Here is a 57,671-nt window from a genome sequence, read left to right as displayed (position 1 = left end):
GGTCATGGCAGTACGGTTCAGGATAATAGTGGTAATTATTGGCATTATTCCACGATGGCAATTTCGGTAAACTATAAGTTTGAGCGGCGCTTAGGCATGTATCCTGCGGGTTTTGAGGACGATGGGCAAATGTATGTCAATACGGCTTATGGCGATTATCCGCACTATTTGCCCGGTACAGAAGTTGAACGTCACAAAGAGCGTTTTACAGGCTGGATGCTATTGTCTTATAATAAACCCGTGACCACCAATTCGGGCTTGGTTGAAAAAGACGTCAATGTGGTAGATGAAAGTGAGGGCGGTTACATGCAAGCGCAAATCAAGGATTTCAATATCAATAAGATCAATGATGAGGAAATCCGTTCCTATTGGGTTTCCGAGGCAAATAGCGATTCGATTTATGTGGAAATGGATTTGCTGAAAGTTATGGATGTGAAAGCGATTCAGATTAATTTTCAGGATTTCAATTCCGAAGTCTTTGGGCGACCAGACGGCATCAAGCAACAATTTGTGATTGAAGGTTCGATGGACGGAACAACTTGGGAAACCATACTTGATTATTCTAAAAATGAGCGCGATATGCCACATGCCTATTTGGAGTTGGAAACACCGGCGGAAGCACGATACATCAGATACAATCATGTGTATGGGTACAACAAATATCTCGCGATTTCAGAACTGCGGGTCTTTGGTAACGGCAAGGAGGCCAAACCAGCGCCACCGGCAAACTTCAAAGTTGCCCGTCAAAAGGACCGAAGAAATACCGACCTCACTTGGGATAAAGTGGAAGACGCCACGGGTTACGTGATTTATTGGGGCATTGCCAAAGATAAGCTCAACCTGTCGGCCTTGATGTATGATGCACCAAATTATGAATTACGGGCATTGAACACAGACCAAGCCTATTATTACCAAGTGGAAACCTTTAATGAGAATGGGATTTCAGCTAAAAGCGAAATTCTTTACACCGAATAACATGTAAGTACGAAGCATCTAGACCGTCCCGATACCGGGACTATTAGAACATAGAACCAAGACGAATAAGTAACTGAATCAAGTTCTAAATGGAACTGTAAAAATGACACAAATTGTGTTTTATAGAACCTGAATTTTAATCGTGCCAAAATGAAATATATAATAAAATTTTTCCTTCCCATCTTAATACTAATCCTTCTGAACGCCTGTGCTTCCGAAGGAAAAAAGTTTACTTCGGAAGTAACTTCGCCAGATAAAAACATCAAGGTGTCTTTCCATCTTTCTGCTGAAAATCAACCCTTTTATGTGGTCAATTACAAGACTGAAAAAGTCATCGATTCCTCCAAAATGGGTTTTGAGCTGAAGGATGCCGCGCCTTTAAGTGGCGATTTTAGGATTGTGGCGACAGACACCGCTTCCGTAAACGAGACCTGGCAACCGGTTTGGGGCGAGGATGCGGAAGTCAAAAATGAGTATAATGAGCTGAAGCTTCAGCTGGAAGAAACTTCAGCATTAAAACGAAAAATCAATATCATCTTTAAGGTTTATGACGACGGGATTGGTTTCCGCTATGAATTTCCGAAGCAAGAAAATTTAAACGAGGTCGTGATTACCGACGAAAATACCGAATTCAACCTCACTGGAAACCACAAAGTATGGTGGATTCCCGGCGATTGGGATATTTATGAATATTTGTACCAGACCACGAAATTTTCAGAAATTGATGCACTTAAACTGTATGAGCCCGGGACTCACTTAGGGCAAACCTATATGCCAGAAAACGCAGTGAACACGCCAGTTACGATGAAGACTGAAGCAGGCTTGTACCTCAGTTTCCACGAAGCCGATCTTACCGATTACGCAGGGATGACCTTGGCGGTAGATACCACTAATCATAAGATGAAAAGTGAACTGGTGGGCAATGCCGAAAACATAAAAGTCAAGCGCCAAACGCCTTTTGAAACCCCATGGCGAACCATTCAAATTGCTGAAAAACCGGGACAGCTTATCGAATCAAAACTGATTGTTAATCTCAATGATCCTAATGTTGTTGAAGACATGAGTTTTTTCAAACCTACAAAATACACGGGCATTTGGTGGGATATGCATATTGGTACTGGCAATTGGGATTATGCAGGCGCCAATCATGCCGCAAACACCACATACGCCAAAGAGCTGATTGATTTTTCAGCAAAACACAACATTAACGCCATGTTGGTGGAAGGTTGGAACATCGGCTGGGAGCAATGGTGGGACAAAAAAGCCAAACAAGTCGATTTTGATTTTGTAACGCCCTATCCCGATTACGATTTACAAGAAGTAGTGCGCTACGGAAAATCAAAAGGTGTGGCATTGATCATGCACCATGAAACTTCCGCAGACGTCACAGGATACGAGGCCCAAATAGATACCGCTTTTGCCCTGATGAAAGACCTGAAAATCCATGCAGTAAAAACAGGCTATGTGGGCAGCGTCATCCCAGAAGGCGAATACCATCATGGCCAATTTATGGTCAACCACTACCAAAAGGTTTTGGAAAAAGGCATCGAAAACCAAGTGGCCATCAATGCGCATGAACCCATTAAAGCAACAGGGAAACGACGTACTTATCCTGTGGCGATTTCACGTGAGGGCGTTCGCGGCCAAGAGTACAACGCTTGGTCTGATGATGGTGGGAATCCGCCAGAACATTTAACCATCGTGCCTTTTACCAGAATGTTGGGTGGTCCTGTAGATTATACGCCTGGTATCTTCAATACAAGCTTGAAACCCTATAAAGAAAACAATCAAATCAATACCACTTTGGCGCATCAACTCGCGTTGTATGTCGTGGTCTATAGTCCTGTGCAAATGGTACCCGACCTTATAAAAAATTACGAAGGTCATCCCGCTTTTCAATTTATTGAAGATGTGGGTATTGATTGGCAACAATCGAAAGTCTTGGATGCCGAAATTGGCGACTTCATCGTCATGGCGAGACAAGAAAAGCAAACTGGACATTGGTTCTTGGGCGCCATTACCGATGAACAGGCAAGAACGGTAACTATCAATTTCGATTTTTTAGAGGCCGGTAAAAACTATACTGCAACCATTTATAAAGACGCGGCAGACGCCCATTACAAGACCAATCCAGAAGCTTACGAGATTTCTTCGGAAGACATTAGCAATAATAGCAAGCTAGAATTAATGCTGGCAGCTGGCGGTGGCGTTGCCATTGCGATCAAGGAATCCAATAAATAGATCAAGCCCTAGAACATAAAGTTTGCCATGAAACGGAAAATAGGTCATTTTTTAATAGATTTGGCTAAGTTTAGTTAGATTTGAGAAAGATTGATTAATTCACAATTTGCACTAAATAACACATTTAATTTTTTAACCATAGCCAATACCTGATTGCTAACTTTAACTAAATACACATGAATAAACGGACTTTTTTGCTTTTGATCACTTCAGTCTCCGCGCTGGGTGGTCTCTTATTTGGATATGATACAGGCGTGATCAATGGCGCCCAATTTTATTTGAGTAAATACTTTGAACTTGACGCTGCCATGAAAGGTTGGGTGGTGAGCAGTGCATTGGTGGGCTGTTTTGTTGGCGCCATAGTGGCGGGGCCTTTAAGCATTAAGATAGGGCGGAAGTATTCCTTGATCTTGTCGGCGATTTTATTCTCCATTTCAGCTTGGGGCTCGGGATTGCCCTCCATGCTTCCAGAGTCTGTTGATCTTTTAGTGATGTTTAGAATCATTGGTGGTCTCGGGATTGGGATCGCATCCATGAATGCACCCATGTACATAGCCGAAATTGCACCACCAAGAAAGCGTGGTAATTTGGTGTCTTATTACCAATTGGCCATCGTGGTTGGTTTCTTTATCGTATTCTTGGCCACTTACACTATTGGTAGTAACCTCACGGAAGAACAAAACCTCGCGATTGGTTGGAGGCGCATGTTCTGGTCTGAATTGATCCCAGCAGGTTTATTCTTGATCCTCTTGTTCTTTGTGCCTCAAAGTCCGCGTTGGCTTGCCATGAAAGGCAAAAAAAAGGAATCCTTACGCATTCTAACCAAGATTTTGGGAGCGGAAGAAGCACAGCGTGAAAGTGTGGAAATAGAAAAATCCTTGCAAAAGAAAAACACAGGCGTAAAGATCAATTATTTTTCAAAAGGCATCTTAACGATTATTGTGATCGGCACCACTTTATCTGTACTTCAGCAATTTACGGGAATCAATGCGGTACTCTATTATGGCGCCGATATTTTTGAACAGTCCTTGGGCTTTGGTAAAGAAGACGTCTTGCTGCAACAGATATTGCTGGCTTTCGTCAATTTGATATTTACGTTTATCGCGATGGCCACCGTGGATAGAATAGGAAGAAAACCATTGATTTATATTGGATCTGCGGGCATGTTACTCGGGTTCTTGATATTAGGTGTTACCATACAGCAGCAATCTTTGGGCATCCTGTCTTTGATTGGCGTGTTGCTATTTGTGGCGTCTTTCGCAATGTCTATGGGACCTGTAGTTTGGGTGCTATTGTCTGAGATGTTTCCTAATAACATTAGAAGTGTCGCCATGTCTGTCGCAGTGGCAGCCCAATGGGCGGCAAATTTTGTAGTCTCGCAGTCCTTTCCCATTGTTACAGAAAGTGAGGTCAACAACAATGCTTTTTGGAACGGCTCCCTACCTTATTTCATCTTTATAGGCTTCATCATTTTTATCGTGGTGTTTACCTATAAGTTCATCCCAGAAACCAAAGGGCGTTCTCTGGAGGAACTCGAAGATATATGGGATGTGAAATAGTGGGTTCGTAATTTCTATGACAGAAGCTGATGTGTTTGCGCTTTTTAAGGCTTACACATCGGCTTTTTTTGATTTCGGCTTCGTTTAGGCAGCTACAAATCGCCTTAAATTTGTATTATTGTAAGGTTAATGACTACAGAAGACATTGAAAAGTAAAACATACATCCTTACTCTATTTTTAATTTTCATAGGATTAGCATCTGTGACGGGACAGGAATTGCCACCAATTGAAAGTTTTTCTACGGAAGATTACCGCGCTGAAAACCAGAATTGGGCCATTTCCCAAACTGCGAACAAATTCATCTATGTTGCCAATAATAAGGGACTTCTTGAATTTACAGGTGCCGATTGGAAATTATACCCCTCACCAAACCAAACCATTTTAAGATCGGTTCATGCGGTTGGCAATCGCATTTATACGGGCTGTTACATGGAGTTTGGCTATTGGCAACCAAGTGCTGATGGACACTTGCGCTACACCTCACTATCTGAAAATTTAGCCTTGGGTATGGTGGAAGATGAGCAGATCTGGAACATTGTCTCTTTAGACAATTACGTTGTCTTTCAATCCTTAAACCGCATTTATAGTTATAATTTGGATTCCCAGACTTTTTCCAAGATTGAAGCAGAGACGACGCTTACTAAAATGATTAAGGCCGATCGCACGCTCTACTTTCAGAAATACAACCAAGGTCTTTTTAAAATTGAAAGCGGCGTGGAAAAACTGGTTTCTAATGATGCGATCTTGAAATCCAATATCATTGTCAATATATTCAGCCGTTCTGGCAAGCTCATTATCCAAACCAAAACGAAAGGCTTTTTCGTGCTTGAAGATGGCCAACTGAGTAAATGGGACATTCCGGCAAATGATTACATTTCAGGATTAACCGTTTACAGCAGTATTTGTTTAAACGATGGCAGTTTGGCAATTGGTACAATTTCCAACGGCATCGTCCACTTAAGCGCGAGTGGTGAATTTGATTACCGTTTAAATCAAGATCAGGGTTTGTTGAACAACACGGTACTTTCTCTTTTTGAAGATAGCGATGAAAATTTATGGTTGGGACTTGATAATGGGATCAATTGCATTAATAGTGCTTCGCCATATCGCATATATAAGGACAAGAACGGACGATTGGGCTCTATTTACACTTCTAGGATTTATAAGGATATCTTATATCTGGGAACTAACCAAGGGCTGTTTTTCAAACCCTTTGATTCCGATCAGCCTTTCGAGCTTATTGAGGCCACCAAAGGGCAAGTGTGGTGTTTGACGGTCATTGATGACCGTTTGTTTTGTGGTCATGATTCTGGCACCTTTGAAGTAGAAGGTACATCAGTGAGACAAATTACTTTTTCTGAAGGGACTTGGGATTTAAAACCAATACCCAATCATGATGATCTCATACTGCAAGGCAATTATAACGGTTTGAATGTATTGGAGCGTAAAAATGGCAAGTGGTCTTTTAGGAATAAGTTGACTGGTTTTGACATGTCTTCCAAATATGTAGAGATTTTGGATGCCGATCATATTTTTGTAAGCCATGAATATAAGGGTGTATTTAGGTTAGAGGTTGATGGAACTTACCATAAAGTTGAGAATTTTAAAAATATGGAATCCGTTTCCAAAGGCCTGCATTCCAGTCTAAGTACTTACGAAAATGATATTTTTTATGCCAGCAACCGTGGTGTTTTCAAATATAAGCTTGAGGAAAATGTTTTTCTGAAAGACTCTATTTTGAGCGAATCCTTAAATACGGAAACCTACAAATCTGGTAAAATGGTAACCGATGGCACAGGTAAACTGTGGTTTTTTTCTGAAAACAATATTTTCTATGTGACCCCCGGTCATTTGAGTGAAACGCCTAAGGTCACTAAAATAGCCTTGCCGAGTACGATACGAAACAGCATTAGTGGTTACGAAAGCATCATGCATACGCAGGGTCAAAACTATCTTTTTGGAACCTCCTCGGGCTATATCATGATTGATTTAGATAAAGTGAAGGAACAGGTCTATAACATTAAAATCAATTCTGTTCATAATTACACTACCGATACCGATGCCAATAAGAATTTGGTAGCAATTAATGAAACCAATGAGTTCACTATTAAGTCCAACAATTTTGCCTTCGCTTACAGCATACCAGAATTTGACAAATACTTAGAGTCAGAATACCAATACAGGCTCAATGGCGATTATGATCAATGGAGCAATTGGTCTAAGTCGTATTCAGAGTTGTTCAAAAACCTAGCCTTTGGTGACTATACCTTTGAAGTGCGCGGCAGAGTGGGGAATACGCCAACTGAAAATACCGCTACGTATAGTTTTAGCATCGCCAAACCTTGGTATATATCCAATCTCCTCATTTTTATCTATATCTTGGCTGTGCTTCTGTTTTCAATCCTTATGCATAATGTTTATAAGCGCTATTATAAAAAGCAAAAATCAAAGTTGATTTTTGCCAATAAACGGGATTTGGAATTAAAGGAACTGGAGACAGAGCAGCAACTCATGCAATTGAAAAATGAGAAACTGCAGCAAGATATAGAAAACAAAAATCGTGAGCTTGCTATTTCTACAATGAGCTTGATTAAGAAAAACGAATTTTTGAATAGCATTAAAGAGGAGCTGAAGTCTTCAGAAACGGGAAAAGGATTGAAGTCTGTCGTCAAGATTATTGACAAGAACATCAACAACACCGATGATTGGAAATTCTTTCAAGAAGCCTTCAACAATGCCGATAAAGACTTCTTAAAGAAGGTGAAGTCGATACATCCTAAACTTACACCCAACGATTTAAAATTATGCGCCTATTTGAGGTTAAACTTGACCTCAAAAGAAATTGCGCCGTTGTTGAATATTTCTTCACGAAGTGTTGAGGTAAAACGCTATCGATTGCGCAAAAAAATGGATTTACCTCATGAAGCCAGCCTCACTAATTATATCTTAGAGATTTAGCGACCATACAACACCTGTTATTACCTATACAAAACCCATACAAAATGTTTTTTTTAACTACTATAACGTTGTAATGTTAATATTTTATAACGCTTGTTTTTTAGTAATAGCGGACATAAGTTAATGAATTCCTAAAATTACACCCCTTTTATTGTTATGTATGTTTTTTGTAGTGGCGTTATTTAAGGATATAGCAATGTCTTGTTGTAATATTGAGATATACTTAATCAATTACTATGATAACGAAATTCTTCACGATCTTATTTTTCTTAGGTGCTAGCCTGGCTTGGGGTCAGGACCTAACCATAACAGGTGTGGTTACCGATCAAAATTCGGGTCAACCTGTTCCCGGTGTAAACGTACTGGTAAAAAACACAAGCATTGGCGCGTCTACCGATTTTGACGGTATCTACGAGCTTAAAAATGTGCCCAAGGGGTCCACATTGGTTTTCTCCTATATAGGATATAAAAACCAAGAGGTTTTGGTTGAAAACGCAAATCCCATCAACGTGGCCTTAGTGGAAGACACAGAGTCACTCGACGAGGTTGTGGTGATTGGGTATGGTACCCAGAAAAAAAGAGACCTTACAGGCGCAGTGTCTATAGTGAGTTCAAAAACCTTAGACGAGCTTAAACCAATAAAGGTGGAGCAGGCCTTACAAGGAACGGTTGCTGGGGTAAACGTTACCACTCAATCTGGTTCTCCTGGAGCTGGGTTGGATATTAGAATTAGAGGTGTTGGCACCAACGGAGCGGCAGGACCAGCTGTGATTATAGATGGCTATGTTGGTGATTTGAGTTTATTAAATCCCAATGACATTGAGACCATTACGGTTTTAAAAGATGCCCAAGCAGCAATCTATGGTGTAATTGGTGCTAATGGTATCGTATTGATCACAACAAAGAGCGGTAAGAATAATTCTAAGGCAAAAGTTACCTATAATACTTATACAGGATTTCAAGAGACGACTAGAAAATTGGCATTATTAAATGCGACCGAATACGCACTGTTGCTCAATGAGAGTTATGCTGCAGGAGGTGAGGCTATTCCTTTCCCAAATGCATCTGGCCTGGGTGCTGGTACGAATTGGCAAGATGAGGTCTTTAATAGTAATGTGCCTATTATTAGTCACGATTTCACGGTCTCTGGAGGTTCTGAAAAAATCACTTACGCCATTAGTGGCTCTCATCTCTACCAACAAGGGATTCTTGCCCCAAAGAAATCAGATTTTAAAAGAGATACCGCAAGACTTTCATTAGGCGTGGATATCTCAGAAAGCTTGAGGGTCAATACCAATGTCATCTACACCTATATCGATAGAGACGCGGTAAATGATTTTGGTTTGGGATCTGTATTGTTCAATGCGCTCAATACACCTTCAACCTTGACGCCTAGAAATGCCGATGGGTCTTTTACTCTAGTGCCAAGCTCTCCAGGTTTAGGTATTGAAATCATAAACCCCTTAGAGCAAATAGAAAATACGTTTAATGATTATGATCTTAAAAAACTCAATGGTAACGTAAGTTTAGAGTACGATGTTCTAAAAAATGTTCAACTCATTGGTCGCCTTGGATTCAATACCAGCAATAGCGAAGGCAAAACCTTCGCCAAACAAGTGGATTATGGTGGTAAGGTATTTGATGTGCCGCGAAGCAGCGTTTCCCAAAATGCTATTAACGACAATGATTATTCCTTGGATATTTTTGGAACTTATAGCAATTTATTCAATGACACCCACAACGTCAGTATTACTGTAGGAACGACGGTATTTAGACAATTTGGTAACGGTTTATTCGCCACGGGTTTTGACGTACCAAATAATGATTGGGCATTTGCCGATATTGCTTTGGCAAATGGCACCAGTGAAGCGAGGGATGTGAGTTCCTATGCTTATGACGAAAGGCGTTTATCCTTTTTTGCGCGTGCACAATACGACTATAAAGGTAAATATTTGATTTCTGCAATGCTGAGACGGGATTTGTCGACCAGATTCGGTCCAAATAATAGAGTAGGTTATTTTCCATCAGTTACCGCAGGTTGGGTGACTTCGGATGAAGGCTTTTTTGAAGATGTGGAAGCGATTAACTTTATGAAATTTAGAGCGAGTTATGGCGTACTTGGAAATGACCAAATTGGCAATAATGGTTACGTGAGCCTGTTGAACGGTGAGGCTGCCTATGTTTTTGACAATGCATTGGTTATCGGGCAGGCCATAGGGGTTTTACCTAATCCTGATCTGCAATGGGAAGAAGCTAAAAAATTCAATGTCGGTTTAGACATGCGATTTTTAAAAAACAAAATAGATATTACTGCCGATTACTTCATTAATACCAGGGATAATTTATTGATTGGTAACATACCTGTTTCTGGCATTACTGGCGTAGCTGCACCAGGAGCCGGTTCCCCTACTGTAAATGCAGGTAAAGTTGAAAACAAGGGTTTTGAATTCTCGATTAGCTATAAGGAAAATATTTCTGAAGATTTTAACTTCGGAATCAATTATAACTTAACCACGCTAAAAAACACGGTGTTGGAAGTCAATAATAGTACAGGTTTTCTTGAAGGTGGCGCATTTGGCGTTGGCCAATTGCCACCATCAAGAATGCAGGCAGGAGAACCGTTGGGCTATTTTTATGGATATCAGACCAATGGCCTCTTTCAAAATCAAGCTGAGGTTGATGCCCATCCATCGCAAGTCGCATTGGGGGCAACTGCTTCTCCTGGTGATATCCGTTATGTTGATATTAACAACGATGGTGTTTTAGATGCCAATGACAGAACCAATATTGGCGACCCAATTCCAGAGATCACCATGGGGCTTAATTTAAGCTTCAATTTTAAAGGTTTTGATTTTGTAGCTTATACGTTTGCATCCATTGGTAACGATATGATTAGAAACTATGAGCGCACCTTAACTGATGTCAATAGATTGAACTATGTACTAGACTGATGGACAGGGCCTGGAACAAGCAATACCGTGCCCAGAGTAACTAACGCAGCGACTTCTAACAATGTTTTGTCCGATTTTTTTGTTGAAGATGCGTCATACATTAGAATCCAAAACGTACAGTTGGGTTACACCTTACCGGTACAATGGTCTGGTAAAATTGGTATTTCCAAAGTAAGGATTTATACAGGCGTCAACAATCTTTATACGTTTACCAAATATAAAGGATTTGATCCTGGCGCTTCTTCTGGCGCACCAATTGGCGGTGGTATAGATGATGGATTCTATCCAATTCCAAGAATGTATTTAGTAGGCCTAAATCTTAATTTTTAATGATACAAAAGATGAAAAATAAACTTACATACTCCTTTATAGTTGTGTTCACAATATTCGGACTTTCAGGATGTACGGATGACTTTGTGGAACGCACTCCAGTATATTCCATCGATTCCGAAAACTATTTCAACTCAGAAAGTGATTATTACAATGCACTCATTGGTGCTTATGACTTGTTGCAATCCACCTATCTCAACACGATTTTAGGTGAGATCGCGTCAGACAATACCCTCGCTGGTGGAGAAAGTGCGACCGATGTCATTGGTTGGCAGCAAGTGGATGATATGATCCACACTCCGGTAAATTCCGAAATCAAGAGAATTTGGGATTTCATGTATGCTGGTGTCAATCGTGCCAATTATATTTTGGAATTTCAAGATAAAACCGACTTTGAAGGCAAAGCAATCATTATTGCTGAAGCTCGATTTTTAAGAGCTTACTACTATTTTGAATTGGTAAAATGGTTTGGCCCAGTGCCGCTAAAGGAAACACGATTCACATTGGGTGATGAAACTTCAATTCCAAGAAGTCCGGTTGAAGACGTGTACGCCTTGATAGAAGCCGATTTAACCTTTGCGTCAAATACCCTATCCTATACAGCTCCCCAAATTGGCAGAGCAACCAAAGGCTCGGCGCAGGCACTTTTAGGAAAAGCGTTCTTATACCAAGACAAATTTACCGAAGCAGCCAATGTTTTTGAAACGCTTATTAACAATGGGCCCTATGATTTGGTAAGTGACTACAATACCCTATTTGAAAGTCAAGGTGAGAATGGTATTGAATCGGTTTTTGAAGTGCAATATACAGATGTTGAAGGTGCAAGTTTTTTATGTCTTCAATGTAGCGAGGGTAATGTTGCTGTTGGTTTTAGTGGTGTTCGTAATTATTCAGGTCCAATCTTTACCTCTGGTTTCAGTTTTAATGTTCCAACACAGGAAGTAGTTGATGCATTTGAAGCAGGCGACATTAGAAAGGACGTGGCCATCTTGGATATCGAAGCCTGGGCAGCCGAAACAGGGGCTACCTTTGGAACAGGATATGAACATACGGGTTATTTCAACAGAAAATACCTGCCTAGAAAAAGAAGTGCCGATGCTGCTGGGGATTTAAATCTAACCAATCCCAATAATTATAGAGCCATTCGTTTTGCCGACGTCCTATTGATGGCTGCGGAAGCTTACGCACGAGGAGGCCTAAATGAAGATAAAGCGAGACTTTATTTAAATAGAGTACGCACAAGAGCGAATCTTTCAGATGTTACCGCTTCTGGCAATGCCTTGATTGATGCCATCTATGCAGAACGACGCACAGAATTGGTTGGTGAAGGCCACCGCTTCTTCGATTTGGTAAGAACCAATCGCGGTTCAGAAATCGATGGTTTTTCAGCAAATAGACATGAATTATTCCCGATTCCCTTTGAGGAAATCCAATTTTCAAACGGGAATTGGCAACAAAATCAAGGATATTAAAAAAAAATGAAAACTATGAAAATTTTTAAATACACTTTAGGTCTTTGTCTGGTCATGACCGCATTTTTTGGCTGTGAGAAAGACGATGACAATACCGATTTTGTAAACGGGATCAATGCACCCTCAAATGTTTCAGCTTTGGTAACCGTGACGCAAGACAACTCGGGCCTGGTAAAAATCACACCCTTGGCGGAAGGCGTAACAACCTTTACCATTGATTATGGCGATAATTCTGAGGCCGCTTCCAATATACAACCAGGCGCTTTTGTAGAGCATACCTATGCCGAAGGAACCTATCAAGCCAGCATTCAAGCTTTTGGACTCAACGGAAGGTCTACCTCTGTAACCCAAGAAATTATGGTGTCTTTCAATGCACCCGAAAACTTAGTGGTCACAATTACCAACGACGCTGCGGTATCCAGAAAAGTAAATGTGACTGCAGTTGCTGATTTCGCCTTGAGCTATGAGGTGGATTTCGGTCAAGCCGGAAGTGAGCCCGTCATGATCAATGATGGCGATACCGCAAGTTTTATTTACGACGAAGCTGGAACCTACACCATTACGGTCACTGCCTTTAGTGCAGCGATTGAAACGGTACAGTATACAGAGGACTTTTTGGTAACAGAGATTTTACAACCATTAACAGGAGCACCAACGCCACCATCACGACAGGATTCAGATGTGATTTCCATGTTTAGCAATGCCTACGAGCAGGACGTGAACGTGAGTTCTTGGCGTTCCGATTGGAGCACGAGTACCTTGACCGATTTACAGATTGCAGGCAACGATACCAAATTTTATGCAGATGCTGATTTTGTGGGTGTCGAATTTTACGGAGATGCCGCAGTGGATGCCTCTCAAATGGATAGTTTCCACATGGACTTTTGGAGCGTAAATGCCACCACCTTCCGTGTAAAATTAGTTGATTTAGGTGGGGAAGCTACGGAAGCTGAAATTGTTTTTACCGATCTTCCGCAGAATGAATGGGTGTCTATAGAAATTCCGATGAGTGATTTTACCGACGCTGGAATGACCTCTATCAATTCCATTCAACAAATGATATTTTCAGGTTTGCCAACGGGTACTTTCGATTTCTTTATCGATAATGTATATTTCTATCGTGCCGCAACTGCCGCAGGAGAAGGTTTGGAAGGCACTTGGAAAATGGCACCTGAAGCTGGAGCTCTGGGTGTTGGCCCTTCTATTGGCGATGTCAGTTTTTTTAGTTGCGACGCGGTTTGTGTCGATTCAAGAGCTTGTTATTATGATGACAATTATATCTTCGGTGCCGATGGTACTTTCACTAACGATCTTGGAGCTGAAAGCTGGATAGAAGGTTGGCAAGGTGGTGGTGATAGTTGTGGAACTCCTGTGGCGCCTCACGATGGCTCCAATCCTGCGAGCTATACTTATGACGAAGCTGCTGGTACCGTAACGGTTAATGGAGTTGGAGCATATATTGGTTTAGCGAAAGCAAATAATCAAGGGGAGTTGCCTAATGTGGCGGTACCAAGTTCGATTACTTACAATGTCTCTTTTATCGATGCCAATACGATTAACGTTAATGTTGATATTGGCGGTGGCGTTTATTGGCAGTATAGATTGATTCGCGAGGGTGCAACCAATCCGCTTGCCGGTACGTGGCAAATGGCACCAGAAGCCGGAGCTTTAGGCATCGGTCCGGCGATTGGCGATGTCAGTTTTTTTAGTTGCGACGCGGTTTGTGTCGATTCAAGAGCTTGTTATTATGATGACAATTATATCTTCGGTGCCGATGGTACTTTCACCAACGATCTTGGGGCTGAAAGTTGGATAGAAGCTTGGCAAGGTGGTGGTGATAGTTGTGGCACTCCTGTAGCACCTCATGATGGCTCCAATCCTGCGACTTATACCTATAACGGCTCCGCAGGAACAATTACCCTTAATGGAACTGGTGCCTATATTGGGCTGGCTAAAGCCAATAACCAAGGAGAATTGCCAAATGTGGCAGTACCAAGTTCCATTACTTATAATGTGAGTTTTGTGGATGCCAACACCATAAATTTAAATGTTGATATTGGGGGTGGCGTCTATTGGCAATATAAGCTGGTTAGAATTTAAAAAAAATATGAAAAAGATTAATAGAACTATTATGGGAAATTTTAGAAATTACGTAGGCATCCTCGCAGTATTATTGCTTTGCGCTGGCTGCCAAGACGATGATAGCACATTTGGTGCAATTGTGGCGCCATCCAATATTGTCATTACCACGGAAATTGTAGGCGTTGATGCCGACAATCCCAACGGTGATGGCAGCGGACAAGTAATATTTAAAGCCACCGCCGATCAAGCGCTTGGCTATAGTTTTGCATATGGGGACGGTACAGATGGCGTTGTGCCTTCAGGAGAAACGGTTCATCGCTATAGTGTTGTAGGTTTGAATACCTACACCGTTGTAGTGAACGCGTTGGGTGCTGGCGGCTTGTCTTCATCGGCAACCCTGGACGTAGAGGTCTTTAGTTCCTTTGATGATCTTGAGGCTAAGCAACTATTGAGTGGTGGTGAAGTAAGCAGTAAAACATGGTATCCTAAACTGGATGAAAATGGTCATTTAGGTGTGGGGCCAACTTTAGCTCAGGATATTGGAGATGATGGAACCCTAAATGGACATTGGTTTCCGCAATACGATTCTACAGACGCTTTCGGAAAATGTGCTGCTGCAGACAGTGACTGCTTCTGTGATTTATCTTTGACCTTTGAATTAGATGCTACAGGTAATCTTACTTTTAATCAGAATAATAATGGATCTACATTTTTCAACTGGGCACATGGAGCTGTGGTTGGACAGCAATTAGACGAATTTGCAGATGCATGCTTTGAATTTGATACCATGGCAGAAAGTGCGGTAACACTTGTGCCTTCATCAACAGATTGGTCCCAAGTTGCTGATCCTGAATTTCCTGTTCCAAGAGGAACTGTCATGAATTTTACTAATGATGGTTTTATGGGCTACTATACAGGGGTATCATCTTATGAAATTTTGCAAATTGATAGCAACTATCTCTATGTAAGGTTTTTTGACAATGTCAATCCTGATCTGGCTTGGTATCAAATGTTTACCACCACACCAGCAACTTCAGATTTCACATCTACCTTCAACGATCTGGTATGGAGCGATGAATTTGACACAGACGGTGCGCCAGATCCAGCCAATTGGACCTATGATATAGGGACAGGTAGTAACGGCTGGGGGAATGGTGAAGCACAGGTTTATACCAACGATGCTGAAAATGTGACTATAGAAAACGGTATTTTAAGAATAATTGCCAAGGCAAATGGTGATGGATATACTTCAGCAAGATTGAAAACTCAAAACTTATATGAGTTCACTTATGGTCGTGTAGAGATTCGTGCAAAGTTACCTGCCGCTCAAGGGACTTGGCCAGCATTGTGGAGCCTCGGCGCAGATATTGAAGTCAATCCATGGCCAGGATGCGGTGAGATCGATATTATAGAGCAAACAGGTCAGGATAAGAACACCGTTTTGGCGACCATACACCATCCCGCAGTATCGCCTGGTGCCGGCGATACGGGAACTAAAGCTTTGCCTACAGCAACTACAACCTTCCATAACTATTCCTTGGATTGGACGGCAGAAACCATAACATTCCTTATTGACGACGAAGTCTTCCGTAGCATACCAAATACGCCAGATCTTCCGTTTAAGAGCGATTTCTTTTTGATCATGAACGTAGCCATGGGTGGATCGCTTGGTGGTGTGATTGATCCTGCTTTTACTGAAGATCAAATGGAAGTGGATTATGTAAGGGTTTACCAATAAGATTTATGAAAACGTATAGGTTGTTTGAAGCACTTGGTCTTTGGCCGCGCTTGACAAGAACAAAGAACTTTTGAATAGTATTAAAGAGAAGTTGAAGAAGATAAAATCCATACAGCCTATACTTTTACCCAACGATTTAAAGCCATGTGCCTATTTGAGATAAACTTAGAGAACAAGAGAAATTGCGCCAATATTGCACGTATCCCGCGCAGTGTGCAGGTCAGCCGCTATCGATTGCGGAAAAACAAATGAATATATCTCATGAGCCCAGTCTCACGAATTGCATTTTAGATATTGAGCGACCATATAGCGACTATTCTTACCTATTCAAAACCCATACATTTGTTTTTTTTCAATCAATTATAAGCGCATCGTGTTAATTATAGATTTGTCATAATGCTAAGAAAGAGGACTGTTTATTGATTATTTCGTAAATTATCAAGTCCTTTTTTGTGTTGTGTATTTATTGTTTGGGTGTAATTTGCTATATTAACACAACTTAACATTAAGTTAATATCCCCTGATGGCATACCTACTTTAAGTTGACTAGGTCAATTATTTAATAGGGATTGGATTCAAGTCATAAAAAGGAGTGTTTATCAGTCCACCAACAAATTAACATTTTAACTTTTCTTTGAATGAATAAGACAATTAAAAAGCAAGGCCTCATACTCATGATCTTCTTGTTTTCGGCAACAGTTTTCGCCCAAGCCGATATGGTTTGTGTTAGCAATGACCAAGATGGGATGATACTCGTTGTCAATGGAGAGGAATTTATAATTAATGGTATGAACTGGGATTACATTCCAATTGGAACCAATACGGTTGACGCTAATTTCTGGAAAAAATCTGATGAAATTATAAAAGCTGGGCTGGATTCTGAGATGTCTTTGCTTAAAAACATGGGCGTAAACGTGATTAGACAATATACAGGTGTTCCAGCAAGATGGATTGAATACATCTACAAGAATTACGGCATCTATACCATGTTAAATCATTCCTTCGGTAGGTATGGTCTCACTTTAGATGGCGTTTGGACGCCCGTCACTATTTATGATGATAAGGCAACTCAAGAGCATTTGATGGATGAAGTGACCAATTTGGTTAACGACTATAAAGATACACCTGGGCTTTTACTTTACCTCTTAGGTAATGAAAATAACTATGGTCTTTTTTGGCAGGGGGCAGAAACTGAAGACTTTCCCGACGATGAGGAAGAAAAGAATTTCATCGGTGAGAAACGAGGTCGTCCCATGTATAAATTAATGAATGACGCGGCAAAAGCAATGAAATCTATTGATACTTCACACCCCGTGGCGATCTGTAATGGTGATGTGCTTTTTATAGACATCGTGGCAGAAGAGTGTGAAGACGTCGATATTTACGGAACCAATACCTATAGAGGTGCGTCATTTACAGACATGTTTGATGTTGTTAAAGAAAAACTGGATATGCCGCTATTGTTTACCGAGTTTGGGGCAGATGCTTTTAATGCAAAAGAAAACAGGGAAGATCAAAAAGCGCAAGCCTATTACATGGTTGAAAATTGGAAAGAGATCTACCAACATGCGGCTGGACTAGGAAAAACGGGTATATCTATTGGGGGCTTTACATTTCAATTTAGTGACGGTTGGTGGAAATATGGATTTGATGATAGGGAAAATGCAGATGTACATGATAATAATGCGTCATGGACCAATGGCGGATATGATATAGATTTAGCTCCTGGTCAGAATAATATGAATGAGGAATGGTTTGGTATCTGCGCCAAAGGGCCAACCAACGAACGTGGTTTGTACGAATTGTATCCGAGAGCGGCTTATTATGCATTGAAAGAAGCACATAAGCTAAACCCTTATGATGAAAACATGACCGGCGATTTCGTTACCAATTATTTCAATAATATCCAATTGATGGATGCCGTTTTAAAGGCAAGAGGTGACAAGGCTGCACTTGGGGGAAATGATCAAAAAATTAGACTTAGTCAATTAACAGCGCGATTCACTACGTTTAGTACGGGTGGTAGTCTTATCACAACCCCAGAGAATCCAGAACCAGACGGTAATGTATTCCCAAATCAATTGGGCTTTGATAACATGCAATCTTATTTCATTGGTGTGGAGGGAAATCCTGCGCCAAATGTTAGAGCTGAGGTCAATTTTAACGTTGTTGGTAATGTAGCCCAAAATCCCATAGATGAAATTTTTTATGAGAATAGGTCTAGACCATTAACAGTTAATTCAGATGATGGCGATGTCATCTTGGGAGATATCAATAAGATAAATGTTTACCAAGCGGAATTTGAATGGAACGCCAAAGATTTCGATTTAAGAGGGTTTTATAGAACAGGTCATTACCATTGGGGCTATGAAGGCGACTTTTTCGGCTTATATCCTGAAGCGAACTATGGTCCTAATTTAGATATTTATGGTGGAGAAATCCTTGGTTTGGAGATTGATGGAAAAGGAGCTGCAAAAGGATTGAAAGCAGCATTTGGCCCCCAATTATGGTGGGGAGCCAATCCAACCATGTTATTTAAATATCAGAAAAAATTGGGTAATTATGCCCTTACTGGGATTTATAACAGAGATGTTGAGACTCAATTACAAATTGATGCCAATGGTCGTCGTATTTTAGACCAAAATCAAGTACGAAGTGGTATAATTCCAGCATATCCAACAGAGAGAGCTACAATTGCTGTAGAGCGAGAGATTGGGAAATTTGGACTAACCCTAGGAGGTATTTGGAGTGGTAAACCATTAAATGGAAGTTCTTTTCAAAACGTCAAGGATGGCGTTGTGTACGTTGATAAGGTTGAAAGTAATGATAACTGGGGAGGCAAAGCAAAAATAACTTACGAGGGAGGAAAATTTAATTGGTACGCCCAGGGTGCCATTATGGGCTTAGTTGCGAACGGAGGTGCAGATGCTACCCAAACATTTACAGGTTGGAGATTGAAAGATTCTGGAAGCGGAAACCTAAATAATTTCTTAACGGGATTTACCTATTCATTCTCCAATTTTCAAATTGCCCCAAACTTTATGTGGCAAGCTCCGCTTGTTGATCCAATGCCTAATGGGGTCAATGCTCCGGGGAGACTGAGAAATGTGATTGATGACCCCTTTGCTGTAAGAGGTGGTAATAGAGAAACAACAGCAGGTGAGATTCTTTTTACTTTCGATCCCACGCCAGGGACTTGGATGTACCAATGGGATAATGATCGTGCTGAAGACGCAGAGTTCGCAATGAATTTAGGCTTTGTTTTCCGTCACCTTCCAACAACACAAGATGGGGCAATCGGTTTTCTGGCCAATCGAACATTTTTTGCTTTTGCAAATTCTGCTCCTGCTGAAGATTTATGGGAGATACATTCTAGAATGGTCTCTAAACTAACCCCAGATTTAGGAATTATAGGTAATTTCTACTACGGAAACGGGCAGGCAAATGGTGATAGTCAGCGATTGATCAGGCGCTTTGGTGGAGATGTAAGAGCGATATACAAGAAAATGAAAGTGGAAACACACGTAAAAATAAATGATTGGGGACCTTTTGATTATCATCGTGATTTCAACTTAACCTTCCCACTACAACTTATGTTTGATTTTTCCACATCCTTAGGAAAGCCAGATTGGTTTGTTTTGCCCAGTACAACGATTGGTTTAAGAGGGACTTGGCGTTCATTGAATGAATTTTCGCCACGATACTCTCCAACTCTGGCACCAGAATTTGGCGTTCCACCATTAAGTCCGGTTGGCTTCCCAAATGGCGATGAGTGGGAAATTAGAACCTATGTGCATATCAATATTGGAAAATAAATAAAAAGCCATGACTAAAATAAATAACGTGTTCTCAAAAAATCATTGGGCAGTATTATTGCTATTTTTTGCAATAACCAGTTGTGAAAGGGAGCTAAGCGATGAGGCTGTCTTTGCTGAATTCCCGGCTAATGGCGACGTATTTACCGACGCATTCTCTGCTGGCTTAGACTACTTTCCTTTTGTAGGGGAAGGGGCAGATCCCGAAGCGTTTAGTGTGGTTACCGATGAGGTTTTTGAGGGAAACGCTGCCATGCGATTTGACGTCCCTTCGTTTGGTAATGGTTTTGTGGGTGCCACCTTCAATACAACCGTTAAAAGAAACCTCACGGGCTATGATGCACTTACATTTTATGCTAAGGCATCACAAGCTGCAACGTTGAATGATGTAGGATTTGGTATTGACGGAGATATAAATAATAAATATCTAACGACCTTAAGCGGACTAGAAATAAGTACTAATTGGAAAAAATACGTGATTCCTATCCCAGATGCGTCTAAGCTTATTGGTGAAGCTGGCTTGTTTTGGCTGGCAGAGGGTGCATCCTTTGATGGCGATGAAGGCGGATACACCTTATGGTTTGATGAGGTGAGGTTTGAAAATTTAGGAACGATTGCTCAGTCAGATCCCGCAATATTTTCAGGACAAGATTTAACCCAACAAAGCTTTACGGACTCTTCGATAATAATTAGCGGTCTTACACAAACTTATAATTTGGCTTCAGGAATCAATCAAACGGTTACAACAGCACCGTCATATTTCACTTTTAGTTCTTCAGATACAGGAGTTGCTATCGTAGATGAATTAGGTGTTATTTCTGTGATAGGAGAAGGAACCGCATTAATAACGGCTATTATTGATGGCGTGGAAGCGAGAGGTTCTATACAAATTAATGCTACAGGAGGTCTCCAATCTGCTCCGGCTCCCACTTTACCGCAAGCAAACGTAAAATCTATATTTAGCGATGCTTATACCAATGCTACTGAAATTGATTTTGCACCTGGATTTGGCGGTTCTACAACAGAGACAGCTTTAGTAGGTGGTGCAGGCGATTCTTTTTTATCATATGCTAACAATAATTTTACGGGAATAATTTTCAATGATACGGTTGATGCATCTGCATTGACTTTTATGCATATCGATGTTTACGTTCAAGAAGCAGGAACTGAGGTAGGAATTCAAATTAGGGATATTGGTGCCAATCAAGAGATAGAAACCAATCAATTTACAGGTTTTCCAGATGGTGATGATAAAGATTACAGAACAGATTTGACCAATTTAAGTGTTGGTCAATGGACGTCTTTTGAGATACCGCTAGCTGGTGGTATTGCGAATCAAAAAAATAATTTAGGAGCAATAATTATAACCGGTGGCCCTAATTTCATTTTGGATAACATCTACTTCTATACAGAATAAAGAAACCATGATATATGTCTGAAATAAAAGTAACTATGAAACATAATCATTTATATAAATCAAAAATGAAATCAATTTTTACAGGATGCATTGCGATCATTTCCATAGGTCTTTTGTCCAATTGTTCTTCAGATGATACCCAAACAGTGACCACCTTTGATACGTTGATCATCGAGGATAATTTTGATATTGATGGCGCACCAGATCCAAACCTTTGGGGTTTTGATATTGGTGATGGCTCAGATCAAGGTCTGGATAGATGGGGTAATAATGAATTACAGTATTATACAGATAGAACCGAAAATGTAAAAGTAGAAAACGGCTTCCTTTTAATCACTGCAAGGCAAGAGGATTTTCAGGGTTCAAATTACACTTCGGCCCGTTTGGTAACCAAGGGTAAATTCGATCAAAAATACGGTCGCTTTGAAGCCCGCATGCGCTTGCCTTATGGCAGAGGTATGTGGCCGGCATTCTGGATGTTGGGCGACGATAATGATGGCGTTGATGTTTGGCCTCAAATTGGTGAGATCGATATCATGGAAAACCGTGGCCAAGAGCCAACCATAATCACGGGTAGTGTTCACGGTCCAGGATATTCAGCGGGTAATGCGGTATCAAAATCGTTTATACTTGATGGCGCTAGGTTTGATACTGATTTTCACGTATTTGGTATCGAATGGGGTCCTAATTATATTAACTATTATGTTGACAATAAGCTTTATAATCAAATAACTCCAGCCGATGTTGATGGCGAATGGGTTTTTAACGACCGTCCATTCTATATGCTTCTCAACCTGGCTATAGGTGGCAGTTATGTAGGCAATCCAAATGATGAAACCAATTTTCCACAAACAATGCTGGTGGATTATGTTCGCGTATACCAAAAATAAAATTTAATCAATCACTAAGTATTGCGTCGTTAGTTTAACATCAATGTTTCCAACAGCAAAAAAAATCAAAGAAGATGAAAAACATAATTAAGGGAATTAAAATAGTCTTTATGCTCTCATTGGCATTCAGCTTTTCAGGCTGTGACGATGATGATGAAAATTTGCCAAAGATTGAAGCTTTATTTACGCATACCATAAACCAAGAAGCGGGGGTAGTTACCTTTATAAATGCGTCTAGCAACGCAGATTCGTATTCTTGGGACTTTGGCGATGGAACGGCATCCACAGAAAATAATCCAACAAAAATATATACCTCTGGTGTTTATACAATTGTGCTCACGGCAAAAAACGTTGCTGGTGCCACAGATACATTTGAGGATACAATAACCATCCAAATTCCAGAAGATATTGCCCTTCCAATTACTTTTGATGATCCCTTGGTTGCCTATGATGCAACTACTTTTGAAGGGACATCCTTTGCAGTTGTTGAAAACCCTGATGCATCGGGAGCAAATGACCTGGTATCAAACGTTGGTGCAATTACAAATAGCGGAGCAGTGTTCGAGGGTCTCTTTTTTGACCTCGGCTTGCCTTTAGATTTATCAACAGATAAATCTGTGACAATGAAGTTCTGGTCACAAATACCAATTAACGTTCTTGTAAAACTTGAGGCAGGTAATGGTGTAGATGTTGAAACTACGGCAAGCCACGGCGGCTCAGGGTGGGAAGACATTTACTTTACCTTCGATTCGGCGGTGAGTTATTCAAAATTCACCATGTTTGTTGATGGTTCAGGAACTACCGCAGGGGCTTTTTATATGGATGATGTTGAGCAATTGAACTCTGACGACGTACCCTGTTTAATTACAGAGTTAGCGCTGCCATTTGATTTTGATTGTGAAAGTATAGATTACAGCACCAAAATAACTGGTGACGTTTCATTTGCAGTAGTTGATAACCCAGAGCTTTCGGGTATAAACGATCAGTTAACTAAAGTTGGTCAAATTACCAATGTGGGGAACCAATTTGAAAATGCGTTTTTCAATTTAGATACGCCAATTGATTTTGCTACAGATAAAGGTGTGAGATTTAAACTATTTTCAAACCAAGCATTACCTGTGTTATTAAAATTTGAGGATGGTACAGACGTTGACGTTGAGGATACAGAAATGCACGGCGGCACTGGCTGGGAAGAATTGACTTTTACGCTCAACTCATCAGCAAGTTATAATGATATGATTTTATTTGTTGATGGTGCTGGTAATGCTGTAGGTACTTTTTATGTTGATGATTTTGAACAGGTATTTGTCAATCTCGGTACCCCATGTACTCCTGAAGTCTCTCAATCACTAAATGCGGCAGACTTTAATTTAACATTCTTAAACGACCCAACGGCAAGTATAACTTCAGATGGTGCTGGATTTGCTTGGATTGATAATCCAGATTTTGACAACACGGTCAACACGTCGTGTAAAGTGGGTCAAATCGATAGAACTAGTGCGGCTCAGTTCGCTAATAACCAGATTACTTTGGACGCAAAATTAGATTTCAATACAAATTCAGGCTTTAAACTGAAAGTATGGTCGTCAACCTCAGAAACACCGGTCTTGCTAAAATTGGAAGATCAAAATGATGCTGGGATTTTTAAAGAAGTACCTGTGACCACATCGGCAGGAAGTGCAATGCAATGGGAAGAATTGACCTTTAATTTCGCTGCTGGAGATTCTAACAAGTATGATAAAATTGTGTTATTCTTTGCATTGGGAACCTCTACTGAAGCCATCTACTACATTGATGATTTAGCGCTATTTAGCGATGGAGGAGGCAGCACTGGCGGCGGTGGATGTGATGGGGATGCCGTTGCAGCAACTTCACTGCCTGTTGATTTCGAGGATTGTGAATCTTTTATCAGTACGTTTTCAAGTGTTGAGAGCAATCCCGTTTTAACAAGTTTGGTAGATAATCCTGCGTCGTCGGGCATCAACACTTCAGATTATGTATTGCGAATTACCAAGCCTAGTGGGATAAACCGCTGGGGAGGTATCCAAAACTCTTTTCCCGCAGGTACGATAGATTTCACCACACAAACCTTTAAAGTAAAAGTGTACTCGAGTTATTCGGATGTGACTTATAGATTCGAATTGGCCTTAGATCCGCAAACAACTCCGGTAACAGGTAATCCTGCACCACAATTCCGTCAGGTTTCTGGAGGCGCGAATGAATGGGTAGAGATTGAGTTCACTTTCATTAATCTACCACCATCGGGATCACCTACAACTTATAATCAATTAGTCATTAAACCAGACAATCCAGATGGGACAGACGGAGACGTCACAACAGAAGAGCGTGTGTATTATATTGATGATTTGAGATTGGATTAAATAGTGCAAAAGTAATGCAAGCGAAAGGTCGGGACGTACTCGACCATTTTCAAGCCATTCTCGTAAGGAATAAAAACTAAATAAAATTAAGTCATAGTGTAATGAAACAAGAAATTCAAGACAAAAAGCCAGTTGAATTAAAAAACGTCAAAATTGATGGTCAATCTTATTTTAAGATAACCAATCATGATGAAATGCGACCCTTTTTTATGAGTATTGTAAGTGATGCAAATCATTGGTTGTTTGTGTCTAGTAATGGCGGTATTACTGCTGGTCGCAAGAACAGCGAGTATGCCTTATTTCCCTATTATACAGATGATAAAATTACAGAGTCCGTTGAGGTCACTGGCAGTAAATCTATATTTGCTATTGAAACCAAAGAAGGCAGAAAGACTTGGGAGCCATTTTCCATACGTAATGAAGGGCTGTATAAGATTACTAGAAATCTCTATAAAAACACCTTCGGAAATAAGGTCATCTTCGAAGAGGAAAATCACGATTTAAACCTCACCTACAGCTACCAGTGGAGCTCCAGCAATACTTATGGGTTTGTGAAGACGTCTAAACTGATCAATACTTCAGCATCAGAACAGAAGGTTTCCGTTTTGGATGGTTTACAGAATATTCTGCCGTTCGGGGTTCCTTCAGAAACACAAATGCGCGTGAGTAATCTTGTAGATGCTTATAAAAGAAGTGAACTGGTTGAGGAAGCAGGATTGGGTATTTTCGCCTTGAGTGCGATTATTGTTGATAAGGCAGAACCCAGCGAAGCGCTCAAAGCCAATGTTGCATGGTCTCTAGGTTTAGACCATGTAAAATACTTGCTGTCTTCAAAACAAGTAGCGGATTTTCGCCAAGGCAAGGCAATCACCCAAGAAACAGATATTAAGGCTGAAAAAGGAGCTTATTTCATCAACACCGAAATGAGCTTACAACCAAATGCTGAAAAAGAGTGGATGATTATTGGGAACGTTAATCAGAACCACTCGGCCATAGCAGCGCTGGTTCAAGATATAAAAAGCAATAAACAACTAGCCGCTAATGTTAGGTCCGACATAGAAAAAGGTACCGAGAATCTGTATAAATTGAATGCAGGCGCAGATGCCTTGCAGTTAACAGCAGATAAGCTTCGCGATACCAGACATTTTGCAAACACGCTCTTCAACATTATGCGTGGTGGTATTTTTGATCACAATTACCAAATTGAAAAGTGGGACTTTAAAAATTATATTTCTAAAGCCAATCAAGAGGTCTATTCAAATGTTTCCGACGTATTAAACGATTTACCCGAGACGTTCGATTTGTCAAAATTGAAAGGGATGGCGGGCTCAAGTGATGACATGGATTTCAAACGCTTGTGTTTGGAATACATGCCCTTGAAATTCAGCAGAAGACATGGAGATCCTAGTAGGCCTTGGAATAAATTCTCTATTAATACAACGAATGAGGAGGATGGTTCAAAAATCTTGGACTACGAGGGCAACTGGCGCGATATTTTTCAGAATTGGGAGGCTTTGGCGCATGCCTACCCCGAGTTTATTGAAAGTATGATTCATAAATTTCTGAATGCAAGTACTTTTGATGGTTACAACCCTTACAGGGTCACAAAAGAAGGATTTGATTGGGAAATTATTGAGCCAGACGATCCATGGTCTTACATTGGTTACTGGGGTGACCATCAAATTATTTATCTTCTAAAATTTCTCGAATTCATTGAAAGTCATGAGCCAGGCAAGTTGGAGTCCTATTTCAACAGGTCCTTATTTGTTTATGCCAATGTGCCTTACAGAATAAAACCGTATCAAGAGATTTTGAAAAATCCAAAAGATACGATTGATTTTGATATGGACGCTCAAGAGCAAATCGAAGCCGATCGATTGAAATTAGGTGCAGATGGCGCACTATTGAAATCTAAGGAAAATACCATCTATAAGGTTAATTTCATTGAGAAATTATTGGCTACGGTTTTAGCAAAACTATCCAACTTTATACCTGAAGCTGGCATCTGGTTAAATACCCAAAGACCAGAGTGGAACGATGCCAATAATGCATTAGTAGGCAACGGTGTCTCTATGGTCACCTTATATTACTTAAGGCGTTTTCTTCACTATTTCGAAGGCATTTTAGCAAAGGCCGATGTTCAGGAAGTCCACATTTCCGAAGAATTATTGATATTTTTCAACGGGGTGTACGCTGCGTTCAAAAATCACGAGTCATTGCTAAACGCTGCTTTTAATGATACGCAGCGTAAGGCGGTTCTAGATCAACTGGGCGCTAGTGCAAGCGATTACCGAATGGCAATCTATAAAGATGGATTTTCTGGCAAAAAGCAATCCCTCAAGTTGGACGAACTTAGCGCGTTAGTAATGATCAGCTTAAAGTATTTAGAGCATAGCATCGATGCCAATCAAAGGGAAGATAAGTTATATCACGCCTATAATTTGATGACGGTAGAATCTGAGCAGAGCATTTCCATATCGCATTTAGAGGAAATGCTGGAAGGTCAGGTTGCGGCCTTGAGTTCTGGGTATTTAGATTCTAAAACCTGTTTGGACGTATTGGATGCGATGAAAAGCAGCAAACTATTTAGGGAAGATCAATACAGTTATTTACTTTATCCCAATAAGGGGTTGCCTGGGTTTATGGTAAAGAATACCATTCCTAAAGAGGCTGTTGATCAATCTCAACTCATAAAAAAACTTGACGAAAAGGGGAACACCTCAATTGTCGAGAAGGATGTGAATGGCGATTTTCACTTTAACGGAAACTTTAATAATGCAGACAGCCTGAAGAAGGCGCTCTCCAAATTGAAATCAACCGAATTCAAGGAGTTAGCCGAACAAGAAACGCAATTGCTTCTAACCACTTTTGAAAAAGTCTTTAACCATAAGGCATTTACAGGACGGTCGGGAACCTTCTATGGCTATGAAGGATTAGGTTCTATTTATTGGCATATGGTTTCCAAATTACAATATGCTGTTCAAGAGGTTTGTCTGCGGGCTATTAGAGAGAAACAGAGCGATGCCGTGGTTGGCTCACTTTTAGAGCACTACTACGAAATCAATGAAGGTATCGGTGTCCATAAATCTCCTGAATTATATGGTGCTTTTCCTACAGATCCTTATTCGCACACGCCTGCTGGTAAAGGAGCGCAACAGCCAGGGATGACTGGTCAGGTTAAAGAGGATATTTTATCAAGAATTGGGGAGCTGGGCGTTTTTGTTAATGAGGGCAAACTAAACTTCAATCCTTGCTTATTGAGAACAAATGAGTTTTTAACATCGTCTAGAGTCTATAGCTACATAGATGTTGCTCAAAATACTAATGAAATAAAATTGAATGCCCACATGTTGGCTTTTACCTACTGCCAAGTCCCAATAATTTATCATCTCGGCAATAAAATAGGTATTGAGCTTGTGCTTGTTGATGGAGCATCCAAAACATATGACAGCCTCAGTTTAGATGAAGTTATGAGTTCACACATTTTCAAAAGAAATCATAAGGTCAAACAGGTCAATGTTTATGTTACGGAAGGTATTTGTAATTAAGCCTAAAGCTGACTTCAACAAATGTCAATCGTGTTTCGGTGAAAAAATAAAATAAAAATGAAGTATTTAAAATTATCAATTATTGGTCTCATGGCAATGCTTTGCTGCCTATCGTGCAAAGAAGATGCTAAAGAGCAAAATCAATCGGAAACAGTGAAAGAACAAGAAAATTTAACGGCTAAGGAGATTTTGGGTAATCCTGATTATCCTGCCATCTCATTTGGCGCTTATAGAGAGAAGTCTTTAGATATTGAGCCTACATTGGAAGAACTCAAAGAGGACATGAAATTATTGTCTGCTATGGGCATCAAAATCATACGTAATTACAAAGTGCATCTTCCTGAGGCCACCAATATCTTAAAAGCCATTAGCGCCTTGAAAAAAGAGGATCCAGACTTTGAGATGTATGTGATGCTTGGTGCTTGGATAGATTGTAAAAATGCGTGGACAGATAAGCCGGTAGATCACAATGTTGAAAGTGAGGCCAATAAGCCTCAAATTGAAAAAGCGGTTGCATTGGCCAACGAATATCCAGACATAGTTAAAGTCATTGCGGTGGGCAACGAAGCTATGGTTAAATGGGCCGAAACCTATTACGTGCAGCCAAGCGTTATTTTAAAATGGGTCAACCATTTGCAAGGTCTTAAAAAGGAGAATAAGCTACCCAAGGATTTATGGATTACAAGTTCAGATAATTTTGCCTCTTGGGGCGGGGGAGATCCTTTATATCATACCGAAGATTTAAATAAACTCATCCATGCGGTCGATTATATTTCGATGCATACCTATCCTATGCATGATACGCATTACAATCCCTCATTTTGGGGAGTGCCCAAATCTGAAATGCGCTTATCTGATGAGCAAAAAATTGAAGCCGCTATGTTACGTGCTAAAAATTATGCCATTTCACAATACAATGGCGTAAAGAATTACATGGAAAGTCTCGGTGTCAATAAGCCCATTCATATAGGCGAAACCGGTTGGGCATCAAGTTCCAACGGCTTGTATGGCCCCAACGGCTCTAAAGCTTGTGACGAATATAAAGAGGCCCTCTATTACCAACACATGAGAGATTGGACGGATAGTGCGGGCTTGTCCTGTTTCTATTTTGAGGCCTTTGATGAACAATGGAAAGATGCAGAAAATCCAGGCGGCTCAGAAAATCATTTTGGACTTTTCAAAATCAACGGTCAAGCAAAATACGTGCTTTGGGATTTGGTAGACAAGGGCAGCTTTGAAGGATTAACAAGAAATGGCAATCCCATAGTTAAGACCCATGGCGGGAATAAACAGGAGCTAATGAAGACTGTTTTGGTACCACCTACGGCTCAAGAAATAGCAGCACGCTTGCATTAGGCATTTATAAGGTCAAGTTACACACCAAGACAAATGCTCGGTAAAAGACCGCCGAATTAAATTTAAAGACGCATGAAACTATCAAAACCTTTTATTTCTATTCTTGTTTTACTGGTCATTACAAATTGTAAGCAGGATTCTAAAACCGAACCAAATAAAATGAAATTCGAAGTATATGAAACTTCTGAAAGCGGAAAAAAACTTGAAAAAGTAACCCATTTTTCTTCGGAAGGGGATGCAGTTTCCATCAAATTGAACCCCAAGCAAAAATTTCAGACCATAACAGGTTTTGGTGGTTCCTTTACGGAAGCTTCAGCGTATTTGCTTAATCAACTATCAGAAGCTAAGCGCAACGAAGTATTAGAAGCCTATTTTGGCAATGATGGCGCGAAATATTCCTTGACCAGAACCCATATGAATTCTTGTGATTTTTCCTTGTCTAATTATTCGTATGCACCCATTGAAGGAGATGTCAACCTAGAGCATTTTTCCGTAGAAGAAGACCGTGAAGATCTTATTCCGATGATAAAAGATGCCATGGCAATTTCTGAAGATGGCTTTAAAATTTTGACTTCGCCATGGACGGCGCCACCCTGGATGAAAGATAACAACAGTTATGTTGGCGGAAAGCTATTGCCAAAGTATTATGACACTTGGGCCTTATTTTTTTCAAAATATTTAGAGGCCTATAAAGCGGAAGGCATTGATGTTTGGGGCTTTACCGTAGAGAATGAGCCTTTGGGAAATTCGAATAACTGGGAGAGTATGCACTTTACCGCGGAAGAAATGACTGATTTCGTCCAGAATCATTTAGGACCAAAATTAGAAGAAGATGGGCATGATGCTAAGATTTTAGGCTATGATCAAAACCGTGGCGAAGAGCTAAACCATTGGGTCGATGTGATGTATGCCAATGAAGCGTCCTCAAAACACTATGATGGTACTGCCGTGCATTGGTATGCAAGCACTTATGATGTTTTTCCAGAATCTTTAGAATATGCGCATAATAAAGCGCCTAATAAATACCTCATTCAATCGGAAGGCTGTGTGGATTCCGAAGTCCCAAAATGGAAAGACGACCAATGGTACTGGTCAAAAGAAGCGACAGATTGGGGCTGGGATTGGGCAACGGCAGAAAACAAACATTTGCATCCAAAATATGCACCAGTAAATCGCTATGCCAGGGATATTATTGGTTGCCTCAACAATTGGGTAGACGGCTGGATTGATTGGAATATGGTGCTCAACAAACAAGGCGGTCCAAATTGGTTTGAAAACTGGTGCGTGGCGCCGGTGATTGTAGATCCCCAAACTGATGAGGTCTATTATACGCCTCTATTTTACACGATGTCCCATTTCAGTAGATTCATAAGACCAGGAGCAGTGAGGATTGGGATAGAAAATTCTGATGATGAGCTCATGGCCACAGCTGTTAAAAACCCTGATGGATCATACGTTGTTGTTGCATTTAACGAGACGGACACTCCTAAACAAATTGAGCTCACTCTGGAGGATCAAACCATAGGCTTACAAATAAGTCAAAGGGCAATTCAAACCATAGTAATCCCGAATAAATAGCGGCACACCGCCATCCTCACAAACTAAATTATGATTAAATGAAAAAAGAAGTAACGCCGCTACCAGATAGAGTGCCAATAGGTCAAAAACTCTCTTTTGGCGCTGGGCATTTGGTTCTCAATTTATTGCCAGGATCTTTGGGGATATTTATGTTCTTTTTATTAACTGCGTTTGGCATGGACCCCTTTTTAGCAGGTTTGCTGGGCGGGCTTCCTAGAATATTTGATGCCATTACAGATCCAATCATGGGTTTCATATCAGACAATACCAACTCTCGTTTTGGGCGCAGAAGACCCTATATTTTTGTGGGGGCTATTTTGAGCGGTATTTTATTTGCCGTACTATGGCAACTAGACCCAGACAACTCCCAAAACTATAATTTTTGGTATTTTTTAATCCTGTCGATGGTGTTTTTAATAGGTAATACCATGTTTGCGACACCTCTAATTGGGTTGGGTTACGAAATGACCTCAGACTACAATGAGCGCACGAGACTTATGGCTTTTTCTCAAATACTTGGTCAAATTGCTTGGATGATCGTGCCTTGGTTCTGGGTCATTATTGCGTCACCCGATATGTTGCCAATTACAGCGGAAGAAACTGCAAGGATTGCACAATTGGGACTAGGGACTGAAGAAGCCGCTAAGATGACTTTGCAGTCACTTCAAGCCAATGGCGTTCGTAAACTATCTGTTATTGTAGGCTTGATATGTATTGTGCTTGGGCTCTTGCCTGCGATTTTTTGTAGGGGCATCGATTCAGCTCGTATGGAGAATAGAAAGAAAATCACCTTAAAAACGCTTTTTTCAAACATTAAGGATTTAGGGGAAGGGATTAAGCAGGTTTCAAAAAGCAAACCGTTTGTGAAATTATGTGGCGCCACATTTTTAGTGTTTAATGGGTTTCAACTCGTAGCATCGTTTAGCTTTTTTATCATAGTGTTTTATATGTTTAATGGTGATTATGCTGCGGCAGGAAATTGGCCAGCCTGGTTCTCTACCATAACAGCTGTGGTAACGGCCTTTTTGGTAATTCCAATAATTTCATGGATGTCTGATCGTTGGGGTAAAAGAACAGCTTTTGTGGTTTCCACTTTCATTTCGATTATTGGATATATTTTAAAGTGGTGGGGCTTTGATCCAGACAACCCTTGGTTAATCTTTATGCCAATTCCCTTTATGGCTTTTGGCCTTGGTGGTTTGTTTACGTTGATGATGAGTATGACCGCAGATGTTTGTGATCTTGATGAATTAGAAAATGGGATGCCGCGCAAAGAGGGTACCTTCGGTGCGATTTACTGGTGGATGGTCAAATTAGGCCAGGCGCTTGCACTAGTATTGGGCGGCCTGGTGCTTAAATTGGTGGGTTTCAATCAAGATGCTATAACTCAAACGGCCGATACAATGACGAATCTTAGAATTGCAGATATTTTGATACCCTCTATCACCGCTGGGATCGCAATCGTAGTGATGTGGAAGTATAGTCTTAATGAGGAAAGAGCCAAAGAGATCAAAACAGAATTAGTTAAACGACGCGGAAAACTTTAATATTCAATTTCAAATAAAATACAATGTCCTATAGAAGAGCCAACGATTATGTCTTAAAGCATGCAGATTATTCAGAACAAGTAGGTGTAGATTATAGCAACTACTCAGAAGATAAGCTTAAAGACCTATGGAGAACTACGATTAAAAACGGCATGCACGGTCTGTGCTTCAGCATGTATGAGGATGGGCAAACGCCAGGCAATATTATTACAGAAGTACAAGTTGAACGACGCATAAAAATAATAAAACCATATACCCAATGGGTAAGATCCTTTTCTTGTATAGAGGGGAATGAGCACATTCCTAGGATAGCGAAACGTCAGGGTATGAAAACCTTGGTTGGGGCATGGTTGAGCAGTGACAAGAAGGAGAACGAAAAGGAAATAAATGGTTTAATTGAGTTGGGCAAAGCCGGCGTTGTTGATATTGCGGCAGTTGGCAACGAAGTGCTTTATAGAAAAGATTTGACCCTAGAGGAATTATTAGGGTACATCAAGCGCGTAAAGCAAGCGCTTCCAGATGTAACCGTTGGTTATGTGGATGCCTACTATGAGTTTACAGTGCATCCAGAGTTGGTGGATGTGAGCGATGTGGTATTGGCCAATTGTTATCCGTATTGGGAAGGCTGCCATATTGATCATGCCCTCAGTCATATGCAACAAATGTATGGTCAAGCCATAGATGCAGGTAGAGGTAAAAAGGTAATTATTACAGAGACTGGCTGGCCTAGTCAAGGTGGAAGTTTGGATGCTGCCATGTCTTCGGAAGAAAATGCAATGAGGTATTTTATCAATACCCAAAAATGGTCAGCTAATGATAACATTGATGTTTTCTATTTTTCATCTTTTGACGAATCTTGGAAAACAGGAGATGAAGGCGATGTTGGTGCGTTTTGGGGACTCTGGGATAAACATGAAAAGTTGAAATTTTAGGTTTTATGACTGTTGTTGAATCGATTAGTCTGTATAACGGAAGCGATTCGATTATGAGCGCTAGTTGGCAAGCATTTAATAATTACTTAAGTTTTTATGCATTTTTTTCAACTCAATCGTTTGAGTAAGCAATACATTAGATGAAAATACCACAACATTAACCATACAGATTTAAAAAAAGGCCAAAATAATCAGAAATAAAAATATTTGATTTGGCCTTGCAAATAAGCATGCTTAGTGAAAAAAGGAGACAAACCATTTTTTTTATGAGGTTGTATGTTAATTGTTGCGGTATAATTTGCGTATTTCTTAATTTATACTTACTATATTTACGAATATCAAAATTCAAATGCTAAAATTTGAATGAATATTAATTAATTAAACTATATACTGACATAAAAAAAATTACATTATTAACTTTTTTACTGGCATCGGCTTTTGTCTTCAGCCAATCATTACCACTTGATTTTGAAGACGCAAGCTCGACGGCACAGTTTCAGTTTGGAGGGTTGACTTTTGCCAATATTGAGAATCCTGATCCAACGGGAATCAACACTTCGGCAAGAGTTCTACAAGTAGATAAGCCAAGCGGTGCGGACGCTGGTGGTGGATTTGGTTTTGAAGCACCAAGTTTTACCGGAATTGATTTAGCAAATGGCACCGTGTTTACCTTGAAAATTTGGTCAACAAAAGCGAACTTACAATTGAGATTTCAAATGCAAACTGGAGCCCCTACTTATCAGAGGGATGTAATCGTAGCTGATGCTGGTGTTTGGACAGAAGTGACATTCAACTTTACGGGTCAAACTGGCCTTACTGGTACAGAACAATATTCTGTCTTGGTAATCCAACCTGATTTAGACCCACCCTGTGGCGGAAATCCTTGTCCTCCAATCGAAGTGAGTGGTACTTATTACATTGACGATATTACGCAATCTGAAGCATCTGAGCCGACTTGCAACGATGGTATTCAAAACGGAGACGAAGAAGGTATCGATTGTGGTGGTTCTTGTCCTGATGCTTGTGATACCGGAGATAATACTGTAAGTGACTTTTTAGTGGATTTCGAAACACCTTCAGACTTTACTGGAGGCGATTTGACTGTGACAGAAGTCACAAATGATAATCCTGATGCCGTTAATTCAAGCGCGACTGTTTTACAAGTTGAAAATATTAATGTTGCACCGTTTGCAAACGCACAGTTTCTCTTATCCAATAATAGTGTTTTGGATTTGTCAACTAATGATAGAGGCTTTGCTTTAAAAGTACGCGGCCCAAGAGCGATACCAATTTTATTTAAAGCAGAAGATGCAGGTAATGGAGGTATTAACAGAGAGGTTCCCGGAAATTATACGGATGTAGGTAACTGGCAAACGGTATTCTTTGATTTTTCAGCATTTGCTGATCCTACTACCTTAGGAAGAATTGTTATATTTTTCGATATTACAGGTGCACCTAGCGCAGATGGGGCAGATGACCTCTTTTATATTGATGATGTCAAATTTGGTGAGTTTACTACATTAAGCAGCAATCAATTTGTGGCTTCAGATTTCAAAGTCTTTCCAAATCCAACAAACAATGCATGGACGATTAAGGCTAAAAAAGAGCTTACTCAAGTACAAGTATTTGATGTACTAGGAAAAAGTGTGATGACATTAAACCCAAATGCTTTAAATGTTGAGTTAGATGCTTCTACTTTAAACAGGGGAATCTATTTTGCTAAAATCTCAACCGTGAGCGGTTCTGAAAGTGTGAAACTGATTAAAAATTAAATAATCCCATTTATTATTAAAAAAGAGTGTATTTTTAAAAAAGTACACTCTTTTTTATTTCAACTATCTAATCTAAACAACAAAAGGCATTAATCCATGGTTACTCTCAAACACTTGGCAGAGCAATTAAGCGTATCGATTTCCACGGTATCAAAAGCATTGAATAACAGTGATGAAATTTCTCCAGATACCATAGAACGCGTGAAGGCCTTGGCCAAGCATCTCAATTACAAGCCCAATAAATTGGCGGTAAGCTTGAAAAAGAGTAAGACCTTTACCATTGGCGTGATAGTGCCAAATATCCTAAATCACTTTTTTGCCAAAGCGCTCTATGCCATTGAAATGGAAGCCACCAAACATGGCTACAATATCATTACCTGTTTGTCTAATGAGACGCGCTCCAAAGAGGATAATAGTTTGCAATTGCTTTCTAATGGCAGTGTTGACGGTTTTATCCTATCCATTGCTGAAGAAACCCAAATCAAGGATAATATAGAACACATCAACGACATCCTAAAACAGAATATTCCAATCGTGTTGTTTGATCGGGTTTCAGATCTAATCGCATGTGACAAGGTCATCATCGATGATTTTGGTGCTGCCTTTGAGGCAACCGAATATTTGCTGAAGGAAGGCCGTAAACACATCGTCCTCATTGGTGATATTGAGGAATTGAGCGTTGGGAAATTAAGAACCAATGGCTATCTCAAAGCCTTGGAAGATGCTTCAGATTATTCCAGCGGCCCAGAAATATTGAGTTTGAAGCGAGGCGAATCGGCAGAAGCACAGATTGAATCGCTGTTGCGTGATGACAACAGTATTGATGGCATTATTGCCATAGATAATGTTTCTGGAGTGATTGCGCTTCAAAAAGCCATCAAACACAAACGAAAGGTGCCAAAAGATTTGAGTATCATCGGATTTTCAGATGAAAACGTGCTGCAATTCACAGATCCTAAATTATCCACCGTGTCCCAACATACCTTTGATATTGGACGCGCTTCCGTTGAATTGCTACTCGCACGTCTGGAAGACAGGACGCCTAAAACACACACCACCAAAACCATCAAAACCAAATTGATTTTACGGGATACGACTTTGTGATTTTTTTGGAAATCATTTCAAACCGGCTCTCACGAGAAAGGAGTTGTTTTCGGGTCTTTTTAGAACAGCGCAAATCTAATTAATCTGCGTTATCAGAGTTCTTATTTAGGAACGCTGATAACGCAGATTTAACTGATACTCACAGATTAAAAATTTTAGCATTGTTTCTAAGCTCATTTTTTAAAATGTGATTTTATTAAACCTTGATAGTTCGAAAGCAAACTTTCTGATATTAGATTTTTTATATAAAACAGTAGTGTTTTTGAATAAGGTTTTTACATTCAAATTTAAATAGCTCCTTCAAGTTAATTTCTGCTCTTATCCATTTGGCCTACCACCAAAACTTGAAAATGCCTTATCTTTATAGAAAACGCTTGTTCCCTTGAAATTGATCAAATTCACAAAAAAAGGCATTTACTGCATTCCTGGCAAGTTCTATCTTGACCCTTGGTTTCCGGTAGATTTTGCCATTATTTCCCACGGTCACGCCGATCATGCGAGATGGGGCATGAGCCATTACCTCTGTCATGACGACTCTAAAGCCATTTTAAAACATCGTATTGGCCAGGATATTTCTGTGGAAAGCATGCCTTACAATTCAGAAAAGACCATCAATGGCGTTAAAGTCGGTTTTTTTCCTGCAGGTCACACCATTGGCTCAGCCCAAATTAGATTGGAACATAAAGGTTTCGTTGTGGTTTTTTCAGGGGATTATAAAGTCAAAAACGATTATCTCACCGTCCCCTTTGAACCGGTTAAATGCCATGAATTTATTACTGAAAGCACTTTCGGTCTCCCCATCTACAATTGGATGAAAGAAGAAGAGCTGCAACAAAAAATGCAGGATTGGGTGTTGAACAATCAGGCTCGAAACCGAACCAGCGTCTTTTTGGGCTATTCACTCGGTAAAGCCCAGCGCCTAATGAAACTGATGGAAGGCATGGGCGAGATTTACGTGCATACCGCCATTCACAACATCAATGAAGCCATTGCCACAACAGGTATCAAATTACCTGCCACAAAAAAATGGACGGCTGAAACGGATAAAAAAGAGGTGCAGAATAAAATCGTGATTGTGCCACCGGCTTTATTGGGGTCTAACATGATCAAACGCATCCCTAATGCTGCTACCGCGATATGTTCGGGCTGGATGCAAATTCGGGGCAATAAACGCTGGCAAAGTGTTGATGCGGGTTTTCCGGTAAGTGATCATGCCGATTGGAACGGACTCCTTCAAGCAGTAAAAGCGACCGAGGCTGAAAAAGTCTACGTGACCCACGGCTCCCAAGCGATTTTTTCCAAATATTTGAATGAAATCGGCATCCCTTCCGAAGAAGTCAAAACCGAATATGGCAGCAACGAAGATGATACCGAAGCGGAACCTAAATCTAAACAAGCCTCATGAACTATGTAGCATTTTTTTATAAAAATAATTACTTCGAAAGCGGTTGGACAATTTTTTGTCCAAATATGAATTTTATCGTTTAGTCACGCTCAAGTCTATGTTCTATATTCTATAAGTCCCGATAGTTATCGGGACGGTCTAGATTCTTTATTTCACATTTATTTATCAAAACCAACAGATGAAGCATTTTTCAAAACTCATTAGTGCGGTGGAAATCACCAATAAGACCAACGATAAGATCGCGGCTTTTGTTGAGTATTTTCAAACGGCACCCGATAAGGATAAGCTTTGGCTCATCGCGATTTTTACAGGGAAACGCCCCAAACGCCCCATAAAAACCACGGTGATGAAGCAATGGTGCATGGAGGTTGCAGGAATTCCTGAATGGTTGTTTCTGGAAAGTTACAGCACGGTAGGCGATTTAGGGGAAACCATGGCGCTTTTGTTGCCAGAACCCACACATCATATTGAAAAAACCTTTAGCCATTGGATGCAGGAGATTGTGGACTTAAAGTCAAAATCTGATGCTGAAAAGGAAGGCTTCGTGCGCAAGGCTTGGTCGGGTTTGGAAACACAGGAATGCCTGATTTTCAACAAACTCATTGGCGGTAGCTTTAGGGTGGGCGTTTCCAAGAAAACCTTAGTCAATGCCTTGGCTAAATTCTCTGGGATTGAGGCCAACCAGCTCATGCATAGCATCATCGGCAATTGGGACATCAATGAAATCAGTTTTGATGATCTCTTGCAAGGCGAGCACATTAATTATGACAACTCCAAACCCTATCCGTTTTGTTTGGCTTATGCCTTGGAAAAGGACTTGACCGATTTAGGCGATGTCAAGGCTTGGCAGGTGGAATACAAGTGGGATGGCATTCGCGGACAAATAGTAAAGCGCAACGACGAGATTTTTATTTGGTCCAGAGGCGAGGAATTGGTGACCGAACAATTTCCGGAGTTGGTCGCAGCGATTGAAAGACTGGAAGGCGATTTTGTGATTGATGGCGAGATTTTGGCCTTGAAAGACAATGCGATTTTGCTTTTTAACGACCTCCAAAAACGGCTTAACCGTAAAAATGTAACCAAAAAATTGTTGGAAGAGGTGCCCATAGGTTTTTACGCCTACGACCTTATGGAATGGAATGGGAACGACATGCGGGAGCAAGCTTTGGCGGAAAGACGTTCGCTTTTGGAGTCATTATTTACTGCGGAAAACACCAGTAATAAAACTTTATTCATTTCTGAAATCATTACTGCGGAAACTTGGGAGGAACTCATCCCGATTCGCGCTGGAGCAAGAGCTAAAGATTCTGAAGGCTTAATGCTCAAACAGAAAAATTCGCCGTATCACACCGGCCGAAAGAAAGGCGATTGGTGGAAATGGAAAGTAGACCCACTTACCATTGATGCGGTTATGATTTACGCCCAAAAAGGCAGCGGAAGACGAAGCGCCCATTATACCGATTATACCTTCGCCGTCAGAAAGGACGACGGTTTGGTAACGGTGGCGAAAGCCTATTCGGGATTGACCAATGAAGAAATATTGGAAGTGAGTCGTTTTGTGAAAAAGAATTCCATCGAAAAATTCGGGCCCGTAAGAACCGTAAAGCCAGAGTTGGTCTTTGAAATTGCATTCGAAGGTATAGCGCTGAGCAATCGGCATAAATCTGGCGTGGCACTTCGATTTCCGCGTATTTCCAGATGGCGAAAAGACAAGCCAGTTGAAGAAATAGATACCATTGAAACCGTGAAACAATTGATCCTGTCCCCAAATTGAGCAAGACCTTTAAAACTTCCGTAGGCTATCAAATCATTGCCGATTGGATGGCGACCAAGGGAAATCTGCCTTTCCCATTTCAAGAGCAAACCTGGGCGAAATACGCCAAGGGCTGCAGCGGGATGGTGGTTGCGCCAACGGGTTTTGGCAAGACCTTTTCTGTGTTTTTGGCAGTCGTCATTGATTATCTCAACCATCCTGAACAGTATCAAAAAGGACTCAAATTATTGTGGGTTAGTCCGCTGCGATCTTTAGCTAAAGATTTGGCAAAAGCCATGACCGCTGCAATTGAAGAAATCGGGTTGGATTGGGAAGTGGCGGTAAGAAATGGCGATACTCCCACAAAGATTCGTCGCCAACAAGAGCGATTGATGCCCGATGTTCTTATAAGCACCCCAGAAACCTTGCATTTATTGTTCTCACAGAAAAATAATTCGAGATGGTTCAAATCCTTGAACTGCGTTGCTGTTGACGAATGGCACGAACTTTTGGGCAACAAACGAGGGATTTTGACCGAGCTGGCAGTTGCTAGATTGAACCAACTTTCTAAAAATCTAAGTATTTGGGGCATTACCGCGACCATTGGCAATCTCGAGGAAGCTGCAAAGGTTTTGATTCCCTATCCGGAAAAGAAAACTTTAATGATTAAGTCCAAATTAAAGAAGAAAATCAAGGTCATTCCCGTCTTGCCCGATGAGGTGGAGGTATTGCCATGGGCGGGCCATTTGGGTAGGAGCATGGCGTCTAAGATCATTCCCATCATTCATGCGAACAAAACCACGCTCATCTTTACCAATACCCGAGGCCAATCGGAATTATGGTACCAAATCCTCTTGGAAGCCGACCCCGACCTCGCAGGTCTTCTGGCCATCCATCACGGTTCCATCGATAAAAAATTGCGCAATTGGATTGAGGATAGCATTTCCGAAGGTATTTTAAAAGCGGTGGTGTGTACCTCTTCCTTAGATTTGGGTGTGGATTTCAAACCGGTGGATTGCGTCATCCAAATTGGTTCAGCAAAAGGCATTGCTCGATTTATGCAGCGCGCAGGTCGCAGTGGTCACTCGCCCTACGAGGTTTCGAAAATCTATATGATTCCCACACATTCCTTAGAAATCATTGAAGCTGCTGCGCTCAAGGAAGCGGTCAAGGAACAAAAAGTAGAAGCTCGCCAACCCATGGTCTTGACCTTTGATGTGATGGTACAATTTATGGTCACTCTCGCAGTTGGCGAAGGGTTTAAGGCGGAAGAAACCTACAATTTATTAAAGCGAACCCATGCGTTTTCGTTAATGACCGAAGATGAATTTGCCTGGGCCATTCAATTCATTACCCAAGGAGGTAATACACTCAAGTCTTATGAAGAATTCCATAAGGTTTTTCTCGATGACGATGGCCTCTATAAAGTCAAGTCCAGACGCATTAGCATGTTGCACCGCATGAATATTGGTGCCATTGTGAGCGACGCCATGCTGCGGGTCAAATTCATGTCTGGCGGTTATATTGGCATGGTTGAGGAGTATTTTATATCAAAATTGAAACCGAACGACAGCTTTATTTTAGCGGGACGGGTTTTGGAATTGCTGCACATCAAGGACATGACTGTCTTTGTGAAAATGAGCAAAGCCAAAAAAGCGATTTCCCCAAGTTGGATGGGCGGACGGCTTCCGCTGAGTTCTTATATGAGTCATTTTCTTCGGAAGAAATTGAGTGACGCGCTCAACCCAGGAACACAAGAACGGGAATTGCGCTTTCTGCATCCGTTGATAGCTCGTCAAAGTGAATTTTCACACATCCCCAGGGAAGATGAGTTTTTGGTGGAATTGATAGATACCAAAGAAGGCTTCCATTTATTTATGTATCCGTTTGAAGGGCGATTGGTGCACGAGGTCATTTCCGCATTGATTGCCTACCGCCTCAGTAAAATCGAGCCTTTGACCTTTACCATCGCCATGAATGATTACGGCTTCGAATTATTGAGCGATCAAGAAATTCCGTTGAATGAAAACAACGTACGTACTATTTTAAGCAAGGAGCATTTGATGGAAGACGTGGTGGCCAGCATCAATGCTGCGGAAATGGCTTCGCGAAAGTTTCGGGACATCGCGGTGATTTCTGGCTTGGTGGTACAATCGATGCCCGGTGCCAATCGGAATAATAAAAGTCTGCAATCGTCTTCGGGTTTGATCTTTAGGGTTTTGGAAGACAATGAGCCTAATAATCTCTTATTACGCCAAGCCTATACTGAAGTTTTTGACCAGCAATTGGAGGAAGTACGACTCAAGGACGCTTTCGATCGCATTCATAATAGCAAACTCATCATCAAAAAAACAAATACCTTTACGCCCTTGAGTTTTCCTATAAAAGTGGATAGTTTGAGACAATCGCTTAGCAGTGAGAAATTGGACAAGCGCATCCAACGCATTCAAAAGGAAACGTTTAGAAAGGCTAAAAACTAATACATTATTGATTAAAGTGTTATAGGTTTCTTGAAACGGACTGAAAGTCTGTTGAATTTGTGAAATCTATAGTAAATAATTCACGCACGCATTTTCAGGGAACGAGGGGATTTGTGAAAACCAGCCTACCGGACAAGACTGGTTAGTGAAATTCGTGGCAAAACTTTTTAAAAGCTAAAGCGAGATACACTGAAGTACATAGTTTCAACTTAATTTTAACGAATGAATCTAGTAGAAGAGCAGATTACCATAGAAGGCGAGGTCTTAGCGCTTACCAGCTTACGTGCCATGTATTGGGAAAAGGAGCAGGCGCTGGTCGCATCTGATTTACACATTGGGAAGTCGGCACATTTCAGACGGCATGGGATTCCGATTTCGGCAAAGGTTCAACAGAAAGATTTGCAGCGTTTGGAATTTTTAGTTTCTCATTATCAAGCAAAAAAGCTCATCGTGGTTGGCGATTTGTTCCATGCCGAAGTCAATACCGATATGGCTGATTTTAAGCATTGGCGCAATCAAAATTTAGATTTGGAGATCATATTGATCAAAGGCAATCACGACCGATTGAAGGATGATATTTACGAAGCATATCAAATTTCCTGTTGCCAAAAAGAGTTGCTCATGCCTCCGTTTCAATTCATACACGAGCCAAAAGCCAGTCGGCAATTTTCCATTTCGGGGCATTTGCATCCAGGAGTGCGCATCAAGCAAAAAGGACGACCACAAATCAAATTGCCCTGCTATGAGGTTTCTGCAACCCAATTGATTTTGCCAGCCTTTAGTGAATTCACGGGTTTGGCGATGAGTAGAGCCAAAAAAGGCAAACAATTTTATGCCTTTACGGAAACCTCGTTTTTCGAATTTTAGAAAAAAGAATTAAGACCGTCCCGATATCGGGACTCATAAAACTAAGAACAAAGACCAAATATAGCTAACAAATAAGCTGAAGATTATGAACTTTTAATATTCATAAATGGCATTTTCCGAGATATATTTACTTAGTATTTAGCAAGAACTGAATGTGTTTGTTTTCCGAGAGTTCATATTACTTTTAAGTCAGTTATAAAGTCCTAAGCAGTTAAATTTCAAACTAATTTTTTAGTCTTATATCTTAGGTCCTAAAGCGCAGCGCCTGCCTGCCTGGCGGTAGGTAGGGTCTTGAGTCTTTTCTTGTACAACACTGTTTCATAAATTTGGAATAGCCTTATTTTTAAAAATTTAAAAGTTTAGAAACAATTACTAATGGAAGACTTATCTGAAAACTACTGGGACCAACGCTATAAAAACCAAAATATGGGTTGGGATTTGGGAACGGTTTCGCCACCTCTAAAAGCGTTTATCGATCAACTTGAAGATACATCACTTCGCATTTTGATTCCCGGCGCGGGCAACGCATACGAGGCGGAATATTTATGGGCTAAGGGCTTTAATCAGGTTTTTGTTGTGGATCTATCTGAAACCGCTTTAGAGCGTTTTAAAAAGCGTGTGCCAGCATTTCCATCAAATCAGCTTTTGCAGCAAAACTTTTTTGACCTGGAAGACCAATTTGACTTGATTTTAGAGCAAACTTTTTTCTGTGCGTTACATCCAAATTTGAGAAACGATTATGCCAAAAAGATGCTACAGTTACTAGCGCCAAAGGGAAAATTAGTCGGACTTTTATTCGATGCCGAACTTTACGTGGATCACCCACCATTTGGAGGTCATAAAAATGATTACCTGGAACTATTTAGTCCCTTATTTCATATTGATTTGATGTCGGCTTGTTACAATTCCGAAGAAAACAGAAAGGGTCAAGAGCTTTTTATCGCTTTGCGTAAAAGGATTTGATGACCCAATTAGGCACTATTGGTTCAATTAAAAACTCTAACTGACAAAAATCATATTTTTTGCTTAGTGGCTTTATTAGTTTTACAGCACTAATAAATTTAAACACTATAATTATGGTAGCTCAAAGTATAGCATTGCAAAATTGGACGAATGGGGTCATCATGATCGCCATTTTTGGGGTTGTCTGTTTGGTTCTTGTGGGCATATTGATCAGTTTTGTGATGAGCGGGAAGAAAAAGGAAGACGAGGACAGTGCCGAGCAGCGTAATTGAATGCTTCAATCGGTAAGTCTGGCTTCCTGAAACTGCTGTAATTAAAAGGCTTTGTGATTAGTTTCCTTTGATACGCGCCCATAAATCAATGATTAATTGTTTTCCGTCACGCCCGCTTTTAGGGGCTTCTTCAAATGTGACTTCTCCAGAATCATTTTGGTTTATTTCATATCGAAACACAAATTTTTGGGAACCGGGTTGAAGGCTTAAGAGTCCGAAGCGCAGATCGTTATAATAAAGTTTACCCTCAATTTGAGAGATGGTAAACCAGCCTTCAGAAATACCTATCATTTGCTGCACCTTAGGATGCTTGATTAAATCTCCCAATAGTTCCCGATTTTTCGGATAGCTTTCAAAACGGATGGCTTGGCTATCAAAAAACGAGTAGTTTCCTATCAAATAGGCGTCTGCAGTTTCCACATTGGCACTCCATAGAATGGTATTTAGGGGCGATGGTCTCGTATCAATTTGTCGATAAGCGATATTTTGATCTTTCAATGCCGCTTCAAATTGGGTAAACGCCAATCCTTTTAAAAGAAAGGTCAAGGCGAGATAGGTTGAACTGATGATCAAACCCAAATTGTTATAAAGGCGCCGTTTTTTGGAGTCACGCCTTTGAAACATGCATAGGATTAGAAATATGAGAAAGGGTACGGTGTAGAGGGGATCTACAACAAAAATGGTCTTGAATGCCAGTCTTAAATCCAAAGGCCAAAACAATTGCGTGCCCCAAGTGGTATGTGCATCTAAAATAGGATGGGTAAAAAACGCCCAGAAAAACAACCAAGACCAGTCCTTAAAGCTTTTGTAGGTCTCGTATCGTGACACCAACCAGCCAAAAATGGGAGCAAATACCAATGAAAATACAATGGAGTGTGTAAAGCCACGATGTATGGCCAAGGCATTCACGGTATCTGTAAAATAGGAGGCAAAGATGTCCAAATCTGGGATTGTGCCTGCAATGGCACCGTATAGTATGGCTTTATTGCCAACTTTTCTGCCTAAAACAGCCTCGCCAACAGCGGCTCCTAAAACGATTTGGGTAAGTGAATCCATAAGTTTGCAAAAATACGTGATGTTTTAAACACAATAGGAAAATTGTACTTTAAAATGAAAACAGGTCTTTTTAAATGCTACCTACTTTTGTAACAATCGCGGCACTCGAACGTCCTATTTGTGAACCATCACAACTAAAACATAATGAGAGAAGACAAACAATTGATCGTATTGACGCATTTGAGCCAATTACTAAGCTTCATCACTGGATTTGGAGGCTTGATCGTGCCCTTGATCATTTGGGTCACTCAAAAGGAGACTGTTTTTCAAATGGATGAGCAAGGCAAACGCATCATCAATTTCCAAATAAGTATGCTTATCTATTGCATAGTTTGCATCCCTTTTATCTTTATTTTGATTGGCATTCCGGCCTTGATTCTATTGGGGCTTTTATCACTCATTTTACCCATCATCAATGCCATTAAGGCGAGTAACGGCGAGCTGCCAACCTATCCTTTAACCATTTCGTTTTTGAAGTAAATGAGCTAAACGTTTAAAGAATGCCTTTCCATTTTTGGGGGGCATTTTTTTGCTTCGGAAGGGTTTATAGCAAACCTCGTGCTTTGATTTCCAAATATTTATTGATCGTGTCCAGGGTAAGATCCTTGGGCGTGGTTAAAATGGACTGGATGCCAAATTTCTGCAGTTCGTTCACGATAAGACGTTTCTCAAACGCAAATTTTTCAGCAATGACCTTATCGTACGCTTGTTGTACGGTTTCAGATTTATTATTGATGATACTGTCCAGCTCCGTATTTTTAAAGAATATGACCACCAGCAAATGGTTTTTCGCAATGCCCTTTAGATAAGGGATCTGCCTATGCAAACCATCCAAAGTTTCGAAGTTGGTGTACAACAACATGAGTGAACGCTGTTTGATGTTGCGTTTCACATCGGCATAGAGCCTGCTGAAATCACTTTCGAAATAATCGGTATTGACATTGTAGAGGGTTTCGAGGATGAGGTTCATTTGTGAGGCACGACGCTCTGCCACAACGATGTTCTCCACCCGTTTTGAGAAGGCCAGGATCCCCGCTTTATCGTGCTTTTTCAATGCCACATTGGAGATGACCAAGGCCGCATTGATGGCATAATCTAAAAGTGTGAGTCCGTCAAATGGCATTTTCATAATCCTACCCTTATCAATGACCGAGTAGATGGGTTGCGATTTCTCATCCTGAAATTGATTAACCATGAGTTGATTGCGTTTGGCGGTCGCCTTCCAGTTAATGGTTCTCAAATCATCGCCCAACACATAATCCTTGATTTGCTCAAACTCCATGGTATGGCCAATCTTTCTTATTTTTTTGATGCCATATTGATGCAGGTTATTGCTAATGGCCATCAAATTGTATTTTCGCAATTGCATAAAACTAGGGTAGGTGGGCAGCATGGCGTCGGTATCGGTTTTGAAGCGTCTGGCCACCAAGCCAAAAACCGAGGATACATAAATATTTAGGGTGCCAAAGTGATATTCGCCGCGTGCCACGGGACGCAATTTGTATTCGATTTGAGACGTGCTAGAAGCCTCCAGATCACGCAAAATCTCAAAATCACGGACTTGAAATTGCTCCGGAATCTCATCGATGATCTTTACATAGACCTTGAAGGTGTAATAATTGGAAATGGCTAACTCAATTGGGTTCTCATCCCCATTTGAGAATTTTTCGGGCAAGAGGCGTCTGCCAACAACGCCGCGTTTTGCAGAAAAAAGAATGATGCTGTCCAATAGGGTTAAGGTGGCCAAAAGCAATAGCAGCAGCTTCACAATATTGAACAATCTTGGAAACACAAAACTCAGCACAAACAGAATCATGATGCCAATGCAAGCATAAAAAAATCGATTTTGGATGTATAGCGGTTTGATGAATTTCACGGATAAAAAAAGTTAAATATTAGATATTAAAAGTTAGAAGTTGTGCATATTGGTTAATTTATAATTAATATTAAATATTTGATTTATAATTAATTATATAATGTAACCTAAAGTTTTAATTCAGTTTAAAGTTCAATTTTTAAATCCGTATTGTATCCTACAACAGTTCCCTCCTTGGGAGGCTTAGGGAGGTCTTCAACGAGGTATCTCCACCGCTTCAATAATCTGTTTGATGATTTGTTTGGTGGTCACGCCTTCCATTTCACGCTCTGGAGTTACGATCACTCTGTGCTGCAATACAGGCACGGCAGAACGCTTGATGTCTTCTGGTGTCACAAAATCACGACCATCCATTGCGGCAAAGGCCTTGCTGGCTTTTAATATGGCAATAGAAGCTCTTGGGGAAGCCCCTAAATACAAAAACGGATTGTTACGCGTGTTCACGATCATATCGGCAATGTATTTGATCAAATGGGACTCGACCTTGATTTGCGTGACCAAATCCTGAAAATGGTTGATTTGTTCCTTGCTCAAATGCGCCGTGATTTGCGCGGTCTTCGAGCTACCTCTTAAATGCTGTTCTCGGTTAAGGATCTCAACCTCCTCATCCACATTTGGGTAATCCACATCAATCTTAAACAGGAAACGGTCCAATTGGGCTTCTGGTAAGCGATAGGTGCCTTCCTGCTCAATCGGGTTTTGTGTGGCCAGCACTATAAATGGTAAATCCAGCATGTATCTACTGCCATCGATGGTGATTTGGCGTTCTTCCATGACCTCAAAAAGTGCGGCCTGCGTTTTTGCGGGCGCCCTGTTGATCTCGTCGATAAGGATCATGTTCGAGAAAATGGGGCCTTCCTTGAATTCAAACTCGGTGGTTTTCATGTTAAATACTGAAGTTCCCAAAATATCACTCGGCATCAAATCTGGTGTGAATTGGATTCTGCTAAAGCCAATGTCCAAGGATTTTGCCAAAAGCTTTGCCGACACGGTTTTCGCCACTCCAGGAACGCCTTCAATAAGCGAATGCCCATTGGCGAGGATGGAAGCAATAAGCATATCAATCATGCTTTTTTGGCCCACGATGACCTTGCTGATTTCATTTCTAATAAGCGCAACGCCTTTAGAAAGTTCGTTTAAATCAATGCGGTTCTCAAAACTGAGGTCTGAGGCTTCCGATGTATCGGGCTTTGGGGCTTCTGGCGTTTGGGATGTGGTTTCTTCCAATTGCTCTTCCGCAGCGTTTGGCCTTAAGTCTTCGTGTTCTGGGTCGTTTGTATGTTCCATGGTGTTATTTGGTGTAAAAATGTTCAATGGCGCTATTCAGTCGTAATAAATCAGCCTCGTTGCACGATGCCTTACTTCTCAAATAGGCTATTTGGTTAATCAATTTCTTTACGTCGATGTACTCTTTTCCTGATTTTTGGGCGAGATTCTTGATGAATTTCTCATCCAAATACTCGGTGTCCAGAAAATACACACGTCGAATATACTCTAAAAAGTAGGTTATTTTCTTTTCTATAAGATTGTCGTGGTCCTTGGTCTCATAATAGAGATTGCCAATGGTTTTAGTGAATTCAACCGTGGTGTTTTTCACGGGCTCTATAACCCTTACAATGCGCTGTTTGCGTTTCGCATTGAAGATCATGAACAATAAGGTGCTTATCAAGGCCAAGTACCAAGCCCAGCGCAGTGGCGGGTTATTGAGAACAAAACGTAAAGGGGAATTGCCCAATACATTAACCAGCTTGCTTTTGGAGTCAAAATAAATGGTATCGTCACTTAGGTAAGACATGACGCCCGCAGCATACTTGGCATTTTTCTTTTTGAGCATGTAATAATTCGTGAAGACAATGGGCTGCGCGTGTAAAATGATAGCACCTTCGCCCCATGGTGTCCTCGTAAAATTGACATAAGACGAATCGCCAAATTTTTGATAACCCAAAACGGTAGTCTTCAGTGTATCGATTTCTGAAAAATAGATGTTGCTCAACCCTTTTTCCGCGGAAATAGAATCACTTTTAAGTCGGGGATTGGTAAAGCTCAATTCCGCCTTGCCTTTGAAGTCATAACCGTTTTGCAAATGAAAATTTAACGAATCCTGAAACTTGGGTGGAAAGTAACTGCTGGAGATAAAAATATCGTTTCCGTGGGAGGCGAAATCCAAGAGTTCCTGTGCCGATGTGTCGTCAATGCCGTTGTTTTCATCTATTGAAATGTAGGTGCCCGTGGTGAGATAAGAGCTATCTGCCCAACTGTAATAATCGTCAAAATATTCGTAAGGAGATACTTTAACTTCTTGCACTTTACTATCTGGGAATAAGCTATTTAATTCGTTGAAGTAAACAAAGGTGCCGTAGGGTATTTTTTGGGTCTCATTATACGTTTTTTGCCAATTGATTGGTGTTGGTGCTGAAAACTCAACCGCTATGATCGCAATGAACAAAAAGCATAAAAGTGCCAGATATATTTTTAAGGTTTTGCTCATGCGCCCAAGGAATTTAAGAGTTTCGAAAACGCATGTTTTGCCTTATTAAACTGAATTTGATCAATGGCAAATTCGCCGTACCAAATATAGTTATAGAGGTAGGAGGTGTAGGAGAATTCTTTTTTTGTGACTTCGGAAGTAATTTCGTTATGGTAATCGCTATTGGTTTTTTCAACATCATAATCGATGAGTTCCATTTCAGCAAGTTGCTTCAACAACCACAGGTAATAAAACCGAATCGCCAATCTAAAATTACCATTGGCCTCTGCTTCGGCAATAATGGTCTTGAAATCGGTAGCGTAGATGTTATTCTCGATATCACTTACTGGAATGATGCTCTTATCGCTTGACTTACCAAACACCCAATTGCCTTCCTTGTTGATGATGGCCTTGACGATGAAAAAGACCACTAACAGGAAAATGACGACGTAGAAAATCTTTAATACAATATCGGTAAAATCAGAGGCTTGAGCATCAGATTGAAAATCAAACAAGCTGCTAAAGAAATCACTGAGCCATTGTTTGAAGCGCGTCCACCAGCCAGAATTCGCAGTACTGCGCTCATAGATAAAATCGCTGCCCTCGTATTTCTCGCTCAAATCTTGATACTCGCGTATGTCAAGTGGCGCTCTGTCTTTCTTGATGGTTTCTTGTGCGATTAGCGCTTCAGGGATCTCCTGCTTTACCACATAGGCATTTGAAAGCAAGGCTATTCCGAAGAAAATTAGACACATATGTAGGTTTAAGTTCTTATTCACCAGCCCCTATTTGATCAATGACACTTTTGGTATTGATGTTCTCGATGTCTTCCTTCAAGCTGTAAAAAATAAGGGCTTGGTTGGATTGGAGCACCACATTCAAAACGGAGCTTACCAAGAAGGTAAGAAAAAAAACGGCCATCATCATCACGGTCATGGTAGCGCCCAGTTCTGCAGAATTTGGGCTATTGCCATCTTCCACCTCAGTGAAAAGGCTTACCATCCCAAAAATATAGGGAATAAAGGCAATGATGTTTTGAACGATATAGCTCATGAGGTAAAAGAGTCCCACACAGCTAATCGCTGCCCAAAACTTAGAGACTATTAACGTCCATGAATAGCCAAAGCACTCCCAAATCCCTTTCTCGTTTTTGATATATTCCATCAAAGTCATTTGATAGAATAAGCTTACTGCACCCACGAGCAGTGGCAGTGCCAGAATGCCAACAATGGTAATGGTCAAAACAACAGCCATGATGCCCACAATAATAACCATGGGAATGGCCACGACAATGCCACAAAGCAGAAAAATGAAGATGTTACCGATATTTGCTTTATAGGTGTTAACGATTTCTTTGACCCCAAAACTGTTGCCTTCATGGGCAGCATACAATTGCATATAAATGGGCACATAAGCATAGGCGATGATTCCTGCAAAAAGTCCCATAATCACGAAAGTCACAATGAAGATCACAAAAAGCCCAGCATTCTCGTTCATGTAATTATCAATGCCTGCCGTATTTCCATTGAGGATGCCTCCTAAAACCACATCGGAGTAGAATTTTGTTGAGAAGTAGCCCAAAACGAGCAATATCAAGAGAAAGATGCCATTAACGATGAAGAAGTTCTTGAATAAATGGCTTCCGTTCAGTTTCAAGAAGGCAAAGGTATCTTGAAAAAACTCGCCGAAACCTCTTGATTTATATAATTGCATAGGTTTGCTTTAATTTTGCGTTAAGAATAAAAGGGTAGATGAGGTAATAGAACGAAATCAAACTGAGTGTGATCACAATGATCCCAACCGATAGCCAATTGGGCATGCTGTTGGAGTATCGCGTCACATAGCCTTCTAGAAAGCCAGCCGCAATGGTAAATGGAAAGGTGCTAATCAATATTTTCACGCCATTTTTCACGCCCATTTTAAAGGAGGTCAAACGGGAATAGGTCTTTGGGAAAAGGATGCTTGCGCCTAAGATGAGTCCGGCAGCGCCTTCAATCACGATGGCAAAGATTTCCATGGCCCCATGAATCCAAATGCCTCTAACGCTTTCCCACAAAACGCCTTCCTTATAGAAGAAATATTGGAAGGCACCTATCATGATGCCGTTGTACAGCATGATCATTGCCGTGCCCAAACCCACAAAAATGCCAAAGATAAAGGCTTTGATGCCCACATAAAGATTATTGAGTGTAATGCCTATGAAACTGCCCCAATTGCTTCCGCTTTTGTAGACCGCCACAGGGTCGCCAGCTTCAATATTCTCCAGACTCATGTTCACGTAACTATCGCCCAGAATAAGCCTCACAAACGATGCATCATTGGCCGCCGAAAGGGCGCCAATGGCCACAAAACTGAGAAAAATAATGAAGGCATAAAGTACGTAGCGCCGGTATTCATAAATGATCATGGGGACCTCCACCTTGAAAAAATGAACGAAGCGGTTGGTGTCCTCACGTTTGGTTTTATAAATTTTCTGAAAAGCCTTAGCCGCTAAGTTGTTTAAATAAAGAATTGTTTTACTTTTGGGATAATAAGTTTGCGCGTAGGAGAGGTCATTGACCAAATGGATGTAAAGGGAAGCCAGCTCATCAGGATTCTTAAGGGTTTTCCCAAAGATGGCCTGTTCAAAATTGAGCCATTTTTCCTTATTCTGTTTAATAAAAGCGACTTCTCTCATAAACTTCCAAAATAAAGCAATTAATGGTAGAGTTACAAATAAACACCACGCAAAATGTGAATATTAATTTCATCGCCGCAAGCGTTGGAGAGCGCATACTGGCATTTATTATTGATCTCATCATAAAGGTTGCTTATGCGGTAGTGACGTATCAAATCATGTTTAAATTATTTCAGATAGATGAGATGGTCATGGAGATGGATCAATGGTCTCAAATGGCGGTTTATGGCATCTTTTTTCTACCCATTGTATTTTATTCCTTGGTTTTTGAGACTTGGCTGGATGGTCAAACACCGGGCAAGCGCATCATGAAAATCAAAGTGGTTAAGATTGACGGGTACCAAGCCTCTTTGGCAGACTACATGATTCGTTGGTTTTTTAGGATCATTGATTTGAATATGTTCTCTGGTGTGGTGGCATTGATTGCCATAGTGACCAGTAAAAAGAGCCAGCGTTTGGGCGACATGACGGCAGGCACATCGGTAATTACCTTAAAGAACAAGATCAATATCAACCATACCATTTTGGAAGAACTGGATGATGATTATGTGCCAACTTATCCCAATGTGATCAAATTATCTGATAATGACGCCCGCATCATCAAAGAAACATTTATAAAGGCAAAAGCTTCTCGAGATTATGAAACCTTGGTAAAATTGCGTAAAAAAGTCGTGGAGGTTGTGGGCATCAAGGATTATAACGATCATGACATTAAGTTTATAGATGTCATTTTAAAAGATTACAACTATTATACACAAAGCATGTGAGCAGCGAACCGATTTTTCCTTTTCGGAAAAACCGAGTGAGTCGCTCATGCCGCAGAAGTGCGGTATCTCAGCGAACCGATTTTCACTTTTCGGAAAAACCGAGTGAGTCGCTCATGCCGCAGAAGTGCGGTATCTCAGCGAACCGATTTTCCCTTTTCGGAAAAACCGAGTGCGTCGCTCATGCCGCAGAAGTGCGGTATCTCAGCGAACCGATTTTTCCTTTTCGGAAAAACCGAGTGAGTCGCTCATGCCGCAGAAGTGCGGTATCTCAGCGAACCGATTTTTTTCTTTTCGGAAAAACCGAGTGAGTCGCTCATGCCGCAGAAGGGCGGTATCTCAGCGAACCGATTTTTCCTTTTCGGAAAAACCGAGTGCGTCGCTCATGCCGTTTTTTAGCGGTATCCTAGCGCCCCGTTTTTTTCTTCGGAAGAATTACAATAAACGCTCATGCTTTTTCTTGCGTGTTTACCAGAAAGCCAATTTTTTTCTGCGGAAAAATGCATGAGGCACAGTGGTCATCTTTTTCACCTAACAAAAGACATTGCTTTTTCTATTTAAGCCAAAATGGATTCGAATCGCTAAGCCTTCCGAAGAATTATTGAAATGAATTCAAACATAAACCAACCCGCCAAGTTAGATTTGTGGTATTTAAGCATTTATTTCATGCGGAAGCTTTTCCGCCTCAATAACTATTATGTAAATTTGCCCGCTTAATTATTACACAGTGTCGTTTCGACCTCAATTTTTTTTAACCGATGGGTTCTTGGTAACCGCATCACTTTAAAGCATATCGCATGTTTATCCAGATTATTGATATTTTAGGAACCATTGCCTTCGCCATTTCCGGCGTTTTGGTGGCGCTGGATAAGCGCATGGATGCCTTTGGGGTTCTTATCATCGCATTTGTGACCGCCGTTGGTGGTGGTACATTGCGTGATGTGATGATTGGTATAGAACCAGTGTCCTGGATGCGTGACATGACCTATGTGTACGTGATTATAGGTTCGGCTTTTTTTGCGGTGCTATTGCGACAAAAAATCAATTATTTGAGGACCTCCCTATTTTTATTTGATACCATTGGCCTTGGTCTTTATACGGTTGTTGGCATTGAAACCGGATTGGTGGCGGGTCTCAAACCTATCATTTGTATCGCTTTGGGCACTATGACCGCATGCTTTGGAGGGGTGATTAGAGATATCTTATGTAACGAGATTCCGGTCATCTTTAGACGTAAGGAGATTTATGCCACCGCTTGCATTTTGGGCGGACTCAGTTATTTCCTATTGCTAAAGGTCATGGGAGATAGTAATTTTGTGTTCATTTTGTCAGGATTGATCGTGATTATCACGCGATTATTGGCAGTGCGCTTTAACTTGGGCTTGCCCAGTTTGTATAAGAAAGAGGAGTGATTTGTGCTTAGCAAGGTGTTTTTCTCATTTCAAATTTCTGATTGGTCTCAAATGGAATTCAAGCCATGCATATTAGTGCATCATGCTTTCCCCGAATCACTACAAGCTAAAAAGTTTACCACTCTTGAAAAATCGCGATCACGAACTTGCAGGCAAGTGTTCACGAATTCACCCGCTGCAGGAAAATTGGCTATGAACTTCCAACGCCAGCGAGGCCACAACGGTACCACCTGCCAAAGCGACCAAAAAGCCTTCGGTTTTTTTGACAAATTCCCGTAAACGGCCCATAAGACACCTATAATGAACGCTCCCGTAACGATGGCTATTACAATAATTGTAATCATCTATATGACCTTAAGTTCTTCTCTTTTTACAACACCAGTTCAACATAGATCGGGAAATGGTCTGAACCAATTTTTGTTAAGCGTTCCAGTTTTTTCAATCTAAATTCTTCAGTTACAAAAATGTGATCCAATGGCCAGCGCATTAAAAGATTCTCTGCATTGAAACTGTTGAAGAACCCTCTGCCCACTCTTACATCATAAAGCAAGTTTTTTGTATTGGTTAACTTATCAACGTGGGACCACACCACATCATTCAAGTCTCCAGCTACAATGGTCGGGGATGTTCGACCAGTGATTTCCGTTCCCAGTTTGATCAAGGCAGTTTCCTGTTGGTTTGCGTTATCGGGCAAATTCTTGAAACGTGTTGGAGGAACAGGATGGATGGAGTGAAATCTTATATTTTTGCCATTAGGGAGGGTAATGGAACTTTCAAAAGAGGGTACATTTTCATTATTTAAATAGTCTACTTCTATTTTTTTCAACGGTAGCTTACTGTACAAGACCATGCCGTAGGTTAGTTCATTGATTGTATGTTGGGAGTAGGGATAATCTTTTTTAAAAACCTGCAGTTCGTTATCCCACCATTCATCTACCTCCATGGCCAAAATCAAATCAGGGTCTTTAAGTTCAATCAAATCGATTAAAGGCTGTGCTTGTCGATTGGTCATTTTCACGTTGGTTATTAGGAGGCTCATTTGGGCATCAGAGGCTTTGATGTTTATTGCTGCAGGGACGCTAACCGGAACCAATTGGGTGTAATGGATTAGGTAAGAACCGTTGATAATCAAGCCAGCCAATAGCCCTGCAGATAGCAAATAATCATACCATTTCCATTTCTTAATTGCTGCCACAAGGATTAACAGGCAGATAAATGAAGCGACAAAAAATTGAATTCTTGGAAAGTCAAGTATTTTAAGAAAGCGGCTTTCCGTATTTCTCAATACGGACAATATGGAGCATACAGCCAAAAATACTGCAATTACTATGAGAACGATATAGAGAATCTTTTTAAGTGTTTTCATGATTTAAAGTTATCGAAAAAATCTCATACCCTAATGGTATAGTGAATTTTGGTTAGCCTCTTTCTATAAGGACATTGGTTTATTATATGCTTTTATAGAAGAAGATGTTGCTTCTTGGTAATACTGTCTTTTGCGTGGGAAAGGACAAGCGGGAATGTTTGAGATAGGATTACAGTTGAGATAGGATTACAGTTGAGAAAGGTACTGTTATGGATGCTCATTTTTTTTTGCAGAATGAGATCAATCATAAGCGTATATCAAGGCACGTCATTTTTTATCCCAATTGGCATAGCTGTTTTTTAGCCTATTTTGAAATGCTCTCATTGTAGGTTGAGCTGTTTATGTCATTGTTAGGATCAAATTCTAAAATACGTAATCAAATGAACTCGCACGGATTCCTATACCATCAAAAACCTTGGTTTTAAAATGGGGTTGATTTACCCAAATGGCCTTATGCCTTCAAGAGTTGCTTGTACTTATTTCTATAAAAATAAAGCATGGCCACGTTGAGAATCAGCAGCAGGAGTGCGCCATATATTTTTGCCGGATCCAAAGCCACATGAAACAGTACTGCATTAATGGAGACGCTCATTAAGATGACAGCCATCAAAGCGCCGTACTTGTTGAAAATGAAGGCCAACGCCGAAACAATTTCTACGATCCCTACCAATTGCATGGCTCCAGTAGCGCTCAAATTTGCAAAATATGCGTTGGCTTCTGGCGCCATTGCTGGAAAGGGGATATAACTGAAAAAATGGTCGAAACCGAAAAAGAGTAGAAATAAGCCAAATACGACTCTGATAATCAAAAAGAATGTAGTGTTCATTGCAGTTATTTTGAAAACGCGAGCCGTGTTGAAAGCGCGATACTGATTTGTATAAGGCTTAAATGTAACGATAGTTGCTGTATTGGTGACTAGATTTCCAATTTCATTGGTCACAACTTGCTTTATTTAGAATTGCTCAAATAGTTGAAGTCTTGGTGATTGGTAAGTTTTGCAGAATCAATAATGCCGTTTTTGAGCGCTACTTTGATCAGCTGACTTTTAGAATTGAGCATTGCTCTTACTATTTTTATGCGATTTTGTATGACCTAAGTGTCGTGGGTTAAGTAACTAATTCAGTAAATCTAAAGTCAGGAATAATGTAAAAGCCTGCTAGAATTAAGATAGATACAGAGAGCTAATACCAACGCAAGCTGATTGCTGCGTAGACTGGAATAAGCAATAAATGAGATACATTTTAGCTTTAATTTTTAGTTTTTCCTTTCATTTCGGTAAGTTTTTCAAAGAGTCTTTCAGTCTTGCGGTCAAATCATCCAACTCAGAAGTTTTTCCAGTTAATTTGAATTTGAAATTTTCTACTCTAATTTTTTGTTTTGTCAATTTCCGAATTATTCACAAATGCAAAGTCCAAGGTAATTTCTTGATTCTTATCCTAGTCTAAATAACAGTTTTCGCACAATAGACAAAAGAAAAAGTGCAAACGCGAACACCAGAAAAACATAAAAAAAGAAAAACCATAGAGAAAGCGCTTTCTCTCCTGTTTTCGACAATTTTAAAAGTCAATATTCATAAGTTATTTATATTCAAATAGTTGTGATTTTTTTTAGTTAAAAATGGGTGTCCCAGAGCGCTATTTTTCTATTTTTAGCGCATGTTTGTTAG

At 40.6% G+C, this 57,671-nt stretch carries 38 protein-coding genes (1 of these 38 running past the window's edge); 29 read left to right on the top strand and 9 right to left on the bottom strand.

The genetic code is table 11. The features are described 5' to 3' along the window. The 26 genes from ESY88_RS16055 to ESY88_RS21135 form a co-directional block, all read left to right on the top strand. Window positions 1-975: the 3' portion of a family 43 glycosylhydrolase gene (locus ESY88_RS16055; RefSeq protein WP_223270859.1), read on the top strand. The gene continues 894 nt to the left of window position 1, outside the view; 975 of the gene's 1,869 nt are visible here — the last part of the coding sequence; the start codon falls outside the window, past its left edge; it ends in the stop codon at window positions 973-975. A 150-nt stretch (window positions 976-1,125) separates the two neighbouring features. Further along, entirely contained in the window at window positions 1,126-3,216 is a 2,091-nt protein-coding gene (locus ESY88_RS16050; protein WP_147087603.1) for a glycoside hydrolase family 97 protein, read from the top strand. Between the two features lie 176 nt (window positions 3,217-3,392). Continuing rightward, window positions 3,393-4,775 carry a sugar porter family MFS transporter gene (locus ESY88_RS16045; RefSeq protein WP_147087602.1) on the top strand — a complete coding sequence of 461 codons (1,383 nt, stop codon included), beginning with the start codon at window positions 3,393-3,395 and terminating at the stop codon, window positions 4,773-4,775. A gap of 145 nt (window positions 4,776-4,920) precedes the next feature. Continuing rightward, on the top strand, window positions 4,921-7,734 hold the full coding sequence (locus tag ESY88_RS16040) for a two-component regulator propeller domain-containing protein (protein WP_223270858.1): 2,814 nt from the start codon (window positions 4,921-4,923) through the stop codon (window positions 7,732-7,734). A gap of 236 nt (window positions 7,735-7,970) precedes the next feature. Next, on the top strand, window positions 7,971-10,685 hold the full coding sequence (locus ESY88_RS16035; protein WP_317128689.1) for a SusC/RagA family TonB-linked outer membrane protein: 2,715 nt from the start codon (window positions 7,971-7,973) through the stop codon (window positions 10,683-10,685). 27 nt (window positions 10,686-10,712) lie between these two features. After that, window positions 10,713-11,015 (top strand): TonB-dependent receptor, encoded by a 303-nt coding sequence (locus ESY88_RS21830; RefSeq protein WP_317128688.1) that lies wholly within the window; start codon window positions 10,713-10,715, stop codon window positions 11,013-11,015. An 11-nt stretch (window positions 11,016-11,026) separates the two neighbouring features. Beyond that, the gene (locus tag ESY88_RS16030; protein ID WP_147087601.1) at window positions 11,027-12,487 is read left to right on the top strand and encodes a RagB/SusD family nutrient uptake outer membrane protein; all 1,461 of its coding nucleotides are present in this window, start codon (window positions 11,027-11,029) and stop codon (window positions 12,485-12,487) included. Window positions 12,488-12,502: 15 nt separating this feature from the next. Next, a complete protein-coding gene (locus ESY88_RS16025) occupies window positions 12,503-14,587 on the top strand; it encodes a PKD domain-containing protein (RefSeq protein ID WP_147087600.1) in 2,085 nt (694 codons plus the stop codon). A gap of 7 nt (window positions 14,588-14,594) precedes the next feature. Continuing rightward, complete coding sequence (locus tag ESY88_RS16020) at window positions 14,595-16,307, top strand: glycoside hydrolase family 16 protein (protein WP_223270857.1); 1,713 nt, start codon at window positions 14,595-14,597, stop codon at window positions 16,305-16,307. A 638-nt stretch (window positions 16,308-16,945) separates the two neighbouring features. Next, complete coding sequence (locus ESY88_RS16015) at window positions 16,946-20,122, top strand: glycoside hydrolase family 2 TIM barrel-domain containing protein (RefSeq protein ID WP_189702626.1); 3,177 nt, start codon at window positions 16,946-16,948, stop codon at window positions 20,120-20,122. 10 nt (window positions 20,123-20,132) lie between these two features. Then, window positions 20,133-21,539, top strand: coding sequence for a CIA30 family protein (locus ESY88_RS16010; RefSeq protein WP_147087599.1), 1,407 nt, complete (start codon window positions 20,133-20,135; stop codon window positions 21,537-21,539). A gap of 65 nt (window positions 21,540-21,604) precedes the next feature. After that, window positions 21,605-22,429, top strand: a complete 825-nt coding sequence (locus ESY88_RS16005; protein WP_147087617.1) for a glycoside hydrolase family 16 protein — start codon at window positions 21,605-21,607, stop codon at window positions 22,427-22,429. A 74-nt stretch (window positions 22,430-22,503) separates the two neighbouring features. Next, complete coding sequence (locus tag ESY88_RS21740) at window positions 22,504-24,810, top strand: PKD domain-containing protein (protein ID WP_147087598.1); 2,307 nt, start codon at window positions 22,504-22,506, stop codon at window positions 24,808-24,810. Between the two features lie 101 nt (window positions 24,811-24,911). Then, complete coding sequence (locus ESY88_RS15995) at window positions 24,912-28,358, top strand: hypothetical protein (protein ID WP_147087597.1); 3,447 nt, start codon at window positions 24,912-24,914, stop codon at window positions 28,356-28,358. A gap of 57 nt (window positions 28,359-28,415) precedes the next feature. After that, window positions 28,416-29,714, top strand: a complete 1,299-nt coding sequence (locus tag ESY88_RS15990; RefSeq protein WP_223270856.1) for a glycosyl hydrolase family 17 protein — start codon at window positions 28,416-28,418, stop codon at window positions 29,712-29,714. A gap of 72 nt (window positions 29,715-29,786) precedes the next feature. Then, on the top strand, window positions 29,787-31,292 hold the full coding sequence (locus ESY88_RS15985) for a glycoside hydrolase family 30 protein (RefSeq protein ID WP_189702625.1): 1,506 nt from the start codon (window positions 29,787-29,789) through the stop codon (window positions 31,290-31,292). Window positions 31,293-31,330: 38 nt separating this feature from the next. Next, entirely contained in the window at window positions 31,331-32,839 is a 1,509-nt protein-coding gene (locus ESY88_RS15980) for an MFS transporter (protein WP_147087596.1), read from the top strand. 23 nt (window positions 32,840-32,862) lie between these two features. Further along, entirely contained in the window at window positions 32,863-33,771 is a 909-nt protein-coding gene (locus ESY88_RS15975) for a glycoside hydrolase family 17 protein (protein WP_147087595.1), read from the top strand. 509 nt (window positions 33,772-34,280) lie between these two features. Further along, window positions 34,281-35,543, top strand: coding sequence for a T9SS type A sorting domain-containing protein (locus ESY88_RS15970; protein ID WP_147087594.1), 1,263 nt, complete (start codon window positions 34,281-34,283; stop codon window positions 35,541-35,543). Between the two features lie 96 nt (window positions 35,544-35,639). After that, window positions 35,640-36,647, top strand: coding sequence for a LacI family DNA-binding transcriptional regulator (locus tag ESY88_RS15965; protein ID WP_147087593.1), 1,008 nt, complete (start codon window positions 35,640-35,642; stop codon window positions 36,645-36,647). A gap of 382 nt (window positions 36,648-37,029) precedes the next feature. After that, on the top strand, window positions 37,030-38,052 hold the full coding sequence (locus ESY88_RS15960) for a ligase-associated DNA damage response exonuclease (protein WP_147087592.1): 1,023 nt from the start codon (window positions 37,030-37,032) through the stop codon (window positions 38,050-38,052). A 178-nt stretch (window positions 38,053-38,230) separates the two neighbouring features. After that, window positions 38,231-39,826 (top strand): ATP-dependent DNA ligase, encoded by a 1,596-nt coding sequence (locus tag ESY88_RS15955; protein WP_147087591.1) that lies wholly within the window; start codon window positions 38,231-38,233, stop codon window positions 39,824-39,826. Beyond that, on the top strand, window positions 39,823-42,285 hold the full coding sequence (locus ESY88_RS15950) for a ligase-associated DNA damage response DEXH box helicase (RefSeq protein WP_262713113.1): 2,463 nt from the start codon (window positions 39,823-39,825) through the stop codon (window positions 42,283-42,285). The genes ESY88_RS15955 and ESY88_RS15950 overlap by 4 nt, the downstream gene beginning before the upstream one ends. 222 nt (window positions 42,286-42,507) lie before the next feature. Beyond that, the gene (gene pdeM, locus ESY88_RS15945) at window positions 42,508-43,152 is read left to right on the top strand and encodes a ligase-associated DNA damage response endonuclease PdeM (RefSeq protein WP_147087590.1); all 645 of its coding nucleotides are present in this window, start codon (window positions 42,508-42,510) and stop codon (window positions 43,150-43,152) included. A gap of 375 nt (window positions 43,153-43,527) precedes the next feature. Continuing rightward, window positions 43,528-44,115, top strand: a complete 588-nt coding sequence (locus ESY88_RS15940) for a methyltransferase domain-containing protein (RefSeq protein ID WP_147087589.1) — start codon at window positions 43,528-43,530, stop codon at window positions 44,113-44,115. A gap of 113 nt (window positions 44,116-44,228) precedes the next feature. Continuing rightward, window positions 44,229-44,387, top strand: coding sequence for a hypothetical protein (locus ESY88_RS21135; RefSeq protein WP_189702624.1), 159 nt, complete (start codon window positions 44,229-44,231; stop codon window positions 44,385-44,387). Between the two features lie 57 nt (window positions 44,388-44,444). On the opposite strand, the gene ESY88_RS15935 is transcribed toward ESY88_RS21135, so the two are convergent. Then, window positions 44,445-45,443: a metal-dependent hydrolase gene (locus ESY88_RS15935; protein ID WP_147087588.1), complete on the bottom strand. Its 999-nt coding sequence runs from the start codon at window positions 45,441-45,443 to the stop codon at window positions 44,445-44,447. 144 nt (window positions 45,444-45,587) lie between these two features. On the opposite strand from ESY88_RS15935, the gene ESY88_RS15930 reads away from it, so the two are divergent. Next, window positions 45,588-45,923, top strand: a complete 336-nt coding sequence (locus ESY88_RS15930) for a DUF4870 domain-containing protein (protein WP_147087587.1) — start codon at window positions 45,588-45,590, stop codon at window positions 45,921-45,923. A gap of 64 nt (window positions 45,924-45,987) precedes the next feature. Here ESY88_RS15930 and ESY88_RS15925 read toward each other — a convergent pair whose 3' ends face one another. From ESY88_RS15925 to ESY88_RS15900, 6 genes are all read right to left on the bottom strand, one after another. Beyond that, the gene (locus ESY88_RS15925; protein WP_223270855.1) at window positions 45,988-47,319 is read right to left on the bottom strand and encodes a DUF58 domain-containing protein; all 1,332 of its coding nucleotides are present in this window, start codon (window positions 47,317-47,319) and stop codon (window positions 45,988-45,990) included. 195 nt (window positions 47,320-47,514) lie between these two features. Next, window positions 47,515-48,606, bottom strand: coding sequence for an AAA family ATPase (locus ESY88_RS15920; RefSeq protein ID WP_147087586.1), 1,092 nt, complete (start codon window positions 48,604-48,606; stop codon window positions 47,515-47,517). Window positions 48,607-48,610: 4 nt separating this feature from the next. Further along, on the bottom strand, window positions 48,611-49,807 hold the full coding sequence (locus ESY88_RS15915; RefSeq protein WP_147087585.1) for a DUF4350 domain-containing protein: 1,197 nt from the start codon (window positions 49,805-49,807) through the stop codon (window positions 48,611-48,613). Next, entirely contained in the window at window positions 49,804-50,541 is a 738-nt protein-coding gene (locus ESY88_RS15910) for a DUF4129 domain-containing protein (protein ID WP_147087584.1), read from the bottom strand. Before ESY88_RS15910 ends, ESY88_RS15915 begins: the two co-directional genes overlap by 4 nt. Before the next feature lie 16 nt (window positions 50,542-50,557). After that, window positions 50,558-51,499 carry a hypothetical protein gene (locus ESY88_RS15905; RefSeq protein WP_147087583.1) on the bottom strand — a complete coding sequence of 314 codons (942 nt, stop codon included), beginning with the start codon at window positions 51,497-51,499 and terminating at the stop codon, window positions 50,558-50,560. Beyond that, window positions 51,486-52,463, bottom strand: a complete 978-nt coding sequence (locus tag ESY88_RS15900) for a stage II sporulation protein M (protein WP_147087582.1) — start codon at window positions 52,461-52,463, stop codon at window positions 51,486-51,488. Before ESY88_RS15900 ends, ESY88_RS15905 begins: the two co-directional genes overlap by 14 nt. A gap of 23 nt (window positions 52,464-52,486) precedes the next feature. On the opposite strand from ESY88_RS15900, the gene ESY88_RS15895 reads away from it, so the two are divergent. Further along, window positions 52,487-53,230, top strand: a complete 744-nt coding sequence (locus ESY88_RS15895) for an RDD family protein (protein ID WP_147087581.1) — start codon at window positions 52,487-52,489, stop codon at window positions 53,228-53,230. A gap of 794 nt (window positions 53,231-54,024) precedes the next feature. Next, window positions 54,025-54,639, top strand: a complete 615-nt coding sequence (locus ESY88_RS15890; protein ID WP_147087580.1) for a trimeric intracellular cation channel family protein — start codon at window positions 54,025-54,027, stop codon at window positions 54,637-54,639. A 370-nt stretch (window positions 54,640-55,009) separates the two neighbouring features. Here the strand turns inward: ESY88_RS15890 and ESY88_RS15885 are convergent, their stop codons facing one another. Next, window positions 55,010-56,005 (bottom strand): endonuclease/exonuclease/phosphatase family protein, encoded by a 996-nt coding sequence (locus ESY88_RS15885; protein ID WP_147087579.1) that lies wholly within the window; start codon window positions 56,003-56,005, stop codon window positions 55,010-55,012. A 451-nt stretch (window positions 56,006-56,456) separates the two neighbouring features. Then, window positions 56,457-56,831 (bottom strand): DoxX family protein, encoded by a 375-nt coding sequence (locus ESY88_RS15880; protein WP_147087578.1) that lies wholly within the window; start codon window positions 56,829-56,831, stop codon window positions 56,457-56,459. Window positions 56,832-57,671 lie beyond the last annotated feature (840 nt).

It is taken from the genome of Subsaximicrobium wynnwilliamsii (genome assembly GCF_007997225.1).
GTDB lineage: Bacteria > Bacteroidota > Bacteroidia > Flavobacteriales > Flavobacteriaceae > Psychroserpens > Psychroserpens wynnwilliamsii.
Note: the sequence above shows the minus strand (reverse complement) of the source record. Positions and strands in the feature narration are given on the sequence as shown.

Coding starts and splice junctions, on each gene's coding strand:
- ESY88_RS15895 (WP_147087581.1), top strand. CDS start 52,487: ATGGTAGAGTTACAAATAAACACCACGCAAAATGTGAATATTAATTTC.
- ESY88_RS15935 (WP_147087588.1), bottom strand. CDS start 45,443: ATGGATTCACTTACCCAAATCGTTTTAGGAGCCGCTGTTGGCGAGGCT.
- ESY88_RS16020 (WP_223270857.1), top strand. CDS start 14,595: ATGAAAAAGATTAATAGAACTATTATGGGAAATTTTAGAAATTACGTA.
- ESY88_RS15900 (WP_147087582.1), bottom strand. CDS start 52,463: ATGAGAGAAGTCGCTTTTATTAAACAGAATAAGGAAAAATGGCTCAAT.
- ESY88_RS16005 (WP_147087617.1), top strand. CDS start 21,605: ATGAAATCAATTTTTACAGGATGCATTGCGATCATTTCCATAGGTCTT.
- ESY88_RS15930 (WP_147087587.1), top strand. CDS start 45,588: ATGAGAGAAGACAAACAATTGATCGTATTGACGCATTTGAGCCAATTA.
- ESY88_RS15985 (WP_189702625.1), top strand. CDS start 29,787: ATGAAACTATCAAAACCTTTTATTTCTATTCTTGTTTTACTGGTCATT.
- ESY88_RS21135 (WP_189702624.1), top strand. CDS start 44,229: ATGGTAGCTCAAAGTATAGCATTGCAAAATTGGACGAATGGGGTCATC.
- ESY88_RS16030 (WP_147087601.1), top strand. CDS start 11,027: ATGAAAAATAAACTTACATACTCCTTTATAGTTGTGTTCACAATATTC.
- ESY88_RS15890 (WP_147087580.1), top strand. CDS start 54,025: ATGTTTATCCAGATTATTGATATTTTAGGAACCATTGCCTTCGCCATT.
- ESY88_RS15955 (WP_147087591.1), top strand. CDS start 38,231: ATGAAGCATTTTTCAAAACTCATTAGTGCGGTGGAAATCACCAATAAG.
- ESY88_RS16010 (WP_147087599.1), top strand. CDS start 20,133: ATGACTAAAATAAATAACGTGTTCTCAAAAAATCATTGGGCAGTATTA.
- ESY88_RS15920 (WP_147087586.1), bottom strand. CDS start 48,606: ATGGAACATACAAACGACCCAGAACACGAAGACTTAAGGCCAAACGCT.
- ESY88_RS15940 (WP_147087589.1), top strand. CDS start 43,528: ATGGAAGACTTATCTGAAAACTACTGGGACCAACGCTATAAAAACCAA.
- ESY88_RS15910 (WP_147087584.1), bottom strand. CDS start 50,541: ATGTGTCTAATTTTCTTCGGAATAGCCTTGCTTTCAAATGCCTATGTG.
- ESY88_RS15915 (WP_147087585.1), bottom strand. CDS start 49,807: ATGAGCAAAACCTTAAAAATATATCTGGCACTTTTATGCTTTTTGTTC.
- ESY88_RS15885 (WP_147087579.1), bottom strand. CDS start 56,005: ATGAAAACACTTAAAAAGATTCTCTATATCGTTCTCATAGTAATTGCA.
- pdeM (WP_147087590.1), top strand. CDS start 42,508: ATGAATCTAGTAGAAGAGCAGATTACCATAGAAGGCGAGGTCTTAGCG.
- ESY88_RS15990 (WP_223270856.1), top strand. CDS start 28,416: ATGAAGTATTTAAAATTATCAATTATTGGTCTCATGGCAATGCTTTGC.
- ESY88_RS21740 (WP_147087598.1), top strand. CDS start 22,504: ATGAAAAACATAATTAAGGGAATTAAAATAGTCTTTATGCTCTCATTG.
- ESY88_RS15995 (WP_147087597.1), top strand. CDS start 24,912: ATGAAACAAGAAATTCAAGACAAAAAGCCAGTTGAATTAAAAAACGTC.
- ESY88_RS16015 (WP_189702626.1), top strand. CDS start 16,946: ATGAATAAGACAATTAAAAAGCAAGGCCTCATACTCATGATCTTCTTG.
- ESY88_RS15880 (WP_147087578.1), bottom strand. CDS start 56,831: ATGAACACTACATTCTTTTTGATTATCAGAGTCGTATTTGGCTTATTT.
- ESY88_RS16050 (WP_147087603.1), top strand. CDS start 1,126: ATGAAATATATAATAAAATTTTTCCTTCCCATCTTAATACTAATCCTT.
- ESY88_RS16045 (WP_147087602.1), top strand. CDS start 3,393: ATGAATAAACGGACTTTTTTGCTTTTGATCACTTCAGTCTCCGCGCTG.
- ESY88_RS15965 (WP_147087593.1), top strand. CDS start 35,640: ATGGTTACTCTCAAACACTTGGCAGAGCAATTAAGCGTATCGATTTCC.
- ESY88_RS15975 (WP_147087595.1), top strand. CDS start 32,863: ATGTCCTATAGAAGAGCCAACGATTATGTCTTAAAGCATGCAGATTAT.
- ESY88_RS15980 (WP_147087596.1), top strand. CDS start 31,331: ATGAAAAAAGAAGTAACGCCGCTACCAGATAGAGTGCCAATAGGTCAA.
- ESY88_RS16025 (WP_147087600.1), top strand. CDS start 12,503: ATGAAAATTTTTAAATACACTTTAGGTCTTTGTCTGGTCATGACCGCA.
- ESY88_RS15905 (WP_147087583.1), bottom strand. CDS start 51,499: ATGCAATTATATAAATCAAGAGGTTTCGGCGAGTTTTTTCAAGATACC.
- ESY88_RS16035 (WP_317128689.1), top strand. CDS start 7,971: ATGATAACGAAATTCTTCACGATCTTATTTTTCTTAGGTGCTAGCCTG.